Raw genomic sequence first — 56,710 nt, forward strand, 5'->3', positions numbered from 1 at the left:
CGCCCGCGACCACCTGCTGCCCCGTCAACTGGAGCGCGCCGGACTCGGTGCCGAGGAGGTGGTCCTGGAGGAGGGCGCCCTGCGCAAGCTGGCCGGGGAGTACACCCGCGAGGCGGGCGTACGGACCTTGGAGCGCTCCATCGCACGGCTGCTGCGCAAGGTCGCCGCCCAGCACGAGCTGGGGGAGCGGGAATTGCCGCTGCGCATCGACGCCGACGACCTGCGGGGTCTCATCGGACGGCCGCACCACGTCCCGGAGTCCGCACAGGACCCTGCCGAGCGGCGCACCGCCGTCCCCGGAGTGGCCACCGGCCTCGCGGTGACGGGGGCGGGCGGCGACGTCCTGTTCGTGGAGGCCTCGCTGGCCGATCCCGAGACCGGGGCGGCGGGGCTGACCCTGACCGGGCAGCTCGGTGACGTGATGAAGGAGTCCGCGCAGATCGCGCTCAGCTTCCTGCGCTCGCACGGTGCGGAGCTCGAACTGCCGGTCGCCGACCTGAAGGACCGCGGGGTGCACATCCACTTCCCGGCCGGCGCCGTGCCGAAGGACGGGCCGAGCGCGGGCATCACCATGACGACGGCCCTCGCCTCGCTGCTGTCCGGGCGGCAGGTCCGCACCGACGTGGCGATGACCGGCGAGGTCTCGCTGACGGGGCGGGTCCTGCCCATCGGCGGGGTGAAGCAGAAGCTGCTCGCCGCGCACCGGGCCGGGCTGACCACCGTGATCATCCCGAAGCGGAACGAGGCGGACCTGGACGACGTCCCGTCCGAGGTGCTGGAAGGCTTGGAGGTGCACCCGGTGACGGACGTGCGCCAGGTCCTGGAACTGGCGCTGAGCCGGGCGGAGGCCGCCGTCACCGCGGTCGCCTGATCCCCGTCGTCCCCCGTGCGCACGGCCCGGGACCCGCACCGGCGGGGCCCCGGGCCGTCGCCGTACCCGCTGCGAAATACTGGTGCCCTCGATGCAGCGGCAGAGAGGTGTCGGACACCACCGATGGGAGCGGACGTGCACGGAAGCGAAGACCAGGAGTTCCTTGCCCTGGAGCGGGAGCTGTCCGTCTTCCTCCGGCGTGCCCGCGCCTCTTCCGGGGAGATGGCCCGCGCCCTGCACCCCGAGTTGGAGCCCGCCGCGTACGGGCTCCTCGTCCGCCTGGAAGCTGCGGGCCGCCAGCGGGCCACGGAGCTCGCCGCGTACTTCGGGGTCGGCAAGGCCACCATGAGTCGGCAGTTGCGGGCCCTTGAGGTGCTGGGCCTGGTGGCCCGCGAGCCCGACCCCGCAGACGGCCGGGCCTTCCTGGTCGGGCTCACGGAGGAGGGCCGGGAACGGTTCCTGCGCGTCAGGGGCGCCCGGCGCGAGCAGTACATGCGCAAGCTCGCCGACTGGGACCGCGGTGAGGTAGCCGAACTGGCACGGCTGCTGCACCAGTTGAACCAAGGCGAAGAATAGGGTCGAGCGGCGGTGAGGACGCCCCCGTTCGCCGTCCCGCCGGAGCCGGTCGGGACCAGGGCCGGCCCCGGCCCCGCCCCTCCCGATCCCGCACCCCCGCACACCGCCTAGAGCTCCGCGTACGCCGCCGACGCGTCGTCGTGGCGCTTGCCGCGGGCCGACGGACGGTCCGGGTCCGACTCCAGCGCGCGGACCCGGCCGATCAGCCCCTCCGCGCCGTCCTTCCGCAGCACCGCCAGGCACTGCGCCCAGTCGCCCTCCCCGAAGGTGTCCGTCCACCGGCTCGCCCCGTCGGTGAGCGCCGCCACTGCCCGGACCTCGTGGCGCGGGCTGCGCCCGGTCACCGCCCGGGCGGCCACCGCCGGGTCCGCGGCGGCCGTGAAGAAGCCGCCTTCCGCGTTGCGCAGCGCGTCGGCAGCGGCCAGCGTGCGCAACAGCTCGCGCGGGATCCGGTCCAGCCGGTCGTCGAGCACCGCCGTCACCTCGCCCCCGGGCGCCTCGACGAGCAGGACGGAGTCCGAGAGCACGAGGTGCTCCACGTACGCCCCGTCCCAGCGGACCATCACCACCGTCGCCTGCGGGGTCCGCACGTGAGAAAGGTCACAGGTGTGCCGGTGCGCGTCGGCGGTGGCGCGGATGGCTTCCGCCAGGATCAGGTCGAGCGGCATGTCCCGTCGCGATCCGGACAGTTCGGTCAATCGGCCCCCGAGTCGGGCCGTGAACCAGGGGACTCCGTGCCGGCACCCGACCTCGCCGGGTGGTGGCGTGACTCCGTCCAGCGCGACCAGGACTCCACCGCCCGAAGCGGGTATCGACGCCGATAGCCAGTCCTCATTGGGTCGTTCCGGGCTGCCGGGGGCAGACGCGAGGTCGATGCGCATGCGGACATTCTGCCCGCCGCACCCCCGCCGGGCGGCCGTACCGGGCGGAATAGTCCGTACCAAGGCGGGGTCGGCGATATGGGGGTCGTCCGCCCCTCCCGACGGGCTCCCGGAGGCCCCCCGGGACATGTGGGCGGGCATAGTGCCAAAGCCCCCATCGATCTTTCAACCGTCCGTCCGCGGCGGCGCTCCGCGGGCGCCCCGCCGAGTTGGTCGCCAACTCATCCGTGATGTTCACTCGTTCGAGTGGCCGGGTGGGCGATGTCGGGCTCTCTCCCCAACACACTGCAAGGGTCTGGAGCGGTACGAGGGGGCAGGGGGCGTTTACTTGTTGACCGGCCGTTACCTCGGCCACACGAGTAGACGAGCACGAGCACACGTACAGGATTGCGAGCACCGGTGCAGAAGAAGCGGTCTCGGAAGAACGGCACCGCCACCGACGGACCCGCCCCCGCAGGACGTCGCGTCCGCGTGCGCAGCAGGCTCGTCGTCGGCGTCGCCGTCGCCGGCCTCACCGTCCTCGCGGCCGGCACCCCAGCCGTGGTCTCCGCGACACGGGAGCTGAACGACTCCCAGCAGTTGGTCACGCTCGCCGAGCAGACCCAGCACACCCTCACCCTCGCGCACCTCCTCGGAGACGAACGCGACGCCGCCGTCGAGTACGTGGCCAAGGGCCGCCCCGGCGCGCAGGCGAAGGGTCCCGTCCAGGAGCGCACCGCGCTCACCGACCGGCAGCTCGCCGAGGTCCAGAACGAAGCCGACGAGGCGCTCGCCCGCGCCCTCGGCCGCGTCCAGGCCGTCCGTGCCGAGGCCGTCGACGGCAAGGGCAGCGCCCTCGCCGCCCACCAGGCCTACACGGGCGTCATCGCGGAACTGCTCGCCCCGGGCGACCGGCTCGCCGAGCTGACCCCGCCCCGGGCCGTCGCCGCCCTCGCCACCACCCGGCCGCTGGCCCCCCTCGGCCAGGCCGTGGAACAGGCATCGGCCACGCGCGGTCTGCTGCTCGCCGCGCTGGCCGTCCCCCGCGGCGAGCAGCCCCCCAACTCGGCCGTCGTGGACGAACTGTCCACCGCCGGCCAGCGCACCCGCGTACGCGAACAGGCCGCCCTCGACGACTTTGCGCGGGTCGCCCGACCCGACGTGCGCCAGACCCTCGCCGCCACCGTCACCGGCCCCGAGGTCAAGGCGGCCGACGACTACCTCAAGCGGCTCACCGAGCGGCCCACGCTGTCCTCGACCGACCGCAAGCTCGACGGGGCCACCGTCGCGCCCGCGCTCACCGCCCGCATCGACCGCATGCGGTCCGTGGAATCCACCCTCGCCGGACAGCGGGCCACCGCCCTCGCCACCCTGCGGGACGACGACGTGACCCGCCTGGAGACGCTGGTCGCGGTCCTCGGCCTGCTCTTCCTGGTCGCCGTCGGCTTCTCGACCGCCGTGGCGCGCTCGCTGACCCGGCCGCTGTCCGTGCTGCGGCGCGGCGCGGCCCGGCTGGCCACGCCGGAGGGCTCGGTGGAACCGGTCCGCTTCACCGGCCGCAACGACGAGTTCGCCGAGGTCGTGCGCCACCTCAACGCCGTCCGAGACCAGACGGTCTCCCTGCACACCCGGATCGCCGGCCTCGACGCCGACCATCGCCGGCTCATCGGCCGCAACGAGGCACTCAACTCGGGCCGGGGCGAGCTGGAGCGGGAACTGACGCAGCTGCGGACGAGCCTGGAAGAACAACGCCGCCTCCTGTCGACCACCTCGGTCTCGCTGTCGCTGCGCACCCTGGGCCTGGTGGAGCGTCAGCTCGCCGTCATCGAAGAGCTGGAATCCAAGGAGCAGGACCCGGACCGGCTGGCGACCCTGTTCAAGCTGGACCACCTGGCGACCGTCATGCGTCGCCACAACGAGAACCTGCTGGTCCTGGCCGGCCAGGAACAGGGCCACGGCGGCGGAGCCCCGGTCCCGCTGGTCGACGTCATGCGCGCCGCCGTCAGCGAGATCGAGCGCTACGAGCGCGTCGACCTGGCGGCGCTGCCCGTGTTCACCCAGGTCGCTGGGCACGCGGCCGACGACATCTCGCACGTGCTGGCCGAACTGCTGGAGAACGCAACGACGTTCTCGCCGCCCGAGGCCAAGGTGAAGGTCTCCGGCTGGCTGCTGGACGACGGTGACGCCGTCCTGTCCGTCGTGGACGAGGGCATCGGGGTCACCGGCGACCGACTGGAGTCGCTGAACGCCCGCCTGGCCACCCCCGAGGCCTACGACGAGGAGCCCGAGTCGGAACACGGCCTGGGCCTCGGTCTGTACGTGGCCGGCCGCCTCGCGGCCCGGCACGGGGTCACCGCGGAGCTGCGCGCCGGGCGGCACGGCGGCACGGAGGCCCGGGTGGTCGTCCCGGCCGCACTCCTGCCGGCCACCCCGCCGACCTCCCCGGTGCACACCTTCGCCACCCCCGGCCTGCCGGAGCTCCAGCTGCCGGGCGTGATCGCCGAGGCGAACCAGAACACCATCCCGCCGCGCCGGATGCCACCGGCGGAGGAACGGGACGCCGAACCGTCCGCCGGTCTCCTGCCGCAAGGTGAGCCCTTCCGGACCCCCGGAGCGCAGGCGGAGGCCGAGGCCGACGCGGCGCTCCTGCGGAGCATGGAGTGGGACGAGACCGTCACGGGCACCCCGGCCGGAACCTCGGAGCTCGACGCGGACGCGGACCTGCTCGCGGACCTGCTCGCGGACCCGGAGCTGGACCTGGACGCGGACCCAGTGCTGGACGCGGACTCGGAGCTGGACGCCGGCCCGGACGCGGACCCGGGGCTGGACGCGGACCTGCTCGCGGACCCGGACCTGGAGCTGGACGCCGACCCAGTGCCGGACGCGGACCCGGACGAGGACCCGGAGCTCGACGCCGGTCTCGGCGACGTCACCGGCCTCCAGGCCGGGGCCCCGTCCCCGTCCCCGGACGCGGACGCGCCCGCGGGCTTCGACCCCGACCCGGACGCACAGCCCGGCGGGGTCGAGCCCGCCGCCGCCCGGACCCCGGACGAGGTGCAGCCTCCGGACGAGGCACTGCCCCCGGCCGACCAGGTGTTCACGGCCCGGGTCCCGGACGCGCAGCCGCCGACGGACGACCACGGTTTCGCGGACCCGGAGGGCGTACTGCCCTCCGCCGACCAGGTGTTCACCGCGGCCGACGGATCGGCGGAGGTCCCGGTCGAGCGGGATCCCGGCGACGAACTGCTCGCGCGGGTCGTCCCCGACGCAGGACCGGACGCCTTCACGGGGTCCGACTCCGGCCCGGCGTCCGCCGACCCGCCGTCCGATGCCGCACTGGGGGCCGTCGTACCGGAAGGAGCCCCGGTCCTGCCCAGGCGGACCACCCGGGCCGCCGCCCCCGACGGCCCGGTGGAGCCGCACCGGCACGCACCCGCCGAGGACGGCTGGGTCCCCCGCCAGGGGAGCCACCCCGACGCGGGACCGGAGGGCACCGTCACCGACAAGGGGCTGCCCAAGCGGACCCCGCGCGTCGTGGCCGCCAGCCGCGTCGAGACCGTACGGACCGAGCCGCCGCGCCGCGTCGACGCGGACGAGCTGCGCCGCCGACTCGGCGGCTTCTACCAGGGGACGCGGGACGGACGGCGCGTCGTGGCCGCCGAGCTCGCACAGGAGACCGACCAGGGGGACAGCGCACAGGAGGCACGCACATGACCGCGCCCAGTACGTACGGACTGAGCACCCAGGCCCGCAACCTGCAGTGGCTGCTGACCGACTTGGTCGAGGAGGTGCCCGGCGTCAACTCCGTCGCCGTCGTGTCCTCGGACGGGCTCCTGCTGCTGTCCTCGGACCCAGGAGGGGCAGCCGGCGAGAGCCCCGCGCGCACCAAGGGCCCGCGCGGCGCCTCGGCCGACCTGGCCACCATCGTGTCCGGGCTGGGTAGCCTCACCACCGGAGCCGCCGACCTCATGGAGGGCGGGGCGGTCAAGCAGACCATGGTCGCGATGGAGTACGGCTCCGTCTTCGTCATGGCGATCAGCGACGGCTCGCTCCTCGGCGTGCACGCCACGCCCGACTGCGACATGAGCGTGGTGGCGTACCACATGGCCTTGTTCGTCGGCCGCGCCGGCCACGTCCTGACCCCCGAAGTCCGCAGCGAGCTGCGCCAGTCGATGGAGAAGACCCCGTGAGGAGTACGGCCTCGGCCTCCGACCGGCTGCCGATACGCGGAGCCGACCGCCGGCCCGCCCGCGTCCGCCCGTACTCCCTCACGGGTGGCCGTACCCGCTTCACTCAGGTCCTGCACGTGGAGACCTTCGTCGCCGCCCTCGACTCCAAGGCGTCGGAGCCGCAGAAGCCCGACCGCACGCCCGAGATGCCGGCCATCGTCGAGGTCTGCCGCCGCATGCGCACGATCGCCGAGATATCCGCGCTGCTGAAACTTCCGCTCGGAGTGGTCCGCGTCCTGGTCAGTGACCTCGCCGACCAGGGCCGCATCCGCGTCTACGGAACGGGGCACGGCCCCGGGCGTCCCGAACGCGCGCTGCTGGAAAGGGTGCTCAGTGGTCTTCGCCGTCTCTGACACATCCGCAGCCGTCCAGGACGACGAGCCCGCCCAGCCCTGGCAGTACGACCGTTCCCGCGCACCCGTCGCAGTCAAGGTGCTGGTCGCGGGCGGCTTCGGGGTCGGAAAGACCACCTTCGTGTCGTCCGTCTCCGAGATCACCCCGCTGCGCACCGAGGCGGTGATGACCGAGGCCAGCCTGCTGACCGACGACCTGTCCGCGACGCCGGACAAGAGCACCACCACCGTCGCGATGGACTTCGGCCGCATCACGCTCGATGACGACCTCGTGCTGTACGTGTACGGGACCCCCGGCCAGGAGCGGTTCTGGTTCATGTGGGACGACCTGGTCCGCGGCGCCATCGGCGGCATCGTCCTGGCGGACACCCGGCGGCTGCGCGAATGCTTCCCGGCCCTCGACTACTTCGAGAGCTGCGGGCTCCCGTACGCGGTGGCGGTCAACCACTTCGAGGGTTCGCCGGCCCACGAGCCCGAGGACGTGCGCGAGGCGCTCACCATCCCGCCCCACGTGCCGGTCGTGATCATGGATGCGCGGCGCCGGGACACGGTCGTCGCATCGCTGCTGACGCTGGTGGGCCACGCGCTGGACGCGACCCCCGAATAGCTCCGAGCGAGCAGCAGGCGCAGATCCCGCTACCGCCTCACCCGTTGCACCGCTGACCCGAATCGAGAACGCTGAGATGCGCAAGATACTCGTCGTGGGGGCCGGCCAGTCCGGTCTCCAGCTCGCCCTCGGCCTCCAGGCGAAGGGGTACGAGGTCACCCTGATCTCCAACCGGACGGCGGACGAGATCCGCACCGGGCGGATCATGTCCACGCAGGTCATGTTCGACACGGCGCTCCAACACGAGCGGGACCTCGGGCTGAACTTCTGGGAGCAGGAGGCCCCGAAGATCGAGGGCCTCGGCGTGTCCGTCGCCGCCCCGGACGGCACCCGTCCCGTCGACTGGCTCGGCCGCCTCAAGGGGTACGCGCAGTCCGTGGACCAGCGCGTGAAGATGGCCGGTTGGCTCGACGCCTTCGTGCAGCGCGGTGGGCAGCTGGTGATCCACGGCGCGTCCGTGGCCGACCTGGACTACTTCTCCCGTACGTACGACCTGGTGCTGGTCGCCGCGGGCAAGGGCGAGCTGGTGTCGATGTTCGGGCGGGACGCGGCGCGCTCCCCGTACGACGCGCCACAGCGCGCCCTGGCCGTCTCCTACGTGCACGGGCTGGAGCCGCGTCCCGAGCACCCGGAGACGGAGGCGGTGCGCTGCAACCTGGTCCCGGGCGTCGGCGAGCTGTTCGTCATGCCCGCGCTCACCACGTCGGGTCGGGCCGACATCCTGTTCTGGGAGGGGCTGCCGGGCGGCCCGCTGGACGTGTTCCGGGGGGTGACCGACCCGGCGGAGCACCTCGCGCTCACCCTGGAGCTGATGGAGAAGTTCGTGCCCTGGGAGCGCGCGCGGGCGGCGGAGGTGGAGCTCACGGACGCGGGCAGCACGCTGGCCGGCCGGTACGCGCCGATCGTCCGCAACCCGATCGGGCGGCTGCCCGGCGGTGGTGCGGTGCTGGGCGTCGCGGACGTGGTCGTCGCGAACGACCCGATCACGGGACAGGGCGCGAACTCCGCCGCGAAGTGCGCGGCCTCGTACCTCTCGTCGATCCTGATGCACGGCGACAAGCCGTTCGACGAGGCGTGGATGAAGGCGGCCTTCGACAGGTTCTGGTTCACGACGGGCAAGCCGGTGACCCAGTGGACGAACGCCATGCTCGGCGTCCCGCCGGAGCACGTGCTGAACCTGATCGGTGCAGCCGGTCAGTTGCAGCCGGTGGCGGACCGTTTCGCCAACGGCTTCGACAACCCCTCCGACTTCGACGCGTACTTCTACGACCCCGAGGACGCGGCGGACTACTTGGCCGAGGTCACGGCGTCCGCGCCCGAGTCCGCGACGGCGGCGGGCGCTTCGGCCGCGGAGTAGCCGATGTCGTCGTCCCCCGCCGTCGCCGCCCCGGGCAGCTGCGGCGGGGTGAACTCGGTGAGCGGGGACCCGTCGGGGTCGGGCCGTACGGCGCCGAGGAGCGGATTGGCCGCGATGGGGGAGACCTTGACCTTCGCGCCGGGGCGCGGGGCCTGGATGACCTTCCCGTTGCCCACGTACAGGGCCACATGGGTGGCGGTCGGGAAGTAGACGACCAGATCACCGGGGCGCAGCTGGTCGAGGGGCACCTTGGGGAGCCGGGCCCACTGCTCCTGGCTGGTTCGCGGGATCGACCGGCCGGCGTGCGCCCAGGCCTGCGAGGTGAGCCCGGAGCAGTCGAACGACCCCGGCCCTTCGGCACCCCACGCGTACGGTTTGCCGATCTGCTCGCTGGCGTAGGTCAGGGCCGTGCCACCGGCGGCCGTGGGCGTACGGGGGGTGGCCGCGAGCCGGCCGGAAGCCAGCAGCTTCCGCTGCGCGGTGGCCGTGTCGGCGGCCTCACGGGCGCCGAGCTGGGCGAGCTGTTCGGCAGTGAGCGAGGCGAGCATCCGCTCGACCTCCTTGAGCTTGGCGGCGGCCTCGTCCTGGTGGCGCTTGTGCTGCGCGGTCAGGACCTGTTGCGCGTCGAGTGCCTTGCGGGCGGCGATGGCGAGGGCATCGGCCAGGTGTTCGCCGCGGGAGAGACGGGCCAGTACGCCGGCCTGCCGGGCGCCCTCGCGGGCGGTGAGCAGGCGCTGGTCCTGGGCGGCCTGGAGGTCACCGGTGAGCAACATCCGGGCGTACGGGGAGAACCCCCGGGCGCCCTGGTACTGCTCCCGGGCCATCCGCCCGGTGGTGGCCTTCGCCGCGCCGAGGGCGTTCCGGGTCTTGCCGAGCTTGCCGCTGAGCCGCCGTTCCTTGTCCTGTGCGGCCTTGAGGGCGACCTCGGTGGCGTTGTAGGCCTCGGCGGCCTCCTCGGCCCGGCGGTAGAGGCCTTGCAGCTGGGCGAGGAGCGCGCCGACCGATCGGGTGGAGGCGGGGCCGACCGTGCTGGTGCTGGGCGTGGGCGTGGGCGTGGGGGCGGTGCTGGGCGTGGGCGTGGGGGCGGTGGTGGAACTGGCGGTGGGCGTGGGGCCGGTGGTGGAACTGGCGGTGGGGGTGGGCGTCGCGTCCGTTGCGCGGTCGGACGGGGACTCGGCGTGGACGGCGGGGAGCGGGCCGGCCGTGACGAACACGGCGGCGAGGCAGACGGCGCGGAGCAGGCGGCGTGACATGTGATCACCTCCAGGCGACCGATGCTGCCACGACCGGTATGACAAATCCCCGACCCCGGTCGGCCAGCCCCCCGCTCTCACCCCTCCGGCCGAGTCCCTCCGGCCCGCCCCCGACAGCGGCGCGCCGCACCGGGGCGGGTTCCGGCAGCGCCCGGAGACCGCTGCCGGGAGGGACGCCGGGCCCGAGGTCAGAGGTGGAGCAGGAGGGTCTTGGCCGCGGTGAACTCCTGCGGAGTCAGGGAGCCTTCTCGCGCCAGATCCGCCAGCTGCGCCAGCTCGGCGGCCAGCCCGGAGGGCGGGGGTCCGGCCCAGCTGGCCGGCTCCTGCGGGGCCGCGGTGTCGGCCTCCGCAGTAGGTGCAGCAGGGACAGCAGGTGCAGCAGGTCCAGCGGGGGCGCGGTCCCCGGAGTCTGCTGCCCCGGGCGGTGGTGCGCCCGCCGCGCGGGACAACAGCCCGCGCAGCAAGGGCCGCCCCGCGGGGCGGTTGGCGGACCGGACCGTCACTCCGACCGGGCGGATGAACATCAGGCCGCTCCCGCCCGGCCGTCCGCCGGCACCCGCTCCGGCGGGATCCGTACCGACCCCACGATCCGCCCGCCCGCCGCCCGTACGGCGATGGCCGCGTCCTCGGCCCACACATGTTCCACCAGCAGCAGCAGGGCGCAACTGCCCCGGTCCAGCAGTTCCGCCGCCTCCCGGACGTCCTCCGCCGCGATCAGCTGCACGGCCTCGCGGTGCGCCAGGAGGCCCTGGAGCTCCATGAACTCGTCGAACTCGGCCGCCAGTACCTCACCGGCCGCCGTCTTCGAGGCCACGAGTCCGTCGATGAGCCGCACCACCCCGGCCTTGCGCAGCCCCATCACGGCTTCGACGGCCGGCACCCGCAGCTGCTCCTCGGGGAAGGCGAGGACGATGAATTCCACTGGTCCCATGTGCCGCGGCTCCCACTCGTGACCGTTTCTGACGACTCTTCGGCACTCTATGACATAAGCGGACATACCCTCTGTCCGCTTGCTACGTTTCCCGTATGACCGCTCTGACGGCAGAGGTGGCGGAGCCCGCCCCGCCCCCGCCACCCGGCGCCAGCGCGCCCCGGCGCAGGGGCGTCGAGCTGACGCTGCTCGCCGGGGCCGTCCTCGTGTCCGTGCTGGGACACCTCTACCTGGGCCTCGCCGCCACCGGCCACGCGCCCCGCCCCGCCGCCCACTACGCCGTGGGCCTCGCCGGTGCGGCCCTGCTCGCGCACCTCGCCGTCCGCTTCCGGGCCCCGTACGCCGATCCGCTCGTCCTCCCCATCGCCGTCCTGCTCAACGGGCTCGGCCTGGTCCTCATCCAGCGCCTCGACCTGACCACGCCCGGCCACCTCACCGCCGGGGACCAGCTGCGCTGGTCCGCCCTGGGCGTGGCCCTCTTCGTCCTGGTGGTCGTCCTCCTGCGCGACCACCGCGTGCTCCAGAAGTACGCCTACCTCTCGGTGACCGCCGCCCTCGTGCTGATGCTCGTCCCCGTCTTCTTCCCGGCCGTCAACGGCGCCCACATCTGGATCCGGTTCGCCGGACTCTCCTTCCAGCCGGGTGAGTTCGCCAAGATCCTGCTCGCCGTCTTCTTCGCCGCCTACCTCGCCGCGAACCGCACCGCCCTCGCCCTCACCGGCCGCCGTCTCTTCGGGAGGCTGCGCCTCCTGCCCGGCCGGGTGCTCGGCCCGATCCTCGGCATCTGGCTGCTCAGCGTGGGCGTGCTCGTCCTGGAGCGGGACGTCGGGACCTCGCTGCTCTTCTTCGGCCTGTTCGTGATCATGCTGTTCACCGCCACCGGCCGGATCGGCTGGATCGCGATCGGGCTGCTGCTGGCCGCCCTGGGCGCGTACGCCGTCGGGACCTTCGAGCCGCACGTGCACAGCCGCGTCGACGACTGGCTGAATCCCTTCGCCTCCATCGAGCGGGGGGAGGGGCCCGGCCAGCTCGCCCAGTCCCTCTTCGCCTTCGGGGCCGGCGGGCTCCTCGGCTCCGGACTCGGCCACGGACAGTCCTTCCTCATCGGCTTCGCCGCCAAGTCCGACTTCATCCTCGCCACCGCCGGCGAGGAACTCGGCCTCGCCGGCCTCGCTGCGATCCTGCTCCTCTACGGGCTCCTCGTGGACCGCGGATTCCGCGCCGGGCTCGCGCTGCGCGACTCCTTCGGGCGCCTCCTCGCCACCGGGCTCGCCTCCATCGTCGCCCTCCAGGTGTTCGTGATCGCCGGGGGAGTGACCGGGCTGATCCCGCTCACCGGCATGGCCATGCCCTTCCTCGCCCAGGGCGGCTCCTCCGTCGTCACCAACTGGATCATCGTGGCGCTGCTCGTCCGGCTCAGCGACAGCGCCCGCAGGCCCCGCCCGGCCGAGGCGGAGGCGGTCGTGTGATCCGGTACATCCGCTGGTGCGCGTACTTCTGCGCGTTGCTGCTCGTCGCCCTGCTCGTCAACCTGGCCCGGGTGCAGGTCTGGGAGGCCGCCGCCTACCGGGCGAACCCGGCCAACAAACGCCCCGCCGTCGAACGGTACGCCGAGCCGCGCGGGGACATCCTGGTCGAGGGACGGCCCGTCACCGGCTCCCGGGACAGCGGCCAACTGCTGCGCTACGAGCGGACGTACTCGAACGGCCCGCTGTACGCGCCGGTCACCGGGTTCTCCTCGCAGACGTACGGGACGAGCCTGCTCGAACGCGCCGAGGACGCGGTCCTCGCAGGCACCGATCCCGCGCTCTCGGCCCTTCCGCTCTGGTACGACCTGGCCCGCGGGCACCCGGCCGGCGGCAACGCCGAAACCACCGTCCGGGCGGGCCTGCAGCGGGCCGCGTACGCCGGGCTGGCGGGCCGGCGCGGCGCGGTGGCCGCGCTCGAACCGGCCACCGGGAAGATCCTCGCGCTGGTGAGCAGCCCCTCGTACGACCCGGCCCTGCTCTCCGGTACGGGCGCGGGCGTCAAGGCGGCCTGGGATCGACTGAACGCGGACCCCGCCCGACCGATGCTCAACCGGGCGCTGCGCGAGACGTACCCGCCCGGCTCCACGTTCAAGATCGTGACGGCCGCCGCGGCCCTGGACGCGGGCGTGGTCACCGAGGTGGACGCGCCCACGCAGACCCCCGACCCCTACCTGCTGCCGGGCACCAGCACCCTGCTGCCGAACGCGGGGGCCGGCTGCCAGGACGCCTCGCTGGCGGAGGCTGTGCAGTGGTCCTGCAACACGGTGATGGCGAAGATCGGGGTCCGGGTCGGGCTGCGCGGGATGGTGGACGCGGCGCGCAGGTTCGGGTTCAACGACGACGGGCTGCGGGTGCCGGCCTGGGTGTCGCGGTCGAACTTCGACACGGACATGAGTCCGGACCAGCTGGCGCTGTCCTCGATCGGCCAGTTCAACACGAAGGCGACGCCCCTGCAGATGGCGATGGTGGCGGCGGCGGTCGCGAACGGGGGCGAGCTCAAGGCCCCCTGCCTCCTCGACCGGACCACCCAGGACGACGGGGATCCGGTCCGGCGCGGGCCGCAACACAGCCTGGGCCGGGCGATGAACCCGGCGACGGCGCTGCGCCTGCAGGACCTGATGGTGAAGGTGGTGGAGAACGGCAGCGGGTGGAACGCGGCGATCCAGGGCGCGGTGGTGGGCGGCAAGACGGGCACCGCCCAGCACGGTGTCGGTAACGCGGGGACCCCCTACGCCTGGTTCATCGGCTGGGCGAAGGCCGAGGACGCACCACAGCCGGGGGTCGCCGTGGCGGTGGTGGTCGAGGACGCGGCGGCGGACCGCGGGGACATCAGCGGCAACGGCGCTGCCGCGCCGATCGCGCGGGCGGTGATGGAGGCCGCGCTGTACGGGACGAGGCCCCCGCGCCCCGCGGCCCGCTGAAACGCCCTACGGGGTGCCGGTGCCGGTGTCGGTGCCGGTGCCACCGGAGGCATCGGCGGCGGAGGCGTCGGTGGCGGTGTCGGTGGGCGTCCCGGCGCCCTCGGCGATGGCTGCCCGTACCTCCGCCACCCGCGCCGCCTCCTCGGCCGCGAACCGCTCCCGGTCGAGGGCCTCGGCGATCTCCTCGTCCTGCGTCATCAGCAGGTCCAGGTTGGAGTCGCCCATCTCGAAGACGCCCATGTCCAGGTAGGCCTTCTGGAGCCGCGGGCCCCACAGTCCGATGTCCTTCACGCACGGCACGATCCGGCTGAACAGCAGCTTGCGGAACAGGTGCAGGAACTCCGACTGCTCGCTGAACTGCGCGGCCTCCTGCCGCGGGATGCCGAAGTTCTCCAGTACCTCCACCCCGCGCAGTCGGTCGCGCATCAGGTAGCAGCCCTCGATCACGAACTCCTCGCGCTCGCGCAGCTCGGCGTCCGTCAACTGCTTGTAGTAGTCGCGCAGTGCCATCCGTCCGAACGCCACGTGCCGGGCCTCGTCCTGCATCACGTACGCCAGGATCTGCTTCGGCAACGGCTTGTCGGTGGTGTCGCGGATCATCCCGAAGGCAGCCAGTGCCAGGCCCTCGATGAGCACCTGCATGCCCAGGTACGGCATGTCCCAGCGGGAGTCCCGCAGGGTGTCGCCGAGCAGCCCCTGCAGGCTGTCGTTGATCGGGTAGAGCATCCCGACCTTCTCGTGCAGGAAGCGGCCGAAGACCTCGGCGTGCCGGGCCTCGTCCATGGTCTGGGTGGCGGAGTAGAACTTCGCGTCCAGGTCCGGGACCGACTCCACGATGCGCGCGGCGCACACCATGGCACCCTGCTCGCCGTGGAGGAACTGGCTGAAGTTCCACGCGGTGTAGTGCCGGCGCAGCTCGCCCTTGTCCTGATCGGTGAGCTTGGACCAGTGGCGGGTGCCGTACAGGGTCAGCGCCTCGTCCGGGGTGCCGAGCGGATTGTGAGGGTCCACCTCAAGGTCCCAGTCGATGCGCTTGGCGCCGTCCCACTGCTTGTCCTTGCCCTTCTGGTACAGCGCGAGGAGTCGTTCCCGGCCTTCGGCGTACTCCCAGCTGAAGCGGGCGGAGCCGGAGGCCGGGACCTGCCAGACGTCCTCGCCCGGGTCCTTGGTGTAGAGCTCGTGCGTCGACACTGACGCCCCCTCGGCTCGGGTACTTCCGTACAGGACTGGATGGTTGGCAGCGTCACACGTTGATAGACGCGCGGTCAACAAGTCGTGCGCGGGGGATTGACGACCTTGCTGACAAGCAGTCTCATAACTGGTGGGCGCGCCAGCGTCCACCGCCGTGACCGCAGCGCGATCGCAGCCGCGGTCGAAGCCGTGACCCCTACCCACCCCGGAACAGGGCGAGGTGCCCCGCCATGACGACCACGACCGACCGCACGGACCGTCCGGACCGCCGGGTCCTCCAGGACGCGCTCGGCCTCCTCAAGGACCGCGAACAGATCGCCGCACGTCTGCTGGAGTCCTCGGCCAAGCACTCCTTCGACCCCGACAAGGAACTCGACTGGGACGCCCCGACGGTCGACGGCGCGTACTACTGGCCGCCCGAGCTGCTCTCCCTCTACGACACCCCGCTGTGGAAGAAGATGGGCGAGGAACAGCGCATCGACCTCTCCCGCCACGAGGCGGCAGCGCTCGGCTCCCTGGGCATCTGGTTCGAGATCATCCTGATGCAGCTGCTCGTGCGGCACATCTATGACAAGCCCCTGACCAGCAATCACGTCCGCTACGCGCTGACCGAGATAGCCGACGAGTGCCGGCACTCGATGATGTTCGCCCGCATGATCCAGAAGGCTGGTACCCCCGCCTACCCGGTCTCGCGGACGAACCACAACCTCGCCCGCATCCTCAAGACGGTCTCCACGACCCCGGGCTCCTTCGCGTGCACCCTGCTCGGAGAGGAGATCCTCGACTGGATGCAGCGCCTCACCTTCCCGGACGAGCGCATCCAGCCGCTGGTGCGCGGGGTCACCCGCATCCACGTCATCGAGGAGGCCCGGCACGTCCGGTACGCCCGCGAGGAGCTGCGCCGCCAGATGCTGACCGCCCCGCGCTGGGAGCAGGAACTGACCCGCATCAGCTGCGGTGAGGCCGCCCGCGTCTTCTCCCTGGCCTTCGTCAACCCCCAGGTCTACGAGAACATCGGCCTGGACCGCCGCGAAGCCGTCGCCCAGGTGAAGGCGAGCGGCCACCGGCGGGAGGTCATGCAGACCGGCGCCGAGCGCCTCACTGACTTCCTCGACGACATCGGCGTGCTGCGCGGAGTCGGCCGCACGCTCTGGAAGAGCTCGGGACTCCTGCCCTGAGCCCGTCGTTTCGGGGCTACCCTGCGGCCATGACCGTACGCGCGTACCGCAGGCTGAGCGTCGAGGAGCGGCGGGCCCAGCTCCTCGACGCGGCCCTGTCGCTGTTCGCGCACCGGGCCCCGGAGGAGGTCTCGCTGGACGACGTCGCCCAGGCGGCGGGCGTCTCGCGGCCCCTGGTCTACCGCTACTTCCCGGGCGGCAAGCAGCAGCTGTACGAGGCGGCCCTGCGCTCGGCGGCGGACCTCCTGGAGCAGTGCTTCGCCGAACCCCAAGCCGGTCCGCTGACCCGGCGCCTCTCCCGGGCCCTGGACCGCTACCTGGCCTTCGTCGACGAACACGACGCCGGCTTCGCGGCCCTCCTCCAGGGCGGCAGCGTCGTGGAGACCTCCCGTACGACGGCGATCGTGGACGGCATCCGCCGGGCGGCGGCCGAGCAGATCCTCTACCACCTGTCGGTACCGTCCCCCGGGCCGCGGCTGCGGATGATGGTGCGCACCTGGATCACGGCGGTGGAGGCGGCCTCCCTGATCTGGATCGACGAGGGCAAACAACCGGACGTGAGCGCGCTGCGCGACTGGCTGGTGGACCAGTTCATAGCCCTCCTGACGGCGACGGCCGCCACCGACCCGGAGACCGCCGCCGCAGCGCGGGCGGCGCTGGCGCTGGAATCGGCGGACGGGCCGGTCGGCGTGCTGGCCCGGCGCGTGATCCCGGTGGTCTCCGAGGCCGCGCACCTGCTGTGACACTGGTGGGGTGAGAAGCGAACCCACTCCCTTCGAGGGCGGCCCGATGGACGGCCGGGTCCTCCCGATCCTCCTCGGCCCGACCGGACACCCGCCGAAGTGGTACGAGATCCCGGTCCCGTCACCCGACGGCGGTCCCGCCATGGTCCTCCTCTACGAGCGGGTCCCGGCGGGCTATTCGAAGCGGCTGCACCTCCAGAAGGGCTGGAAGTACGCGTACGCCCCGTCCGGCCAGAAGCCGAAGCTCCGCTGGCCCTGGACCAAGCCCACCCCACCCGCTTCCTGACCCGTCCGCGCGTCCGCGCGGGGCCGGGGCGGATCGTCGAGCACCCGGAGCACCGGCAACGGCCGTGGGGCTACGGCACCGCCCGTGGCTCGGGCGGGGGCTGGGGCGGGGGCGGGGGCGGGGGCTCCGGAAGGGTGACGACGGCCAGGGCCCCACCGCCCTCCGCGTCCCGGAACTCCAGCCGTGCGCCGATGACCTCCGCCTGGCCCACCGCGATGGTCAGCCCCAGCCCGTGCCCGCTCCCCGAACCCGCACCTCCGGTCCGGAACCGCTGCGGCCCGTGCGCCACCAGGTACTCCGGAAACCCGTCCCCGTGGTCCCGTACGGTCACCACCGGTCCGTCCACCGTGAGGACCACCGGGGGCCGCCCGTGCTTGTGCGCATTGGCGACCAGGTTCCCCAACACCCGCTCCAGCCTCCGCCGGTCCGTCTCCACGTGCGCGTCCCGGACGATCACCACCTCCGTGTCCGTCCCGGACGCCCGGACCACCCGCCGTGCCAGCCGCCCCAGCTGATGCAGGTCCGTCTCCACCACCTCGCGCCCCGAATCGAGCCGCGAGATCTCCAACAGGTCCTCCGTCAGCCCCCGCATCGTCCGCACCCGCTCCTGCACCAGCTGTGTCGCCCGTCCCTCCGGCAGCAGTTCCGACGCCGCCTGCAACCCGGTCAGCGGCGTGCGCAGCTCGTGCGCGACGTCCGCCGTGAACCGCTGCTCGCTCACCAGCTTCGCCTGCAACGTCCCCGCCATCGTGTCCAGCGCCCCCGCGACCGTCGCCACCTCGTCCTGATGCCGCGAGGGGTCCTTCGTCCGCGGGTCGTCCACCCGGGCGTCCAGGTCCCCCTGCGTGATCCGTCGGGCCACGGTCGCGGTCTGGTGCAGCCGCCGCGTCACCCGGGTCACCGCGAAGGCGCCCACCAGGAGCGTCCCTCCGATCGCCAGCACCGAGGACCCGATGATCGCGTTGTCCAGGCCGGTGATCGTGCGCGCGCTCTGCGCGTAGTCGACGGCCGTGGCCAGTGCCTTGCCGTCCGCCGGCGCCGCCGCCCACATCGTCGGCCGGCCCTCGTAGTCGGCCACCATCGTCCCGCGGTGCCCGGACAACGCCAGCGCCCGCAGCGCCGGCGGCAGGCCGGCCGGGTCGAGCCCCGAGTCGGGCGGCAGGGCCTCGCCGGCCTCGTACTCCTGCGCGACGCCGCGCAGCTTGTCGAGCGCCTTCTCGCGGGCCGTCGCGACGGTCTGCCGGGTCACCTCGACGTGCACCAGCGCACCCAGCACGGCCGCCAGCGAACAGCACATCACCACGATGAAGCACCCCGACTTCCAGGTCAGCGTCGCCGTCCACGCGGGAAGCCGCAACGTCACGGCGAGCCCTGCGCACTCGGCGCGGACGGCTGCGGCGGCTGCGGGGAGACGGGGCTGCGTCCCGCCCCCGGCAGTCGTACGATCTGCTCGCGCGTCGGCAGCATCGTCCGCTGCTTCTCGTCCCAGGACCACGCGGTGATCAGCTCGTAGCCCGGGTTGCCGCTCGGCACCCGCAGGATCACGTCCCGCCCCGCCAGCTCCACGCTGACGACGGTCTGCGTGGTCGCCATGATCCGGTTGAGCCGCCCGTCCGGGTCCGCGGTGTAGGCCCGTACGGACATCATGTGCTCGGGCAGCTCGATGCCGACGACGAGGTCGTCCACCCCGTTGCCGGTCAGGTCCCGGTAGTACGGCGTCAGGACCGGGCACTTCTGCGCGGGCTGCCCCTCCGTCCCGCACGCCGCGATCGCGGCGGCGGTCTGCGGGGGCATCCCGTCGGGCCCGACGTCGGCGTTCGGGTGGGCCCGCAGCTCCGCCTGGACCAGGGCCACCGGGTCGACCCCACTCACGTCCTGGTCCCGGACCGGCGGCAGCCCCTGGACGTACACCGGCGGGGCACCCCCCGGATCGGCGGGCGGTACGGAGGCCCCCTTGCGGCCGGGCCACAGGTGTACGGGGCCGCTCGCGGTCGGGGTCGCACCGGCGGCCTCGGGACCGCCGGTGTCGCCACAGCCCGCGAGCAGCGGCACCAGCACGGCGGCGACGGGCAGGGCGGTGCGGACGCGGGCGGCACGGACGCGTGCGGTGCCGGGGGCACGGGTGGCGCGGGCGTGGTTCGCCCGGACGTCCGAGGCGCGGCCGCGGGCGCGGTCGCGAGGGGCGGCGGGTGGGGCGGCGGGTGGGAAGGGGAACGCTGTCACAGCTTCCGGGCACCTCTTCTCCGCGGCACGACGTTCTCTCTGAGCGCCAACCTTATGCGGAGGTATGCCCGTTTTCTCTCGGGCTTTCTCAGGTCCCTGCGGATCACCCCCCGGTCCGACCGCGCCGCAGCATGGCGAAGCCGAGCCCGGCGGCGCCCACGGCCGCGATACCGCCGCCCGCAGCGAGCAGCAGCACGCCGTCTGCCGCACCGCCGGCCAGCACGTCGACACCGAGCGCCCCGGTGGCCCCGGCGGCGACCGTCCGGGTGTCCGGAGCGGACGCCCGGACGACCCGCCCGTCCCGGGTCCCGGTCTTGTGGCCGGCGGAGCCCGGCGTACCGCTGTGGCCGGCCGTGTCGCCGACCCAGGAGGAAAGTCGCCCGTCCGGCTGGAGGGCCGCGTGCAGTCGGCCCGAGCCGCCGAAGCCGGCGATGCCGGCGCGGCTGGTCAGGGTGGCGGCCGTGGCGCCGCTGGCCGTCAGGATGTCGGCCTGGTAGACGCCCTCGGCGACGCGGTAGACGTTCGCCCGGGAGACGCCGTCCGCGAGGGCGAGGCTCTTGACCAGGGTCCGCGGCGCGACCGCGGAGGAGTACGCGGCCGACGCCGCCGGCACCCCTTCGGCCAGCGCGGACGCGGCGGGCAGCGCGAGCAGGGTTCCGGCGCATGCGGTCACTGCGGCGGCTCGTACGAGAGTGCGGCGGCTGACGGTGCTCACGGAGGGTCCTTCGGTGCCGGTTGAGCCGGTAGGGGCCTGGCGCGTCCAGGCCGGACCACCGTAGGAGGCTCCGGTTGCAGTACGGCGATGGCCGTGTAACAGGAACCCGGCGGAGTTCCGTAGAAGCCGTTACACGACCGAGAACTCCACAAGGGGATTGCCGCGGGGCGCCCGGGCTGCTCCCATGTACGGCGGGGGTGAGGTCCATGCGGGGACTCAAGGTGCTGCCGAGCGGTCGCCCCGGCCGCGGCCGGCTGTACGTCAACTTGCCCGACGGGCAGGCGGTGGCCTGGTACGACCGGCAGACCAACCGGATCAGCGTGCTCGCCGACCAGCACCGCGAGGCGGTCCTGGCGGCGTTACGCCCCTACCTGGCCGGCACTTTCACGATCGGCCCGCCTCCGGTGCCCACACCGGCGGACCTGCTCCGGCTGGCCCTCCCCCCGGACGAGGACCTGGCCCCCAACCGCCCGGGCGAGGACCTGTTGGGCGAACTGGAACACGGCTCGACGGGCGCCCGCGCCCGCCATCGCCTCCGCCAGGACCTGACCGCGCAGCAGCGCATGGGAGACCTCCTCGACGCCCTCGAAGGGGACGGCTGGCGGGTGCTGCACTGCATACCGCTCCCGGGACTGGGCCGCATCGACCACCTGCTCATCGGCCCCGCGGGAACCTTCTGCATCCGTACGCTCCCGGGACGCAGGCAGCGCACGGTCGTCGGCGACCTCCTCCTCGCGGTGGGCCGCACGGAGCCGCGGCCGGACCCGCGCTGGATCCGCCGCGCCGCCGCTGCGGCCACCCGCGCCCTGGCGGCCCCCGTCCTTCCGACCCTGGCCGTGGTCGACGCCTCCCGCATCGAGGTGGCCCCCACGGTCCGCGACATCCACGTCCTCGAACCGGCGACGGCGCCCGCGCACCTCGCGGCGGCCCCCACCACCCTCAAACCCCCGGACGTCGAAGCCCTCTTCAGCCTGGCCCGCGACACCCGCACATGGCGACCGCAGCCAGCGCCGGTCAAATCCCGCCGACCCCGCCCGGCCGCCCAGCCGTTCGAGGTGCGCCGTCCGGGGCGGAGCCCGGGGGGAAACCGCTGAAGGAGCGCCGCGGAACCAGCCCACCAGCCCCGCCCCCTCCGCTCCGGCGCCGCGCCTGCGCCGCCGGACGCGCTCGGGCGCTCCTGCGCCTTACGAGGCACGGCACCGGACGTCGCGGGACCGGTGCCGCTTCCGCTTAGGCCGAAGTCCGCTTCCGCGGAGCCGCCTTCTTCGCCGCCGCGGTGCTCGTCTTCTTGGTCGAGGTCGACTTCGAGGCGGACTTCGAGGCCGACTTCGAAGTGGACTTGTGTGCGGTCGACTTGGTCGACGCAGTCTTCTTCATGCCGCCGGACGCCGTCTTCCTCGCCGCCGCAGTCGTCGACTTCTTGCCGCCGACCGCCTTCGGCGCGGTCGTCGGCGCCTTCCGCCCTCCACCCGACTGCCGGAGGGGTGTGACCTCGGCCTTCCCCTTGCCCTTCTCCGCGGCCCCGACCGCCGATTCGGCACCCGTCTCCCCACGGGACTCCTTGGCCGCTCGCACGCTCTTCTCCAGCGCCGCCATCAGGTCGATGACCTTCCCGCCGGCCGGCTCCACCCCCACCTCCGTCGGGGGCTCGAAGGCGCCCTCCGACTTTGCCGCGATCATCGCCTCGACGGCCTCCCGGTACTCGTCCGTCAGCGAGGACATCTCTACTTCCCCCAACGTGGCCATCAGTGCGTCCGCCAGGTCCAGTTCGGCGTCCCGCACCGACACCTTCCCCTCTGGCGCGACCCCTTCCGGCGCCCGGATCTCGTCCGGCCACAACAGCCCGTGCATCGCGATCACGTCGTCGACGACCCGCAGCATGCCCAGCCGCTCCCGTCCCCGCAGCGCGTACTTGGCGATCGCGACCCGACGGCTGCGCTTCAGTGCCTCCCGCAACAGCGTGTACGGCTTCGCCGCCGTCGCCCCGTTCGCCGCCAGGTAGTACGCCGCGTCCATCTGGAGCGGGTCGATCTCATCGGCCGGTACGAAGGAGACGATCTCGATGGTCTTCGTCGTGGCGATCGGCAGTTGCGCCAGGTCCTCATCCGTGATCGGGATGATCGACCCGTCCGCTTCCTCGTACCCCTTGCCGATCTCGGTGCCGGGCACCTCCTCGCCGTCCACCTCGCAGACCTTGCGGTAGCGGATCCGCCCGCCGTCGTTCAGGTGGATCTGGCGAAAGGAGATCGAGTGGCTCTCGGTGGCGTTCACGAGCTTGATCGGAATGCTGACCAAGCCGAAGGAGATCGCCCCGTTCCAGATGGATCGCACGGTTCCTCCCGTTTCGTGGCAGTCTCATCGTATGACGCCGATCGCCATGGTGGAGGGCCGTCGCATCCCGCTCAGCAATCTCGACAAGGTCCTGTACCCCGAGACCGGCTTCACCAAGGGCGAGGTGCTGCACTACTACGCCACCGTCGCTCCTTCGCTGCTGGCCCACATCCACAACCGGCCCGTGTCGTTCCTGCGCTATCCCGACGGCCCGGACGGCCAGCTCTTCTTCACGAAGAACCCGCCGCCCGGTACGCCCGACTGGGTGCGGACCACTCCGGTGCCCCGCTCCGATGACGCCTCCGCCGAACAGGTGGTCGTCGCCGACCTGTCCTCCCTCATGTGGGCCGCCAACCTCGTCGTCGAGTTCCACACCCCCCAGTGGCCGGCGGGTAGCCCGGGCATCGCCGACCGCCTGATCCTCGACCTCGACCCCGGCCCTCCCGCCACCGTCGTCGAGTGCTGCCTCGTCGCACGGTGGCTGCGCGAGCGCCTCGCCGCCGACGGGCTGCACGCGTACGCCAAGACCTCCGGGGCCAAGGGCATGCACCTGGCCGTGGCCCTGGAGCCGACCCCCTCCGACCGCGTGTCCGAGTACGCCAAGGCGCTGGCGCAGGAGGCCGAGCGGGAGCATCCCGACCTCGTCCTGCACCGCATGGCCAAGGCCCTGCGCCCCGGGAAGGTCTTCGTCGACCACAGCCAGAACGCCGCCGCCAAGACCACCGCCGCCCCCTACACGCTGCGCGCGCGGGCCCGGCCGACCGTCTCCGCACCCGTGTCGTGGCAGGAGGTCGAGGCCTGCCGCACCCCTTCCGACCTGGTCTTCCTCGCCGATGACATTCCGCCCCGGCTGGCCCGTGACGGGGACCTCTTCGGCCCGCTGCTCCTCCCCGACCGGGCCCGTCCGCTCCCCGCACCCCCCAAGGCCGCCAAGGCCGGCAGAACCGCCAGGGGGCGGCCGTGATCCAGGTCGCCCTCGCTTCCCCCGTCCGCAGCCTGCCGCGTGCGGCGGGCCTGGCGTACGAACCGAAGTTCGACGGCCACCGCCTCGTGGTGGTGCGCACCGCGCAGGACGTCGTCCTCCAGGCCCGCTCCGGTCGCATCGTGACCGCGGCGTTCCCCGATCTGGAGGTCGCGGCACGGCAGCTGCCCGCCGATACCGTCCTCGACGGAGAGGTGGTGGTCTGGAACGCCGGCCGTACGGACTTCGCCCTCGTGCAGCGCCGGGCTGCGGCCACGGCCGCGCGGGCCGCCCTGCTCGCCCAGAGCCTGCCGGCCTCGTACGCGGCCTTCGACGTGCTGGAACTGGCCGGGCTGGACCTGCGCGGGCGGCCGTACGAACGGCGCCGGGCGCTCCTGGTGGACCTACTGCTCCCGCTGGGCCCGCCGTTGCAGCCGGTCCCGATGACGACGGACCCGGAGCTGGCCGCAACCTGGTACGAGACGCTGCCCGCCAGCGGGATCGAGGGCCTGGTCGTACCCGGCGGGCCGGCGGGGCTGGCAGAAGCTCCGGCATACGGAGGTGCGGGACGCGGCGGTGGTCGGGTACACGGGTACCCCGCGCCGTCCCCGCGCGCTGGTCCTGGTCCTGCCGGTCGGGGACGAGACCCCGGTGGTGTCGAGCCCGCTGAGCGCCGGGCTACGGGCGGAGGTGGCGGCGGCGGTGGTCGCCCGCGGGGGTCCGGCCCCCGAGGGCGGGGCCACGGTCACCGCGATCGGAGTGGGTGAGGTGCCGTTCCGCCCGCTCGATCCGCCGCTGACGGCGGAGGTTCGGCGCGCCTCGACCCGGCACCCGCCGCCGGAAGTGCTCCGGCTCCGGACGGACCTCTGACCTGCGCGGTGGGGTGGCGCAGGTCAGAGGCGGCGGGCGGCCGGTCAGGCGTTCCCGGTCGGCTTGTCCTGCGGCGGCTGACCGTAGGGTGGCTGCTGCGGGCCGGGGTAGTGGGGCGGGTTCCGGTACCCGGACTCCCGCTCGGACCTCACTTCGTCGGGGTGCGTGGACGTGGTGGAGCCGAAGTTCCCGTAGCCCTGCATCTCGTGCGGGCGCAGACCGCCTTCGGGGATCTCCACGGGGTCGCGCTCCTCGCGGACCTCGTAGACCGCACCGCCGTTGGGCAGGTGGGGCTGGCTCGCGGCGGTCGGCGGCGGGGGCTCCTTGGCCCGGACCCGCTGGCCCAGCTTGAAGGCAGCGATCAGGAAGCCGACCACAAGGATCCCGACGACCGCGAACCATGCGATGTTGGTCAGCGTGTGGTCCACACTCAGGGTCATGTCCATACGTATCATTTTCCCGCATTTAGGATCATTTCACCTATGGCGAGGGAAGATCCTCTGCTCCGGCCACCGATCCGCCTACCCCACCGGATCCGGGGTAGGCGCAGGGGGTGACCGGCTCGAAGGGAGTCAGGAAAATGCCTCGCGGATCTTCACCCAAACGTGAACGCCAGTACGAGCACATCAAGGAGAGCGCCGAGGAGCGCGGCGTGCCCGAGAAGCGGGCCGAGGAGATCGCCGCCCGGACCGTCAACAAGGAACGGGCCCGGGCCGGCGAGTCCGAGACCGCGAGTCCCACCTCGTTGGACGACATGTCCTCCTCCCGGCGCGGCGGCCTGCACTCCCACTCGGGTGCGCAGGGGCCGACGTACGAACAGCTCTACGCCGAGGCCCGGCGCCGCAACATCCACGGCCGCTCCGACATGAACAAGACCCAGCTCAAGCGCGCCTTGGGGAAGTGAGGGACTGGGCCGCAGCCCGGCGCAGTGGGCCGGCGGCAGTGGCCGGAGCCGGCGGCGCCGCGGTCTAGCGGACCCACTGAACGGCGCAACGCGGTCTCGTGTTGGCCCACCTCGCACGCTCCCCTACCCTCCCCACCCGCCGAAACCCACAGATCCGACCCCGCCTCCCCCGTACGGACCACCGGACCCGACTTGCGCCCGAGCGCCGGAAGGGGTTGTTTCGAAGGGGGGCGACGATGTTGGGGATGACCCGAAATGCTCTTCACGGACCGCGAGGACGCAGGACGACGACTGGGCGCGGCACTGCGCGGGTACGCGGCGGACGACCCGGTGGCCCTGGGCCTGCCCCGGGGCGGGGTTCCGGTCGCCTTCCAGGTGGCGCACGCCCTCGACGCCCCCCTCGACGTGATCGTCGTCCGCAAGCTCGGGGTGCCGTACCAGCGCGAGCTGGCGTTCGGTGCCATCGGCGAAGGCGGCGTACGGGTGATCAGCGACGACATCGTGCGGCGCGGCCGGCTCACCCCGCAGGACATCGCGTCCGTCGAGCAGGCGGAGCAGTCGGAACTCGCCCGCCAGGCGGCCCGCTTCCGCGCGGGGCGACCGAAGGTGGACCTCCGCGGACGGACGGCGATCGTGGTGGACGACGGCATCGCGACCGGTGCCACGGCGGCGGCCGCATGCCAGGTCGTACGTGCGCAGGGCGCGTCCCGGGTGGTGATGGCCGTCCCGGTGGCCCCTCCCGACGCGGTCGCCCGGCTGGGCGCGGTGGCGGACGAGGTGGTCTGCCTCTCCGCCCCTCCGGAGTTCTCGGCGGTCGGCCAGTGGTACCGGGACTTCTCGCAGACCACGGACGAGGAGGTCGTCTCCCTCCTCGCCCAGGCGGTCCGGCACCCCACCGCACCGGAGGACGTCTCCGTCCCCGCCGCAGGCCTCCACCTCCCCGGAGACCTCACCCTCCCCCCGGCCGCCCGGGCGGTGGTGGTCTTCGCCCACGGCTCGGGCAGTAGCCGCCACAGCCCCCGCAACCGCGAGGTCGCCGCGACCCTGAACCGCGCCGGCCTCGGCACCCTGCTCTTCGACCTGCTCACCCCGGCCGAGGAGGTGGACCGCTCGCACGTCTTCGACGTGGACAACCTGGCCGCGCGCCTCACCGAGGCCACGACCTGGCTCCGCACCCGAACCCCCGTCCCGATCGCCTACTTCGGTGCGAGCACGGGCGCAGCAGCCGCCCTCACCGCAGCCGCATCCCCCGGGGCGGACACGTACGCCGTGGTCTCCCGCGGCGGTCGACCCGATCTGGCGATCCCCCACCTGGCTTCGGTCCGCGCCCCCACCCTCCTCATCGTGGGCGGTCAGGACCAACTGGTCCTGACCCTCAACCGGGAGGCCCAGAGCCACCTGCGCTGCGAGAACCGCCTGGAGGTCGTCGAGGGCGCGACCCACCTCTTCGAGGAACCGGGAGCCCTCCAGCAGGTGTCCGCCCTCGCCCGCGACTGGTTCACCCACCACCTGCCGGCCTGACCCGGCGCGGGGATCGATCCCCGCGCCGGCCACGCGGTTCCCGCCGTTCCCGCCGTTCCCGCTGCCCCCGCAGGAACCGCGTTGCCCGTTGTCAGATCCGCAGGCAACGGGCAACCCCTTACGCCCCGGTGGCCCGCCGGCGAGGCTGTTCGCAGAGATCGAGCAGGCGATCGAGCAGGCGACCGGGCAGCCGGCGCCGGTCGGTACGGGGAAGGGGGGACGCCGCATGGCCGTGGGAACCGGAACGCAGGTGGACGTCGCGCCTCCCTTCATCGCCGTCCTCGCCGCCCTCCTCGCCGTCGTCCTCGACGTCGTCCCGTGCGTCCTGAAGGGCGGCCGGCCCTGATGTCCACAACGGGTCGCGCCGCCCTCGCCTTCGTGAACCGCAGCCTCGGCGTGCAGGAGGGGATCCCGAGGGCACTCGCCCTGGGCTCGGTCACCACCGCCCTCGGCTCCGGAGTCTTCGCCGCGGGCAGCGCCGTGTTCTTCACCGGGTACGTCGGGTGCAGTGCGACCCAGGTGGGTCTGGGTCTCTCCGCCGCGGCCCTGGTGGTGTTCGCGCTCCAGGTACCGCTCGGCGTACTCGTCGACGCGCTGGGGTCCTGGACGTGCTGGCTGGCTTCCGTGGGCGTGCTGGCGCTGCTCTACACCTGTTACCCGCTGGTCGACGGATTCGGCTGGTTCCTGGTCGTCATCGTGCTGTCGGCCCTCGGCTCGGCCACGGGTGGGCTGAGCCGGGGCCGCTACCTGGGTGACGTGCTGGGCACCGAGGCCAGGGTGCGGGCCAGTGCCCGGCTGCGGGTCAACGCCAACATCGGCATGTCCCTCGGCATGCTGCTGGCGGCGGCGGCCCTCGCCGTCGGCACCAGGGAGGCGTACATCGCCCTGCCCGTACTCAACGCGGTCAGCTACGTCGTCGACCTGGTCCTCATCGGCTGCTTCCTGCGCCGGACGGAACCCGCCCCGCGCGGCCCGGCCAAGCTCGGTGGGGCCGCGGTGCAGGACGGCCCGTTCCTGCTGCTGACCGTGATCAACGGCGTGATGATGGTCAACGACACGATCCTCAGCGTGGTCATGCCGCTGTGGGTGCTGCGGCGCACCGACGCGCCCGCCGCCACCGTCGCTGCGGTGGTGCTGCTCAACACCGTCCTTTCGGTGTTCTGCCAGGTGCGGGCCAGCCGCGGTGCGGAACACGTGCCGGGCGCCGCACGGGCACAGCGCCGGGCCGGATACGCGATCGCCGCATCGTGCGTCGTGTTCGGCGCCACCCAGGCCACCTCGGGTGCGGTGACGCTCCTGCTGCTTGCCCTGGCCACGGTCGCCCTGACCGCCGGCGAGTTGCTGGAGGCGGCGGCAGCCTGGGGGATCTCGTACAGGCTGTCGCCGGACGACCGCCGCGGCGAGTACCTCGCCCTCTTCGGGTTGGGGCCCCAGTTCATGAACATCATCGGTCCGGTCGCGCTGACCGGCCTCACCTTGGCGTACGGCTGGCTGGCCTGGCTCGGGATCGGTGCGGTGGTCCTCTTCGCGGGGGCTGCGGCGTCGCCCGCGGCGGCTTGGGCCGTACGGCGCGCAGACGCGCCGCGGACCCGCTCGGAGGACCTCGTATGAAGGCGTTCATCCTCGCCGCCGGACTCGGCGAACGGCTGCGGCCGTTGACCGACGAGCTGCCCAAGCCCCTGGTGCCGGTGTTCAACCGGCCGGTCATCGGCCACGTCATCGACGCGCTGCGCGCCGCGGGGTGCGACGAGATCGGGATCAACGTGCACGCCTTCCCGGACCTGATGGCGTCCTATCTGGGCGAGCACCGGGCCGACGCGGCAGGACTGAGACTCTTCCAGGAAGCGGACCTGCTCGGTTCGGTCGGCACCCTGCGTGCGTTCCGTGAGTTCTTCGCCACCGGGCCCGTGCTGGTCACCTGCGCGGACATGGTCAGCACCACCGACTTCGGCGGGCTCGTCGCCCAGCACCTCGAACGCCGACCCACGGTCACGTTGGCCGGAGCGCCGGTTCCCGAGGACTGGGGCGGGGACTACGTCGAGACGGCCGACGGGGTGTCCGTCTCGCGGTTCGTCTACAAACCGGGAAGACCGGTGGGCGGCTCCTCGACCGGCTGCTTCGGGACCTGGATCGTGGAACCCGACGTGCTGGCCGGCGCCGCGCCGGACGCCTTCGACATGGCCCGCGACGTGCTGACCACCCTGCCGGCCCGCGGCCGGACCGTCGAGGTGTTCGACGGGGGCGTGGTCAAACTGTGCGACGTCGGCGAAGCGGACCTCCTCCACCTGGCCAACACCCTCGGCATCGAAGGCCGGTTCGGGGCCGGGCACCGGGGCCGGGAACGCCGGCCCGGCGTGTACGACGAGGGGTTCGCCGACCTCACCGCCCCGGCCACCATCGTCGGCCCGGTGCTGCTCGGGCGGGACGTCTCGCTCGGCCACGGCTGCGAGCTGATCGGCCCGCTGGTCCTCGGGCACGGCGTGACCGTCGGCTCCGGGGCCACCGTCACCGACAGCGTCCTGCTGCCGGGGAGCACCGTACCGGCCGGCACGCGCATCAGCGGGGCGGTGTACGGCGACCCGGCCGCGGTCTGGCCCGCCATGCTGCCGCACCTGTACTGAGCAGGGCCGCCCGTCCCACCGGCCCGCACCACGCACGCAACCAGGAGGAACCATGACCCCGGCCACGGACGAGGCCGTGCGGCAGCGCTACCGGCACACCATTGCGGTGACCGTCGCGCAGGAGGCCCTGCTGTACGACCGGATCGCCCGGCTGTACCGCTCGGAGGCACAGCCGGACAACCCTGCGGCGCGGCTGGCGACCACCCTGCGCCATGCCGTGCGGGACGTGCCGGCCTACCGGGAAGTAGCCGTCTTGGAGGCGGACTTCGCGGACCCGTACGGCGCACTGGCCCGCTTCCCGCTGATCTCCAAACGCGACCTGCGGGACCGCCTGGTGGACTTCTGCAGCGACTCCATCGACCCCGACGCGTGCCGGTTCGGCACGACGTCGGGAACCACCGGCATGCCGCTGAAGGTCATCCACAGCCTGGACCACATCGTGTCCGAGTACGCCACCGCCCTGCGCCGCAACCGCGCCCTCGGGCTGCCCGAGCGGCGCCGCATCATCGAGCCGATGAAGACGGTCCCGCTGCCGTGGACCGAGTACGAGTCCCCGGCCCGCTGGCACTCGGTGGTCGCGGAGTTCGGCACCGGTCCGGGCGGCGAGTCGGCCGACGTGCTCGCCCAGGTGCAGCGCTTCAACCCGGACGTGGTGTACGGGCACCCTTCGGACTGCGTGGCGTTCGCCCAGCGGCTCAATGCCGGCGGCGTCGCGGTGGCGCCGCGCCTGGTCGTGACGTACGGCGAATACGTCTCGGATGCCGTGCGCAGCTACCTGGAATCCTCCTTCAGTCCGGCTCGGGTCATCGATTTCTATGCGATGTACGAGTTCGGGACCATCGCTGTGCGGTGTGCCGAAGGGCGCTACCACGTCGAGGAAAAGGTTTTCGTCGAAGTGGTGTCCGAAGATGGTTCCGATATTCCTCTGGGAAATGTCGGAGAAATTGTCGTCACGGGATTGACCAATGACGTGATGCCCTTGATAAGGTACAGAACAGGGGATTTCGGAAAGCTGGTCGAAGGAATCTGCGCCTGCGGCGCAGAAGGCCGGGCGCTGACTGAACTCGTCGGCCGGGAATCCGGTGTCATCTCCTTTGATGACGGTGCTGAGGTGCGCCTCAGTGGTGTGACGCGCATTCTTCGCCGCTACCCGCTGCTGCGGTTCCAGATCGTCCGGGACGCTGAATCCAGCTTCTCGGTCCGCATTCAGCCCGCCGCTGGATTCGAAGAGTCGCAGCTTGCCGAGATGCGTGACTTCCTGACCCGGCAATTGTTCGGACGGCCGGTCGCGCTACAGGTGGTCGGACCCGCCGAATTCATCCCGGATGATCGCCGGAAGGCCGTCGACTACATCGATCTGTACGCCGCGCGGTAAAAGCTTGCGGAATCGTTTGGTTCCGCGCAGATATCCGGTTTCTTCCCCCGGGAAGCCGGTGTCCCCACCCCACGCGAAAGGAGGTGTCCACATGAGCAAGCTCGACGCGATCAAGAAGATCCAGGAGATGCGCCTGAAGGAGGGCCTCTTCTAAGCCCCCTGGCGAGGGTCGGGGCCCGGCTCAGCGAGCCGGGCCCCGACCCCACCCCGCCGAGATCACCGAGATCACCGAGATCACCGAGACCCACCGAGCGCCCTCCCCCGGGCCGAGGGGCACGTCACGAGCCCCCACAAGCAGACGTCACGTCCGATCGGAGCAGCAATGACCCGCGAAGCCGGCCCCCAGCCCGCTGCATGGGGAATGCGCGTGCCGGCCACGCGCAGCGCGGCGCACTGGAGCGCGGAGCAGGAAACCATCGGCCCCGGCCTCCAGGCAGTGATGCTCTGGGCCAAGTTCTGCGTGGCGGCGGCCGACGGCGCCGTGATCGAGGACCTCGACGGCAACCGCGTCCTGGACTTCCAGGGCGCCGGCGGCGTCAACTCCATCGGTCACGCCCATCCCCGCTTCGTACAGGAGATGGCCCGGCAGCTGACGACCTGGACCGCAGGCGCCCTCGGCTCCCCGGCCCGGCTGGACATGGTCCGCGTGCTCCAGGAGTTCCTGCCCGCTCCGTTCGACCGGATCCAGCTCTACAGCGGCGGAACCGAGGCCGTCGAGGCCGCGCTCCGGCTCGCCAAGTCCACCACCGGCAAGCACGAGTTCCTGTCCTTCTGGGGCGGCTTCCACGGCAAGACCATGGGCAGCCTGGCACTGACCACCGGCAGCGCCCGCTCCGGCCTGGGGCCGCTGCCCAGCGGCAACTTCAGCGCCCCGTACGCGAACTGCTACCGCTGCCCGCTGAAGCTCAGCTATCCGAGCTGCGGTCTGGCCTGCGTGGACAGCGCCCGAGAGGTGATCAAGCAGCACTCGACCGGTGCGCTCGCCGCGATCGTCGTGGAGCCCGTACAGGGCCGCTCGGGCAACGTCGTGCCCCCGCCCGGCTACCTCGCCGCGCTGTCCTCGGTGGCCCGCGAGTTCGACGCGGTGCTGATCTCCGACGAGATGATGACCGGCTTCGGCCGGACCGGCACGGCCTTCGCCTACCAGCACGACCAGGTCGAACCCGACATCCTCACGGTCGGCAAGGGCATGGGGTCCGGCTACCCGGTCTCCGGCGTCATCGCGTCCACCGAGACGATGTCCGCCGCCCCGTTCAGCGACCCGAGCGCCAGCTCGTCGAGCTTCGGCGCCTTCCCGATGGCCTGCCGTGCCGTGGCCACCACCGTGGAGATCATCCAGGAGGAGGACCTGGCCGCCCGCGCGATGCGACTGGGCAAGCAACTCCTGGAATCGCTGAAACCGTTGGTGGACAGTGCCCCGCTGGTGGGCGACGTGCGCGGGCTCGGTCTGGCGCTGGGCATCGAACTGGTCGCGGACAAGGACACCAAGGAGCCCGCGGACCCGGCAACGGTGCGACGGGCCTACCTGGCGCTGCTGGAAGCCGGCGTGATGGTGATGACCGGCGGCAACACCCTGCGGCTCTACCCGCCGCTCACCGTGGACGAGGACCAGGCCGCCGAGGCCGCGGAGATCGTCCGCGTGACCCTGAACGCCCTACCGGGGCCGACCGGACGGACCGGGGGCACCCGATGAAGGTCGCGCTCGTCGGATTCGGCACCGCGGGCGAGGCGCGCGTCGCCGCGTACCGCTCGGTGCCCACCGCGTCCGTCACCGCCGTGGTCGACCCCTCGCCGCTGCGCCGGGCCCGCGCCCGGGCCCTGCTCCCGGGCGTGACCACGTACACCCACCTGAACGCGCTGCTCGACCGCGGGGCGGTGGACGTGGTCGACATCTGCGCGCCGCCCGTGCACCACGCCCCCTACGCGGCGCTGGCACTGACGTCGGGGCACCACGTGATCTGCGAGAAGCCCGTGGCCTTCCTCGACGAGGAGGCCCGCGGCCTGGCCGAGCTCTCGCGCCAACACGGCCGGCTCTTCTACCCGGCGCACAACTACCACTTCTCGCCGATGATGGCCGAACTGACCGCCGGGATGTCCGGGGACCGGGACGGCGCGCCGATGGACCTCACCATCGAGATCCTGCGCCCGCGACACGCCGCGGGGGTCACCGCGTGGCAGGCCGACTGGCGCACCGACGCCGCACTGGCCGGCGGCGGCATCCTGCTCGACCACGGATCGCACTGCATCTACATGGCCACCCGGCTGTTCGGCGGGACCCCAGACAAGGTCTCCTGCCGCATGCAGCTCGACCCCGGAGCGCCCGCAGGCGCGGGCGTCGACCTGGCCACCGAGCTGGAGATGACGTTCCCCGCGGGGGTGTGCCGCGTCCACCTCAGCTGGATCAGCACCGTGCGCAGCAACCGCTACACCCTCTACACGGCTACGCGTGCGACGGACATCCACGACGACGTGGTCACCGTGGACGGGCCCGCCGGCCGCACCCGGCGCGCCCTGCGCTCGCCCACCGAGAGCTCCACCCACGAGGAGTGGTTCGCCGCGATGTTCGCGGACTTCACCGAGGTGCTGGCGGACCGCGCGGAGTGGGAGCGCCCGCTCGGCGAGGCGGTGTCCACCGTACGGGTCACCGAAGCCGCGTACGCCTCGGCCCGACACGACGGCCTTCCCCGGAGCCTGCGGTGAGCACCGGACTCCGGCTGGGCTTCGACGTCGGGGGCACCAACGTTCGCGCCGGTCTGGTGCGGGCCGACGGCACCCTGGCGGCCCCGCTGTACGACGTACCCCGCGAGGGCGACCTGATCCGCCAGCTCGCCGACGCCGCCGAGGAGTTCCACGCCGCCGCCCGCCGCGCCGGACGGTCGATCGCCGGCGCGGGGATCGCCCTGCCCGGCTCCCTCGACCCGGACACCGGGGTGGTCTCCTCCGCCCCCGGGGCCGTGGAACTGCTCGGCCTGGACCCCCGCGACATCGTGCTCGGCCCGGTGACCGTGACCCACGTCGTCAACGACGCCGACGCCGCACTGCTCGCCGAGTGGTGCCACGGCGCCGCCCGCGGAGCCCGGCACGCGGTGGGAGTCTTCGCGGGCACCGGCATCGGCGGCGGGGCGGTCGTCGACGGCCGCCCGCTGCTCGGCGCCACCGGGCTGGCCGGCGAGGTGGGCCACCTGCCGTTGGTTCCGGACGGCCCGGACTGCCCCTGCGGCGGCACCGGCTGCCTCGAACAGGCGGCCTCCGGCACGGCCGTGGCCCGCTGGTACGTCGTCCGCGCGGGACGGAAGCTGCCGGGCGGCGCCGCCGAAGTGGCCGCGGTGGCCCGCGGCGGTGACCGCCTCGCGCAGCAGGCCTTCGCGGAGGCCGGCGCATGGCTGGGCGTGGGCGTCGCGGCCCTCGTCAACCTCCTCAACCCGCAGGTCGTGGTGGTCGGTGGCGGTATGGCCGCGGCCTGGGACCTGTTCGGCGCCGTCCTGGAGGACACCGCGCGCCGCCGCGCGATGCCCCTGCCGGCCCGGGCCGTCCGGATCGTGCCCGGCACCCTCGGCCGGGCGGCCGGCGTGATCGGCGCGGCCCGCCCCCCGTCGCCGCACTGAACCCGGTCAGGCCACCGACCCCCTGCGCCTCCCACCCGTCCGCACGAGGCCCCGCACAAGGCTGGAGACAGTTCATGACCCCCATGCCCACCACCCGCGCCGAGCGGCTGACGCTGCTCGACGAGGTCATCCGCGACGTCGTGGAGCCCAACGCCCGCCTCGTGGACGAGAACGGGCTCTTCCCCAAGGCCGCGGTCGCCGCACTCGGTGACATCGGCCTGCTCGCGCTCACCGTCCCCCGCGCCGAAGGCGGCGCCGGGGCCGACGCCGAGGAGGTCGGCGAGGTCGTACTGCGCCTCGCGACGGCCTGCGCCTCCACCGCCATGGTCTACGTGATGCACGTGACCTCGCTGAGCTCGTTCCTGGCGCTGCCGCACGGCCCGCAGCGCAGCTCCTACCTGTCGCGCATCGCCGCCGAGCGGCTGTTGGTGACGGAGGCCATCAGCGAGCCCGGCTCAGGGTCCCAGTGGTGGTCCGTCGCCAGCACCGCCGAGCGGATCGACGGCGGCTACCGGATCACCGCGGACAAGAGCTTCTCCACCTCGGCAGGTCACGCCGACCTGTACGTGGTCTCCACCCGCACACCGGGGTCCGACAACGACCGCGACCACGCCGTGTTCGCGATCGGCGCGGACCAGGGGCGGATCGAGAGCGGGGTCTGGAACGGACTGGGGCTGGCGGGCAACAGCAGCACCTGGATCACCTTCCGGTCCGACGTGGACGAGGACGCGCTGCTGTACTCGGGCGAGGACGGTGCCGGCCTGCGCACGTACAACGAGGCGAACCAGCCGCTCTACCACCTCGGCGTCTCCGCCGCCTACCTCGGCATCGCGACGGCCGCCTACCGCGCGGCCCTGGAACGGATCCGGACCCGCAGCTACGCCGGCAACCCGAGCGGCTTCGGCTCGCAGCTCAGCCAGTACCCGGTGGCGCGCCGGCACATCGGCACGATGGCGATCCGGCTGGCCGGCGTCCGGACCATGGTCGCAGCGCTCGCCCGGGCCATCGACGAGGGGCAGGACCTCGACGAGATGGCCGTCCTGATGACCGCCTGCAAGGTGGCCGGCGCGGAGGCGGCCACCGACATCGCCCGCGAGGCGATGATGGCGAGCGGCGGCGTGGCGTACTCCCGTGGCGTCCTGCCCATCGAACGGCACCTGCGCGATGCGCTCGCGGCGTCCCTCATGGGCCCGAACGACGACTTCTGCAAGGAGCTGATCGGGCGCCTCCAGATCGACGGGTCCTCCTACCATGACCTCTGAGCCGACGGCGGTCCCCGACCGGTTGCGCGTCGCCCGGCTGGCGGCGGAGCAGGCGTCGCGCACGGCGCTCGACTTCTTCCAGCGGCCCCGGGTACGGAACTGGGCGAAGGAGGACGGCTCCCTGGTCACCGAGGCCGACCTGGCCACCGAGGAGCGGGTGCGCGAGGTCCTGGCCGAACTCGCGCCCGGCGAACGGGTCATGGGCGAGGAGTTCGGCGGCAGCGGCGGCAACGACGGCCACTGGATCGTGGACCCCGTCGACGGTACGGAGAACTTCCGCCGCGGGGTGCCCGTATGGGGCGTGCTCATCGCGTGGTCCGCCGGCGGGCAGGTCACGGACGCCGTGATCGCGGCACCGGCGCTGGGGCGCAGCTGGTCGGCGAGCCGGGGCCGGGGCGCCCACGACGGCGACGGCCGCCGCCTGCGGGTCTCGACCGTCGCCGACCGGGCGGAGGCGTCCTTCAGCTTCGGCGGCGCGCACGAGTACGAGCCGGCTGCGATGGCCCGGCTGGGCGCCTTCGCCTCCGGCTTCCGCACGGCCTGGGGCATCGGCAACTTCTACGGCCACGTGCTGGTCGCGGAGGGTGCGGCGGACGGCGCCCTCTCGGTCGGCACGTCCGTCTGGGACGTCGCGGCCCCCTCCCTGATCGTCGAGGAGGCGGGCGGCTCCTGGAGCGACCTCGACGCGGGCCTTCGACTCGACTCCGGGGCGGTCCTGACGAGCAACGGGGTCCTGCACGAGCCGATCCTGCGCGGCGTGCGCGCGGCCTGCGCCACCGTGGACGAAGACCGCGAGCAGGACGAGGAACGGGACGAGGAACGGGAGCGCACATGACGCACGACGCCCAGGAGGCCGTACCCGCCGCACCGGAGCCGGCCGCACCCGAGCCGGCCGCACCCGAGCTGGCCACCATCGGGTCCCTCGTGGTCTACCGCAACCGCTGGATGACCGTGCGCGAGGACCGCACCCGGCGGCCGGACGGGTACGAGGGCGTGTTCGGCGTGGTGGAGAAGCCCGACTTCGCGCTCGTCGTGCCTTGGTCGGACGGCGGGTTCCACCTCGTGGAGCAGTACCGCTACCCGGTGCGGGGCCGCTACTGGGAGTTCCCGCAGGGCTCGTGGGAGGACGACCCCGCCGCGGACCCGGTGGAACTGGCCCGCGGCGAGCTGGCGGAGGAGACCGGCCTGCGGGCCGGGCGGATGACCCGGCTCGGCCACCTCTTCGAGGCGTACGGCTACTGCGACCAGGGCTTCCACGTCTTCCTCGCGGAGGACCTGACGGCCGGCCGGCCCCGCCTCGAAGAGACCGAGGCGGGACTGGTCACCCGGTGGTTCCCGGAGGCGGAGCTGTGGCGGCTGGTCGCCGAGGGCACGTTCAAGGACGCACCCTCGCTGGCCGCCCTCGCCCTGTTCCACCGGCACCGCGGCTAATGCGGTGACCGGAAGGGTTCACCGGCAAAGCCTTCCGGCCACAGCATCAGGAGCGGGGTCAGCCCCGCCCGGCCGACCCCGCGGTGGCCGCCACCGGGCAGGGCGGCAGCCCGACCAGGCAGGCCCGGACGTCCGCCTCGCGCGGATCGCCGAGGGCCGCGTAGAACGCCCACGCCCGTAGCCAGGCGCGCCGCGCCTGCCGGGCCCGGCCCTGCACCCGCAGACTGACGCCCAGCTGGTGCAGGGCGTGTGCGACGCCCGCGCGCATCCCGGTGCGGCCGTGCAGGTCCACGGCCCGCCGGTAGCATTCCTCGGCGCGGCCGTGCTCCCCGCGCTCCCGGTGCGCGGTGCCGCTCAGCGTCCAGGTCGAAGCCTCCAGCCACAACGACCCCTCGGCGCGGTGCAGTTCGCGTGCCTGCGTGAACAGGTCGAGCGCCTCCGGACGGCCCTGCGCCAGCCGTACCTCGCCGAGCGTGCCGAGGGCCAGCGCCGTGCCCCAGGTGTTCTGCGCTGCCTCGAACAGGGCGAGCGCCCGGGCCACGTGCTGCGCCGCCTCGGCGGTCCGGCCCTGGCGCATCGACGAAACGGCGTACCCGAGCAGCACCCCGGCCTCGCCCGGGCCGTCCCCGGCCTCCCGGAAGCATTCGACCCCCCGCCGGTAGTGCGCGTCCGCCGCCGCGTGCTGCCGCAGTCCGGCGCCGGCACTGGCCAGGACGAGCGCGGCGCACGCCTCGGCGAGGGGCCCGGCGCCCCGCGCCGCCTCGGCGGCCACCGTCCCCGACTCCAACTGGTCGTGGTGGTAGTGGCGGAGGAAGAAGAATCCCCACAGCGCGTGCGGCAGCTGCCAGGCCACCGGGCTGCCCGCGACGGCCGCCGCCCGGGCGCAGGCCAGCAGGTTCGTCCGCTCGGTCTCGCACCACGCCAACGCCTCGGTGGCGGACGCGAAGTCCAGGGGCGGGCAGCCGGCCGGCGGCGCGGCGAGCGGGATCCGCGACCGGCCGGGACCCAGCAGCCGGTCCATCGCGGCCTCGGCCGTATGGAGGTACCAGGCGAAGACCCGCTCGGCGCAGTCCGCGCGGGTCGCCCCGTCCTCGGCCTCCGCACGCTCCCTGGCGTACTCCCGCAACAGGTCGTGCATCTGGTAGCGGCCCGGGGCGACCTCCGCGGCGAGATGGGCGGCGTGCAGTTCGCCGAGCAGCCGCGCGGCTGCGGCGGGCTGCGCGCCCCACAACGCCGCTGCCGCGCCCACCCCCGCCACCGTTCCCGGATGCAGGGCCAACAGCCGCAAGGCACGCGCCATCTCATGGCTGAGGGTCCGGTACGACCAGTCGAACACCGAACGCACCGCGGTCTCGGCGTCGCCCGGCACCGCCAGCACGTCCAGCCGCGCCCCCGCGGGCTGCGCCTCCTCGGTCAGCAGGGCCACGAACGCGCGGTCCTGGTCCACGATCCGCTCGGCCGCGATGCGCAGCGCCAGCGGCAGGTACGCGCAGCGCCGGGCGATCGCCGGCAGCAGGTCGTCCATGCCACCGGGCAGGGGCGTGCCGTCCGGTCCGACGGCACCGACGCCGTCGAACCCGTTGCCGTCAAACCCGTTGCCGTCGCGCCGGTCGAGCGCGCGGCGCAGCACCAGGACGGCGTCCTCCGCGGCCAACGGTTCCAGGGTGACGCGCAGGGCCCCGTGCCGGATGCTCAGCCCCGTCAGGCGCCGCCTGCTCGTCACCAGCACCAAGCTGCGCCCCGTACCGGGCAGCAGCGGTGCGACCTGGGCGGCCCGGTCCGCGTCGTCGAGCACCACCACCACCCGGCGGTCCGCCAGCACGCTGCGCAGGAGCGCCGCCCGCGCGGCCGGCTCCACGGCCAGGTCCTCCGGAGCCGCACCCAGGGCCTGCAGCAGCCGCGTCGCCGTGTCGCCGGGCGCCTCCGGACTGTGGGTGCACAGGTCGGCGTAGAGCGCGCCGTCGGGGTGGGCCACGGCCAGGCGCCGTGCCAGGGACACGGCGAAGGTGGTCTTGCCCACGCCGGCCATGCCGTCGACCGCCACCACGGCGGGCCCCCGGTGCCGGGCCAGGAACTCCTGGACGCGGGCCAGTTCCCGCTCCCGCCCCCACATCTCCCCGGTGGCCGGCAGCTCCGCCGGGACGGGACGCTCGCGCACCGCCACGGCGCGCTCCGCAGGCTCCTGCGGAGCCGGTGGTCGGGCTTCCGCGACGACCAACCGGGCCAGTTCGCCGTCCGTGCCCAACACCTCGTCGCAGCGCTGGGCCAGTTCCGGCAGCACCGGGCGGGTGCAGTTCTCCACCCGGCTCAGGTAGCTCTTGCTGTAATGCACGAGGTCCGAGAACTGGGACAGCGACCAGCCCTGCTCGGTCCGCAGGGCACGGATCCGTTCACCGACGTGCCCCCTGCCGCCGTTCCCCCCGCTGCGGCGTTCCACATCCCACATCTTCCGTTGCACCTCACTGGTCGGCGGTCCGACGGCCGCGCCTTGTGAGCGGCCGGCTCGCGCGGCTCCGGAGCCGTCGACCGCCGCCGGACCGGGTGTGGGTGACCGGGGCTCCCCGGCCGATCGGAGGGAACCGCAGACGGAAGACACGCCGATCGAAGTCTCCCGCCGGTAGCCACCCTGCTACACGGGGGATCCCGCGGCCATCGTGGCGGACCACGAGATCGTCACCACGAGTGGTGCGGGCGCGCCCGCACCGGCTCAGGCGCTCCGCTCCGGGGTTTCCCCCAGCGCCCCGGCCAGGTTCGACCGGCCCTGGATACCGAGCTTGCGGTAGGAGTGGGTCAGATGGGTCTCCACCGTACGGACGGCGACGTGCAGCATCGCGGCGATGGCACTGTTGCTGTACCCCTGGGCGGCCAACGCCGCGACGCGCCGTTCACCGGAGGTGAGCGCGGCGGCTCCGGTGTCCTCCGACCGCTGCGGGCGCCCCCCGCACTCGCCCAGTGCCGTGCGGGCCGCCCGGTGCAGCCGTACCGCCCCCATCCGTTCGGCCCGCTCCGCGGCCTCGCGCAACACCGCGCGGGCCTTCTGCGTCTGCCCGCCGCCCTGCAACGCCCGGCCCAACGTGATCAGCGCGGGCAGCAGCTCCGGCAGCGGCTCCTGCGCGTCGCGCAGCAGCTCCACCGCTTCCGCGGCGAGTTCCAGGCCGCGCCGGCCGCCGAGCGCGGCGGCCAGCGCTCGGGTGGCCCGGCCCACGGTGCGGGGGGTTCCCCAGACCCGGGCCAGCCGCAGTTCCTCCGTGGCGAGGGTGACCGCGCGCGCCGTCGCCCCCAGGGCGACGTGGCAGTCGGCCGCCGCCGACCGCCACGGGGTGACGACGGGGCTCTCGACGTTGCGGGCGGACTGGCGGCGCCCGCACTCGACGATGTCGCCGAGGGCCTCCTGGTACGCCCCGCACGCCATGCGCAACAGCCCGCGTGCGTACAGGAACTCGCTCCACTCCCAGGAGCCGTGCGCCCCGTCGGCAGTGATCGCTTCGGCCAGCCGCCGGGCCTCGACGAGCCGGCCCGACTCGGTCAGCGCGATGACGGTCATGGCGTGCAGGTGCGCATTGTCCGCACCCGGCTGCTCCCCGTACTCCAGCCTGCCGTCCCACAGGGTCCGGTCGGTCAGCGCGCGGTAGTGCCCGCGCATGATCTTGCTCTCCGCCAGCACGCTGAGCAGGCTCTGGCGGCCGGGGTGCGGCCTGGGCATCTGGAGGGAGGCCAGCCCGCGGGCGGCCAGCCGCTCCGCTTCGGCGAGGTCGTCGGCCCACTGGGCCAGCGTGGCGGCGGACGCCAGTACGTACGGCTCCAGCAGCGGGTCCAACGGCTGGGCGGTCAGCGACCGGACCCGGCGCATCGCCTCCGTGGCGGACAAGGTGCCCGCCGTGGCGTCGTACTCGGTGAGCAGCGCCTTGGCGGCCGGGGTGATCGCCGCGGGCGAGCGCTCCTCTATGCCGCGCAGTTGTGCCACCACCCGCAGCCAACTGTCGCCGTCGTGCGAGGCGATGAGCGCGGTGGCGGCCTGAACCGCATGGGCCAGGTCGGTGGAGTCGGCGAACTCGGAGGCCAATTCGGCCAGCACCTCCAGGGCGGCATGGACCTCGCCGCGCGCCACCAGGGCCGACCCGAGCAGCGTGGCCACCCGCACCTTTCCCCCGGCGTCCCGTTGCAGCCGCATCGCCTGGGCCAGGTGGCGCGCGCTCGCCGGGCGCTCGTCGCGCACCTCCAGGCAGCCCAGTTCGACGAGCGCCTCGCCGCGGCGGGCGACGGACAGCGGCTCCAGCAGGGCGCGCCGCAGCCGGGCCACCGCATCGGCGGGCTGCTCCGCCCGTACCGCCTGAGCGGCAGCGCCGAGCAGCGCGTCGGCGGCCCACGGCTCGCCCACCACCGGCAGGGACAGCAGGTGGCGCACCACCGCCTCGTCCGGATCGCCCCGGTGGTGCAGTAGTTCGGCGGTGCGGCGGTGCAGCCCGGCGCGGTCGCGCTGGTCCCAGGAGTCGCGCACCGCGTCGCTCAGCAGCGGGTGGGCGAACTCCGGACGCCGGTTGCCGGCGCGCCGCACGAGCAGGCCACGCCGGGTCAGCTCGTCCGCCCAGCCGGACACCCGGGCCGGGTCGGTGCCCGCCACCTGGGGCAGCAGCGCGAGGGGGTCCTCCTCGTGGTGCAGCTCCGCGAGGGCCCGCAACGCCGTAGTCGTCTCGGGGCCGGCGCTGTGCAGCAGATGGGCCACCGCCCCGACGAACGCGCCGGGGTGCAGTGCGGTGCACGTGGTGGGCAGCCGGTCCGGCAGCGGCCCGCCGCCGGCGACCTCGCGCAGGTCGGCGAGGAGCGCGTGCAGCAGCAGCGGATTTCCGGCGCCGGCCTGCAAGCAGTCGTCCAGCAGGGCCGGTGACACCCGCTCGCCGAGGGCGGCGGCGACCAGGGCGGCCGACGCCCGCGGCCCCAGCGGCTCCAGCGTCAGCAGCGCATCCGGGGTCCGGTCGCAGTCCTGTGCGAACGGCGGGGGCCCGGGGACCACGTCGTACTGCCACCGTTCCGTGACGGCCAACAGGAACGGGAGCCCCTCCAACCGCCGGGCCACCTGCCCCAACCATCGGCGCGAGGGGGCGTCGGCCAGGTGTACGTCGTCCACGGCCAGCAGGACGGGGGCCGCCGCAGCCCGCGAGCGCAGCAGCTCCCACAGCCGGGCGGGCAGCCCGGCGCCGTACAGCGAGCCGTCCCACGGCCCGGGCACGGCCGAGGCGGACGGCGGGACGGGCGGCGGGAAGGGCGGCGGGAAGGGCTCGAAGAGCTGGAGCGCCACCCCGAAGGGCGCCGCCGATTCCTGGGCGGAGCCGCGGGCGGTGAGCACGGTCATGCCGCCCGCCTCACCCTGCTCGGCCACGGCCCGCAGCAGGGCGGTGCGCCCGGTGCCGGTGTTCCCCCTGACCACCACCAGCGCCCCGGTGCCCTTACCGGCCCGGGCGGTCAGCAGCCGTACCCGGGCGAGCTCCTCCTCCCGCTCGTGCAGCGCGTCGGCGGCGCCGCTGCCGTGGACCGGGACGGGGGAGTGGGACATGACGTGTGCTCCTGGAGGTGGTGGCACCGCGGGCGGGACGGCGGGTGCCGCTTGTCGGCGGTGCGCCCGCGCCGGTGGCCGCCCGGCCGGTGCCGGGGCAACGGCACCACACCGCCGGTGTGCCCCCAGCCACAGCACTAAGCGGTCTCCCCGAGCCCGCTTAGACCAGCCAGCCCGCTTCCCGGGCGATGCGGATGGCGTCCACCCGGTTGCGTGCCTTCAGCTTCATCACGACGGTCGTCAGGTAGTTCCGTACGGTTCCCGTGGACAGGTGGAGTTCCTTGGCGATCTCGGTGGCCTCCGACCCTTGGGCGGCCAAGCGCAGCACCTCGGTCTCCCGGTCGGTCAGGGGGCTTTCCAGACCGTTCCAGGCGGCGACGGCCAGTTTGGGGTCGATGACCCGCTGACCTGCCACCACGCGGCGGATGGCGCTGGCCAGTTCCTTGGGGGAGTCGTCCTTGAGGAGGTAGCCGGAGACCTGGGCCGCCAGGGCCCTGCGCAAGGTGCCGGGGCGGCCGAGGCTGGTGAGCATCAGCGTCCGGCACTCGGGAAGGTGTTCGTGGATCTGCACCGCGGCGCTCAGTCCGTCGAGCCCGGGGAGGTCGATGTCGATGATCGCGATGTCCGGCCGGACGTCGAGGGCGGCGGCCAGGATTTCGTCGCCGCGTTCCAGTTCGCTGACGACCTCAAGGTCGTCCTCCAGGTCGAGCAGGGCGACGAGCGCACCGCGCACCATGTTCATGTCTTCGGCCAATAAGATCCTGATCACCGTGACGAGCCCCCCGTCCGCGCGGTCGATCTTGTTCCGTCGATCATAGCAACGCGCCCCGATCCGGCGGCCGAAGGATGTGCCCCAGGGGGAGCCGGGGCGTCAGTTCACGCCACCAGCCACGTGCGTTCGCCGTCCGCCGACTCGTCGAGATCGAGTTCGACGTCCCCCTGGGCGGGAACCCGTGCGACCAGCCGGAACACGTTGCCGGGACCCCTGCCGACCTTCAACTCCCCGCCCACCGCCTGAAGTCGCAGATCCAGGTTGCCGAGGCCGCTGCCGCTGTGCGGCGAGCTGTCGCGGTACCCCTCGGTGACGCCGTCGTTGGTGACCGACAGCGTCATCAAGCCGTCCTCCTCGATGGCGGTGATCTCGCAGTGCGCGGCCCTGCTGTGGCGCAGCACGTTGGTGACGGCCTCCCTCAGCACGGTGGCCAGAACCGTGTCCACCGGCGAACTGACCTGAGCCATGCGGATGTCGGTCACCGCCTCGACCTCGGCGGCGCTCAGTACCGACCGGGCCGAAGCGATCTCCTCCTCCAGCGACATGTCCCGGTATCCGCTCGCCACCCGTCGTACGTCGGCCAGTGACTGTCGGGAGATGGCGAGCACGTCCTCGATCTCCTTCTTCGCCTTGGTCGGATGGGCCGGGATCAGGCGGTGGATGAGTTCGCCCTTCAGCTGGATCGCGGACAGGCTGTAACCCAACAGGTCGTGCAGGTCGCGGGCGAAGCGGAGCCGTTCGCGCGTGACTGCGGCGCGGGTGAGTTCACCCCGGCTCTCGTGCAGGACGCGGACCAGCTCCGACAGCCGGGTCAACCCGAAGGTGACCAGCCCGGTCAGCAGGGTGGTCTGGGCCAGGTAGACGCTGTCGATCGCGGGCCGCCCTTCCAGTACCGGGGGGACCGCCATGCTGACGCCGACGAAGCCGTACAGGAGCCAGCCCAGACGCGGGGGCAGGAGCAGCAGCAGGGAGCCGGCGAGGAAACCGGCCATGGCGCCCCACTGCGATTTCAGTGCGATGAGCGGCAGGTAGGTGAAGGCGGCCTGGGCCCCCAGGGTCAGCACCTTGCGGGCGACGGGGACGTGCTTCGTACCGGTACGGGAGTGCAGGAGCTGGAGGGCGAAGACCGCGGCCAGACATCCCATGGCGGCTGCCAGGGCGGGGCCTTCGACTCCGGCACTGAGGATGTTCAGGGTGGTGATGCCCACGTAGCAGAGCATCGCGACGATCAGGATGACCTGGGCCATGCGGGGCGCGGGTAAGTCCCGGCTCCGTCGCAGAATCCCCTCGACCAGGACCGCCTCCGACGGTTCGTCCGAGGACTTGCGGCGGCCAGGCATGTCAATCCCCCTATGACGGTCCCGTGGTGCAGGCCAAGCGTGAGCATAGGCGACGAACTCGACGAGGGGGTGTAATTCGGTCGTTCATACGAACAGTGGGATGGGGTTGAGCTGCTCGTACGACGTGGGTTCGGCCAGTCGACCGAGGCGTACGGGCACGTCGAAGAGCCGGCCGGGCGCGAACCTCGCCCAGAAGTGGCGCAGTCCCGGCACGATCACTTTCACCACGGGAAGCTCCAGGTCCGGTCGGCTCTGGTCCAGCACCAACAGGTCCATCTCCCTGTCCCGTGCCAACTCCGTGATCAGGTTCACGTCGTCGAGCAGGTCCGCGTTGCGCACCGACGGCCAGTGGTCCGGCGTCCGGGGCACCGCCGTCGGATCGGCCACCAGATACGGCTGATTGGCAACGGTCGCTTCCTGCCACCACGACAGCGGCTCCGGGTCGGTGATCCGGTACCCCGTGCCGTTCGGCCGTACGTCGCGGACCGCGGGCAGGAGCTGCCCCATCTCCGACAGCGCCCGGCGCAGCGCCACCCGGGGGTCGAAGTGGGCGCCGAAGCCGAACACCACGTCCTGCTGCGGCTTGTCGGTCCGCCGCGACAGCGCCACCATCGCCGGAATGCCCAGGTCCGAGGTGAGGTCGAGCGCCCACACCTCCCGGTTCACCCGGCGCAATCCCTCGCGCGTCCGCTCGATCCACTCGTCCTCGAAGGCGGCCAGGTCCACCCCGGGCTGACGGGTGCGGTTGTACCACCACAGGGCCACCGCGTCGCGTTCCACCAGTTCCAAGAAGCCCTGCACCACCGCGTCCTCGGGGCTGCTGCCCGCCGCGTTGCCGTTGGAGTCGGCCCACGGGTCGTCCCGGAGCGAATCCTGCGAACCGGCCGAACCCGCCACCGGGACGTCGCCCCGCGCGAAGTACAGCATCGAGGTGGGAAGCAGGCGCTGGACGCCCTGGGTGAGCGACCACACCGGGGTCCAGTCGGTGGGGCGGGTCTCGTCGAAGGGCGCCGGGACGTGGTGGAACCGGGAGTGCCGCGCGTTCCAGGACTCCCGCTCCGCGTACTGGCGGCGGCCGTAGAGCTGGCAGTCGTTGGGGTGCACGGCGACCTCGCCCAGGCCGCGCAGGGAGTCCCGTACCGTCGGTTCGTCGCCGTGCCGCGTCCCGCTGTAGCGCTCGACCGCCTCGCACAGCGCGCTGGTGCGCGCTTCCTCGTCGGTGCGGCCCTTCCCGCCGCTGAGCGCGCGCAGACCGGAGCTGAGGCCGGCGAAGGACGCCGACTCCATGGCCAGGTTGCGCCCGGAGGTGTAGGCGTGGACGAAGTCCGGGGCGCCGGACGCCTTCCGGATCTCCTGGACCACCCCGGTCACCGGGCCGACGAGGTGCCCGTACGTCCGTAGCACCTGCGCCGGGGTCAGGGCCCGGTCCCCGCCCCCGCCCCCGGTTGCCGCGGCCTTGGGACGTGACACCGCGACGAAGGGAGCCCGGACCCGACGGGCCACCAGACCGGGGTCTCCACAGCTCGTGCACTGCGGGAGCCGGCTCACCGGGTGGCTGGCCGTGGCCAGCCGCAACGTGTCGAAGGTGTGGACGTGTCCCTGCTCCGGATGGCGCAGACCGGCCAGCCATTTCGCGGTCTCCAGGACCGCCAGGTTCACCGCGAGGGCCCTCCCGGCCGCCAGCCCGGCGGGTGGCCGCGGCACGGGACCGTCCAGACCGAGCGCGCGCCGGACCGGCAACTCGGAGTGGCGGTGGCCCCGCAGGCGCACGGCCAGGCAGTGCCAGCAGGGGCCGGATGATCCGGGCTGGAAGAACGGGCCCACCCAGGGGTCCGTCCCGCACGGTTTGACCGGCACCCACGGCCGGCCGGCGGCGCGGTGTTCGGCGTCCACGGCGGCCAGCCCCGGGGAGAGGTAGTCGTCGCACAGCACGAGGACCAGGGCGGCGGCGCGGGGGTCCCCGGTGACCGAGACGCCGGACGCCCGGCAGGCCTCGGCCACCGGCGTCGGGTCCAGGCCGGACAGGGCCTCGATGGCGACGGACGCCCGGGACAGTGCGGCGGCGGCCAGGCCGCCGTCCAGGCCGGCCAGGTCCCAGTACGCCTCGGCCTCGCAACCGCGGGGATCCGGCGCCCCGTAGGCCACCGGGGTGGCCGCAGGCATGGCCACCGGGGCGGCCGACGGGGCGGTGAAGCGGGTCAGCCCGGCGCCGGCCAGGGCGAGGAGGGCGGCCTCGGCGTCCCGGGCGCCCAGGGTCCGCGAGGCCTCCCGCTGGACCGCCCCGAGGGTACGGGTCCCGTCGAGCAGCGGTACCAGTACCTCCGCCTCGTTCCCGTTCAGGGCGGTCACCCCCCGCCGGGACACCAGGTAGGCGGCGTCGCCGGGCACGACCGTCGGTCGCAGGTGGGACTTGAAGCCCACCAGGGCTTCGCCGGCTGCCGGCGGCGCGGTCGGCAGACCAGCGCCCCGCTCACGGTCGGCAGCGCTCACGCTTCCAGCCGCCCGGCGATCGGGTTCGCCGGCACCGTCACCTGCGTGAGGCCGCAGACCGTGAACAGGACGTGCGGGGTGTCGGGCAGGGCATCGAGGTTCTCGATCACCAGGCCCGACTTCAGGGGGTGGGCAGGACTCGGCGCGAAGCCGGTGGCACTGGTACGGGCGCTGGCCGAAATGCTGGTCATGTCGGTGAGGTTCCCTCTGCGTCGTCGTGGCGCGGTTTCGATCCGTTCACAGACGATTCTGCGAGGAACCCGGTGATCACTGACAGTGCCGCAGTCACCACCGGAAGATGAAGATTTCACATGGCGGCGGCGCGGCGACCCTCTGGAAGCCAGCGGACGGGGAGCTGGCGGGGGCCTCGGATGAGGAGGCCAGAGCGCCAGGTGAGGTCAGCGGGACGAGCGTTGAGGGTCAGGGCGGGACACCGTTCCACGAGCGCGGTGATGGCCGTGCGGGCCTGGAGCCGGGCCAGCGGGGCCCCCAGGCAGTAGTGGATGCCGTGACCGAAGGCGAGGTGACCGCCCGCTGCGCGACGGATGTCGAAACGGTCCGGATCGGGGAAGCGCGCGGGGTCACGGTCGGCGTCGGCGAGCGCGACCAGCACCAGTTCGCCGCCCCCGGGCACCCTCACCCCGGCGATGTCGAGGGGCTCGGTGGTGAAGCGGTAGGTGGTCGTCTCGACCGGTCCCTCGTAGCGCAGCACCTCCTCGACGGCGTTGTCCACGAGCGAGGGGTCCGCGCGCAGCGCGGCGAGCTGATCGGGGTGCCGCAGCAGGGCGAGGACCCCCGAAGAGATGAGGTGGACGGTGGTTTCGAAGCCGGTGACGAGCAGGAGCCAGGCCATGCCGATGAGTTCGTCGGGGGAGAGCCGGCCGCCGTCCTCGTCGGTGGTGCGGATGAGCGCGCTCATCAGGTCGTCGCGGGGGCGGCTGCGCATCTCGTCCACCATGCCGACGAGGTAGTGCGTCATCGCGGCCGTGGCGGCCGTCCTGGTGTCACGGTCAGGGCTGCTCAACGCCTGCTCGGCCCAGTCGCGGAAGGCGCCGCGGTCGAGGGAGGGCACGCCGAGGAGCTCACAGATGATGCCCATGGACAGGGGGAACGCGAGGGCCTCGACGAGGTCGGCCCGCCCGCTGGGGCGGGCCAGCATGGCGTCGAGGAGTGCGCCGGTCAGCGCCCGCACCCTCGGGGCGAGCGCCTCGACGCGCCGCGGCGTGAACTCCTTCGCCACGAGCCTGCGCAGCCGGGTGTGGTCCGGCGGGTTCGAGCTCAGCAGGTTCTCGCCCGCGGAGAGCCTGGCCAACGGCAGTGCGGGCGAGGCGTCCTTCCAGGACTTGGACAGGGTCGGGTCGGTCAGCGCGGACCGGCACGCCGCGTGGCCGACCACGAGCCAGGCCTCCGCGCCCTCGGGCACGCGCACGCGGTGCACCGGGCCCCGGGCGCGAAGGCCGGCGTAGACCGGATGGGGATTCCTGACGAACTCCTCGCCGAGCGCCCCGAGGTCTGCCGCGATTCCCGCTTCCATGGTGATCGGATGCCTCTCGGTGATGGGGTGGTTCACGGACGGACGTTTCGGGGCGCCCGCTCAGCGCGCCGACGCGTTCCGCTTCTCGAACACCTCCCTGGCCACGGTGATGGCGTTCAGCACCCGCGGGAATCCGGCGTACGGAACCACGTGGATCAGGGCCTCCACGACCTGCGCCGCAGTCAGGCCGACGTTCAGCGCGGCGCCGATGTGCACGCGCAGCTGGGGAGCGGTGTCACCGAAGGCCGTCAGTGCGGAGACGGTGACGAGCTGCCGCCGCCTCGGCGTCAGCCACGGGCGGTAGTAGATGTCGCCGAAGGTGAACTCGACGATGAACCGGCCCAGGTCCGGGGCGATGTCGTTGAGCGATTCGATGACGTCCAGGCCGTGGCGACCGTCGATCTCCACCAGCTTCTGCGCTCCGCGCACCCGGCGGTCGCGCGCGTCCTTCATGACGGGCGGCTCGAAGGTGACGCCCCGGTCGGCGAAGACGGTCCTGGCGACGCCGATCGCGTTGAGCGCCCGGGGGAACCCCATGAAGGGGACGATGTGGATCAGGGCCTCGACGATCTCCGCAGGACGCACGCCGACGTGCAGCGCCGCATCGATGTGGAAGTTCAGCTGCGGCGCGGTGTCCCCCTGGGCGGCCAGCGCCGCCACCGTCACCAACTCCCGCTCCCGCAGGTCGAGTCCGGGCCGGGCGTAGACGTCGCCGTAGGCGAACTCGACGACGAAGCGGCCGAGGTCCGGTGCGATGTCCTGAAGCGACTCGATCACGGCTGCTCCGCGGTCGCCCGACGTCTCGTGCAGGACGGCCAGCCCGCGCGCGTAGCGGGTGTTCCTGCCGGGCGGCGCCGCGGCCGACGCGGCGGCAGCCACCGGCGTCGCGTTCAGCAGGCCCTCGGCGATGCCGACGCCGACGAGGGCGCCACCGGTGAGCGTGGCGCGACGGGTGATGTCGGCGGTCCTACGCGATGCGTTCATGCTTCTCCATCCATTGGTTTCCAGTGGGCACCCGTCCGCTCGCCTTCCGTCGCGGAGTCGCAGAGGGGTCCGGGGACTTCCGGTCCGGCCCGCCCGGCGGGCCGCCCGGCGGGCCGGCCGGCACCGTGCCGACCGCGATGACGTTGCCCTCGCTGATGTATCCGTCCGGGTCGCGCAACGGACCGTCCGGGTCGTCGGGGTCGAGGAAGGGGGCCCAGTTCCCGGGGAACCCCTCGCTGGCCGCCTGTCGGGCGAAACGCGCGCACGCGTTCCCGTAGAAGCGGAGCGCGGCCGGGGTCAACGGAGCGTGGTGCTCCATGAGGATCGTGCGCTGCCGCACCGAGGTCAGACCGGCGGCCCGCAACCAGCGGTACAGATCACGACCCCGCAGTAGTTGGCGGGCGTACCCGGGGGACCGGGCGGACGCGCGGAAGAAGTCGGTGATCAGGAAGGGGTCCGCCGGGCGGACGGTGCTCAGGGTTCCGTCCACGTCCTTGACGGCGACGAGCCCCCCGGGCTTGGTGACCCGGCGCAGTTCCGCCAGGGCGCGCGCCAGTTCCTCGTCGTCGAGGTACTGCGTCGTGTTCGCGCACCAGACGGCGTCGAACGTACCGTCCGCGTACGGCAGGTCGAGGACGCTGCCGTGCCGCACCTCCAGCCGTGCACGTCCGGGGTGGTCCCGCATCCGTCCGGCGGCGCGCTCCGCGTTCTCCTCGGCCAGGTCGATGGCCGAGACCCGGCCCCGCACGCCGACGAGGTCCGCGATCCGCGGCAGGAACGCACCGCTGCCGCAGCCCGCGTCCAGCACGTGCCAGCCGGGCCGCAGACCGACGCCGTCCAGGGCGTCCCGGTAGTGCGCGGCGCAGGCGTCGAAGTGCGGGTCCACGATCTCCTCGTGGGTGAACGCCAGCCCGGTGGACGTCGTGTATCCCCACGCCGCGTGATCTGCCCTCAGCATGCCGTCGCCTCGGCGGCCTCTGTGTGCGCGAGCAGGCCCGTGAGGACCTCCAGCATCGCCTGCGGCGCCTCCAGCGGAGCGAGGTGGCCGACACCGGGAAGGGTGACGAGCCGGCCGCGCGGCAGCGCCGCGGCCGTCCGGCGGGCCTCGTCGAGGGCGACGAGTTCGTCCTCGACGCCGATGACGACCACGGCCGGCACCTCGGTCGCACGCAGGGTGGCCGTGGAGTCCGGGCGCGCCGCGACGGCCCGCTGCGCCCAGGCGACGGACTGCGGCCGGGCCGACCCGGCCAGTTCGGTCACCCGCGCCAGGAGGCCGGGCTGCCGGGCGCGCGTGGTGGCGCCCAGCAGGGCCGGCGCGGTCCCCGCGACGATCGGGCCGCGGGTGGAGTCGTCGAGGACCAGATCGGCGAACCGCCGCCGCTGAGCGGCCGTTTCCACGGTGTCGGCCGTGCTCCTCGCCGCCAGCAGGGCCAGGGCGCGGACGCGGTGCGGATGGCGGCGCAGGAAGGCCATCGCGAGGTAGCCGCCCATGGAGCAGCCGACGAGGGCGACGGCCTCGATGCCCTGCCGGTCGAGTTCCCGGGCCAGGTCGTCGGCCACGAGGTCGAGCGAGGGCGACCGCTCGGTCGGCGGCGCGGCGCCGAAGCCGCGTTGGTCGGGCGTGAGGACGTGGTGGCCGCGGGCGCGCAGTCCCCCGCTCACCCCGTCCCACATGGACGAGTCGAGGGGCAGGGCGTGCAGGAGGACGACCGGGAGGCGGCGCGTGCCCCGGTCCCCGCCCGGCTCCGCCCCGCGGGCCGCGTCGTGCTGCGCGGCGCTCACCGCTGCGCCGCCCGTTCCGCGTCGGCGACGAACTGCCTTACGTGGGCGGGTGGTTCGATGTCGCGAAGCCAGGCGAAGGTCACCGGCGAGGGCGGCAGATCGTGCACCGGGACGACCTCGATATCCGGCGGAACGACCGCCTCCAGAGACTGGAACGACACGTGGACCGCGGAGGTGCTCCTGAGCAGCCGTGTCATCGCGGTGAGCGTCGTCATGGGGTGAACCCGGCGGACGGCACGGCCCCGGGGGGTCCGCGGCGGGACCACCAGGTCCCAGACGTGGGGCGGGAACTCCCCCGGGCACCGGAAGGCCTCGTACTTTGCGACCTCCTCGATCGACACCGCGGCGCGGCCGGCCAGCGGGTGGTGGGCTCCGACGAGCACGGCCCGCCCGTCGAAGCCGACGGGCTCGCTCAGGGCGATGTCCGCCTCCCGCGGGTCGTACTTGACGATCATGATGTCCATGCGTCCGGCGCGGAGCGGGGCGAACGGCTCGGTGACGTCGTAGGGGACGTACTCCACCGACTCCTGCGCATGACCGGCGGCGGAGACGAGGCGGGACGCCAGGTGCGCGGAGCCGTGGACGCCCAGGCGGACGGGGCCGAGCGGGGCGCTGGTGGCGCCGCCGGCACGGGTGCCGCCGTGGGTGCGGGCATGAGCGTGGGGGTGGGGGTGGGTGCCGGTACGGGTGCTAGCGGGGGTACGGGGCGTGAACACTTCAGACCTCCGTGGTCAGTCCGGCGTAGGCCTGGAGTTCGTCCGGGCGGTGGACGTCGGTGTCCACGCGCAGCATGGCGAGCTGCGCGCCCAAGCCGGTCAGGCGCGGTACGAACCGCAGCGTCAAGCGGTCTCCGGGACCGATCAGTCCGTCCAGGACGGCCTCGGCGAGAAGGTGGTTGACGTGCACGAGGGCGTCGGTGACGGTCACCTTGGCAGTGGCGACGTACAGGTCGCGGTGGGTCGCGGGGCGGGACCTCGGACGTCCGGGCACGGTCACGGTGGCCGACGGCCGGGCGGTCAGCTCGTGCGACGCCTCGAAGGACTTGAGCAGCCGGCGCAGCGTGGCCGTCGTCGCGCCGGGCGCCGGCCCGGCCCAGGCCATCGAGTCGTCGCCGGCGACGTGGTCGAAGGCGAACCTCTCGCGGAGGTTGGACGGATTGCCGGCCAGGTAGACGGTACGGGTGAAGGAGCGCCGCCACGCGTTCCTCGTCGTCGGCGTCAGGGCGAGGGCGAAGGCACAGGTCTCGCGCACCCAGCGGGGCAGGTCGAGCCGGCCGACGACGACCACGGCCACGACCTCGTCGTTCTCCACGGTGCGGGCGCCGTGGAATCCGGCCCGGACGGCTCGCAAGGCCTGCGTGCTGGACAGGTCGAGACGGTCCGCCAGCTCCGGGCGGGCCGACCGTACGCGTTCCGCGGCCGACCGGAGCAGAGCCGCCGAGGACAGGGGGAAGGGCGGGGGCGGCGCGAGGGCCGTGGACGCCACGGGCTGGAGGGAGCTGGTCACAGGAACACCGCCGAGAGGAGTCCGGGATCGGGAGTGGGCCGGCCCTTGCCCAGGAGCGAGCAGGCCAGCCGGTAGGGGTCGACGTAGGTGTGGCCCCGCCGGTGCCGGCCGAGGACGCCGAGCAGATCGCCCGCGCCGGTCGGGGCCGCGGCCCCGGAGCGCTTCAGGAGCCGGGCGGCCACGGCCAGGCAGTTGCGCAACAGGTCGTGGCGGAAGGACTGCTGCTGCCCCGGGCCGAGGGTCGCGATGAAGTACAGCCGCATGCCGAGCCGGAGCACGCCGACGTCGTCGTCATCGCCGCCGGCACCGTGGCCGTCGCCCGCGTCGGTCGCGGCCCGCAACAGCGCGCCGGCCGTGTGACCGTGCCAGCCGCCGTGCCGGGCCGAGGTGATCTTGCCGTCGATGGGCACCCGGCCGATCGGCACCCGGCGCACCGTGGGCCCCAGCCGGGTCAGGACCCGGTTCAGCAGCTGGTAGTCCGAGTCGAGTTCGCGGTCGTACAGCAGGACGACCTCGTCGTACCAGGGGACGAGCGGCAGCAGTTCCCGCAGGGCGCAGGCGAGGTAGTTGGGCCGGCCGTCCGCCGTGACGATCCGGCGCAGCGGCATGCCGTACCGGGTCAGGTCCAGGTAGACGGGGCCTCCGCAGTGCCGCTGGTCGAGGACCAGGCCAACGCCGGCGAGCCGCTCGACCATCTCCTCCAGTCCGAGGCCGGGCGGCTGGTGCTTCTGGAGGCCGGGGTCGTGCATCCCCAGCCGCTCGTAGTGCCCGGCCCACAGCCGCAGCATCCGTTCGCTCGCGGGATGGACCCAGTCACTGTGCTCGACGGCGTCCCGGTACGGCCGCAGGACGTCGGCGCTCTGGCGCTGCGGCTCGGACCGGTAGCGGACGTAGAGGTCGCCGATGTCCTCTTCGGAGAGCTGTGCGTAGTCGGTCTCGCCGTGGGTGCGGTCGAGGTACTCCCAGAAGCCGACCGTCTGTTCGGTGACGTGGTAGGTGGTGTGGCTGTAGCGGTAGGTCACCGCGGCGAGCGGCGCGGTGGCCCGGAACATCACGTCGGTCCACAGCAGACCCTTGAGGTGGCTGGGGGTCAGCGGCTTGGTAGGGGTGACCGTGACCGGTGCCAGCAGGACGTTCTTGCGGGGCGGCACCTTCACTCTCCTTCCTGGGCGGCGATGGCGTGCCGGAGTTCGGCGGGTGTCGGGGGCCGGGGGCCGGGCGGCACGGAGGACGCGGACGGCCTCGGGGCGCCGGCCAACGCCCGTAGGCGGGCCAGGAAGTCCCCGTCGGCGAAGACCTCCGCGGGTGTGTTCAGGCTCGTCTGGATCCGGGTGATCCCCCGCCATACGGTGCGGTCGGTGGCCGCTGCCGCTGCCGCTGTCGCCGCCGGGACCTGCCCGGGTACGAGCGGTACGGGCCGGCCGGGCGCGGGCCCCGGGGGCGCTCCGGTCTCGGCCCGCCACCGTTCGACCCGCGACCACGAGTCGTGCACCCCCTGGTCGAACCAGGGGCGCAGCACCCTTTCGACGAGCTCGGCCGCCGCCCGGCTCAACCGGTGGTCCGCAGCCGGGTGTTCCTCCAGCAGGTCCGCGAGCAGGAAGGCGTGCGCGAGGGCCAGGGACATGCCGCGGCCGAACATCGGATCGGTGACGCAGGCGGCGTCGCCGGCCTGGAGGAGCCCGGTGACCGTGCCCCGCCGGTCGGACGCGGTGCCCCGCAGGATGTTCGGCGGCATGCCGATGCCCCGTACCGGGCCGAGCGGCTGCGCCGCGTCCTGCTCGACCCAGGCGGCCAGGTACGGCGAGAGGCGGCAGGCGGCGGTGAAGGCGCCGGGCGTGCGCAGGGCCGTCATGGTGCGGTCGCCGGGCAGGGCGCCGAGCGTGATGGCGAAGACGTCGTTGTCCGCCGGGTGCAGCACGGCGGAGTAGTGGCCCCAGATGCCGCCGGCCGCGTTGCCCCGGTTGAGCGGACCCGGCGGCGGGCCGTCGGGGTGGCGCAGCCGGTAGAAGCGGCCGAAGGCGTGCAACCGGCTGGGGCCGGTCAGGTCGTCCGGTACCGGGACGCCCGCCGCGGCGAGCCAGGACCGGGACGCGGACCTGCGACCGGAGGCGTCCACGACCACGTCGGCGGTGACCCGCTCGCCGCCGTCCGTCACGACTCCCCGTACCCGCTGCCCCGTCGGCCCGGACGGGGCCAGCAGCAGTCCGGTGACCGTCGTGCGGTGGCTGACGGTCACGCCCGGCAGGGCCAGGGCGGCCCGGTGCAGCACGAGGTCCAGCACGGGACGGCGGACGAGCAGCGTGACGAGGTCCTCGTCGCCCGGCTCCCGGGCGGGCCCGGGGCCACCGGGGCCGCCGGGTGCCACGGTGGTGAGGTCGAGGAGCCGGGCCCCTTCAGCCAGCGCCGCGGCCAGGACGGCCGGCGCGTGGCGGCGCAGCATCCGTACGCCGAGGGCGTTCAGGATGTGGTCGTGGACGGCCTGGGGGACCGTGGGCCGCCGCCACAGTTCCGCGCTCTTGACGACCGGCCCGTCCGGCGGGGGCCCGCTCCTTTCCAGGACCCGCACCCGGTGGCCGCGTCCGCCGAGCGCCAGGGCCAGCGCGAGGCCGGCGATGCCGCCCCCCGCGATCACGGTGGTCGTCATGGTCAGCGACGCCTGCCGTGCACGAAGAACACCCGTCGTACGTCCTTGATCCCGCGCGGCGGCACCGGGTCGGGCCACCGCCCGTAGTCGGCGTCCGGCTCGCCCGGCTGGACGGCGCGGACGTCGAACCCGTACTGCTCGAACAGGGCTTCGGGCTCGTCGGTGCCGAACACCCAGGGGCAGCCCCAGCCGGCGAAGACGTCCAGCAGCCCGCGCATGTGGGGCAGGTGCAGGGAGGCCCGGTTGACGATGTCGGCGGCGATGCGGCTGCCGGGTGCGCACAGGGCGGCGACCCGCTCCAGCATCCGGTGCGCGTCGGCCTCGGGGACGTAGTACAGCAGTCCCTCCAACAGCCACGTCGAGGGCACGGCGGGGTCGTAGCCGGCACCGACGAGACGGTCCTCCCAGCCGACCGCGGTGAGGTCGACGGCGACCGTACGGTGGTCGACCCGCGGCTGGACGCCCCGCAGCCGCTCGGCCTTGAAGTCGAGGACCGCGGGCCGGTCGACCTCGAAGTAGCGGACGTGTCCGGGCCACGGGAGGCGGTAGGCGCGCGAGTCCATGCCCGCCGGGGCCAGCACGATCTGGCTCGTCCCCGGCTCCCGGGCCGCCTGTTGCAGCAGGTCGTCGAAGAACCGCGTGCGGATGGCGTTGTAGTCCGGGGTACTGGGCAGGGTCCGCGGTCGGTCGGGCGGGAAGGTCGCGGACCTGATCTCGGCCAGCAACTGCGGACCCGCGTCCCCCACCAGCGCGGCGGCGTACGGGTCCTCGTACAGCCGGTCCTCGCGGCGGGTCTCGGCAGCCCGCAAGGCGGCCGTGAGCAGGGCGGTCCGTTCGACGGGGTTGAGTACGGGCACGGCAGGCTCCTTGGGGTGGGGTACGGGGGTCGGACGGCCGACGGGC

50 protein-coding genes and 1 pseudogene (1 of these 51 running past the window's edge) are annotated in these 56,710 nt (G+C 73.3%); 26 read left to right on the forward strand and 25 right to left on the reverse strand.

Translation table 11 applies throughout. The features are described from left to right. Positions 1-871, forward strand: the 3' portion of a protein-coding gene (gene lon, locus ABZZ20_RS05465) for an endopeptidase La (RefSeq protein WP_356866949.1). 1,526 nt of this gene lie to the left of the window's left edge; 871 of the gene's 2,397 nt are visible here — the last part of the coding sequence; its start codon lies off the left edge, out of view; its stop codon occupies positions 869-871. Between the two features lie 123 nt (positions 872-994). Next, positions 995-1,447: a MarR family transcriptional regulator gene (locus ABZZ20_RS05470; protein WP_356866951.1), complete on the forward strand. Its 453-nt coding sequence runs from the start codon at positions 995-997 to the stop codon at positions 1,445-1,447. 107 nt (positions 1,448-1,554) lie between these two features. On the opposite strand, the gene ABZZ20_RS05475 is transcribed toward ABZZ20_RS05470, so the two are convergent. Beyond that, a complete protein-coding gene (locus ABZZ20_RS05475) occupies positions 1,555-2,328 on the reverse strand; it encodes a protein phosphatase 2C domain-containing protein (RefSeq protein ID WP_356866953.1) in 774 nt (257 codons plus the stop codon). Between the two features lie 399 nt (positions 2,329-2,727). On the opposite strand from ABZZ20_RS05475, the gene ABZZ20_RS05480 reads away from it, so the two are divergent. From ABZZ20_RS05480 to ABZZ20_RS05500, 5 genes are all read left to right on the forward strand, one after another. Next, positions 2,728-6,021: a nitrate- and nitrite sensing domain-containing protein gene (locus ABZZ20_RS05480; RefSeq protein ID WP_356866954.1), complete on the forward strand. Its 3,294-nt coding sequence runs from the start codon at positions 2,728-2,730 to the stop codon at positions 6,019-6,021. Continuing rightward, positions 6,018-6,497, forward strand: coding sequence for a roadblock/LC7 domain-containing protein (locus tag ABZZ20_RS05485; protein ID WP_356866956.1), 480 nt, complete (start codon positions 6,018-6,020; stop codon positions 6,495-6,497). The genes ABZZ20_RS05480 and ABZZ20_RS05485 overlap by 4 nt, the downstream gene beginning before the upstream one ends. Beyond that, the gene (locus ABZZ20_RS05490; RefSeq protein WP_356866958.1) at positions 6,494-6,889 is read left to right on the forward strand and encodes a DUF742 domain-containing protein; all 396 of its coding nucleotides are present in this window, start codon (positions 6,494-6,496) and stop codon (positions 6,887-6,889) included. Before ABZZ20_RS05485 ends, ABZZ20_RS05490 begins: the two co-directional genes overlap by 4 nt. After that, on the forward strand, positions 6,870-7,496 hold the full coding sequence (locus ABZZ20_RS05495) for an ATP/GTP-binding protein (protein ID WP_356866960.1): 627 nt from the start codon (positions 6,870-6,872) through the stop codon (positions 7,494-7,496). Before ABZZ20_RS05490 ends, ABZZ20_RS05495 begins: the two co-directional genes overlap by 20 nt. Before the next feature lie 76 nt (positions 7,497-7,572). After that, a complete protein-coding gene (locus ABZZ20_RS05500) occupies positions 7,573-8,853 on the forward strand; it encodes a styrene monooxygenase/indole monooxygenase family protein (RefSeq protein ID WP_356866962.1) in 1,281 nt (426 codons plus the stop codon). Here ABZZ20_RS05500 and ABZZ20_RS05505 read toward each other — a convergent pair. From ABZZ20_RS05505 to ABZZ20_RS05515, 3 genes are all read right to left on the reverse strand, one after another. After that, positions 8,784-10,106, reverse strand: coding sequence for an NlpC/P60 family protein (locus ABZZ20_RS05505; RefSeq protein WP_356866964.1), 1,323 nt, complete (start codon positions 10,104-10,106; stop codon positions 8,784-8,786). The genes ABZZ20_RS05500 and ABZZ20_RS05505 overlap by 70 nt on opposite strands. 188 nt (positions 10,107-10,294) lie before the next feature. Further along, positions 10,295-10,630 carry a hypothetical protein gene (locus tag ABZZ20_RS05510; protein ID WP_356866966.1) on the reverse strand — a complete coding sequence of 112 codons (336 nt, stop codon included), beginning with the start codon at positions 10,628-10,630 and terminating at the stop codon, positions 10,295-10,297. Further along, positions 10,630-11,037 carry a DUF6325 family protein gene (locus ABZZ20_RS05515; protein ID WP_356866968.1) on the reverse strand — a complete coding sequence of 136 codons (408 nt, stop codon included), beginning with the start codon at positions 11,035-11,037 and terminating at the stop codon, positions 10,630-10,632. Before ABZZ20_RS05515 ends, ABZZ20_RS05510 begins: the two co-directional genes overlap by 1 nt. A gap of 95 nt (positions 11,038-11,132) precedes the next feature. On the opposite strand from ABZZ20_RS05515, the gene ABZZ20_RS05520 reads away from it, so the two are divergent. Both ABZZ20_RS05520 and ABZZ20_RS05525 read left to right on the forward strand, forming a co-directional pair. Continuing rightward, positions 11,133-12,506: an FtsW/RodA/SpoVE family cell cycle protein gene (locus ABZZ20_RS05520; protein ID WP_356866970.1), complete on the forward strand. Its 1,374-nt coding sequence runs from the start codon at positions 11,133-11,135 to the stop codon at positions 12,504-12,506. Then, positions 12,503-13,987, forward strand: coding sequence for a penicillin-binding transpeptidase domain-containing protein (locus ABZZ20_RS05525; RefSeq protein ID WP_356866972.1), 1,485 nt, complete (start codon positions 12,503-12,505; stop codon positions 13,985-13,987). The genes ABZZ20_RS05520 and ABZZ20_RS05525 overlap by 4 nt, the downstream gene beginning before the upstream one ends. 6 nt (positions 13,988-13,993) lie before the next feature. On the opposite strand, the gene ABZZ20_RS05530 is transcribed toward ABZZ20_RS05525, so the two are convergent. Further along, on the reverse strand, positions 13,994-15,178 hold the full coding sequence (locus ABZZ20_RS05530) for a ferritin-like domain-containing protein (RefSeq protein WP_356866974.1): 1,185 nt from the start codon (positions 15,176-15,178) through the stop codon (positions 13,994-13,996). A 230-nt stretch (positions 15,179-15,408) separates the two neighbouring features. On the opposite strand from ABZZ20_RS05530, the gene ABZZ20_RS05535 reads away from it, so the two are divergent. Genes ABZZ20_RS05535 through ABZZ20_RS05545 form a run of 3 tightly spaced genes read left to right on the forward strand, consistent with a single transcriptional unit; the run spans position 15,409 to position 17,385 of the window. Further along, positions 15,409-16,356, forward strand: coding sequence for a diiron oxygenase (locus ABZZ20_RS05535; protein WP_356866976.1), 948 nt, complete (start codon positions 15,409-15,411; stop codon positions 16,354-16,356). Between the two features lie 29 nt (positions 16,357-16,385). Then, positions 16,386-17,099 carry a helix-turn-helix domain-containing protein gene (locus ABZZ20_RS05540; protein WP_356866978.1) on the forward strand — a complete coding sequence of 238 codons (714 nt, stop codon included), beginning with the start codon at positions 16,386-16,388 and terminating at the stop codon, positions 17,097-17,099. Between the two features lie 10 nt (positions 17,100-17,109). Beyond that, positions 17,110-17,385 carry a hypothetical protein gene (locus ABZZ20_RS05545; protein ID WP_356866980.1) on the forward strand — a complete coding sequence of 92 codons (276 nt, stop codon included), beginning with the start codon at positions 17,110-17,112 and terminating at the stop codon, positions 17,383-17,385. Between the two features lie 70 nt (positions 17,386-17,455). Here ABZZ20_RS05545 and ABZZ20_RS05550 read toward each other — a convergent pair whose 3' ends face one another. From ABZZ20_RS05550 to ABZZ20_RS05560, 3 genes are all read right to left on the reverse strand, one after another. Then, positions 17,456-18,748, reverse strand: coding sequence for a HAMP domain-containing sensor histidine kinase (locus tag ABZZ20_RS05550; RefSeq protein ID WP_356866982.1), 1,293 nt, complete (start codon positions 18,746-18,748; stop codon positions 17,456-17,458). After that, entirely contained in the window at positions 18,745-19,608 is an 864-nt protein-coding gene (locus ABZZ20_RS05555; protein ID WP_356866984.1) for a hypothetical protein, read from the reverse strand. Before ABZZ20_RS05555 ends, ABZZ20_RS05550 begins: the two co-directional genes overlap by 4 nt. Positions 19,609-19,711: 103 nt before the next feature. Beyond that, a complete protein-coding gene (locus tag ABZZ20_RS05560) occupies positions 19,712-20,323 on the reverse strand; it encodes a hypothetical protein (RefSeq protein ID WP_356866986.1) in 612 nt (203 codons plus the stop codon). Between the two features lie 206 nt (positions 20,324-20,529). Between ABZZ20_RS05560 and ABZZ20_RS05565 the strand changes: the two genes are divergently transcribed. Then, entirely contained in the window at positions 20,530-21,417 is an 888-nt protein-coding gene (locus ABZZ20_RS05565) for a nuclease-related domain-containing protein (RefSeq protein ID WP_356866987.1), read from the forward strand. Positions 21,418-21,553: 136 nt separating this feature from the next. On the opposite strand, the gene ABZZ20_RS05570 is transcribed toward ABZZ20_RS05565, so the two are convergent. Beyond that, complete coding sequence (locus ABZZ20_RS05570) at positions 21,554-22,654, reverse strand: Ku protein (RefSeq protein ID WP_356866989.1); 1,101 nt, start codon at positions 22,652-22,654, stop codon at positions 21,554-21,556. 31 nt (positions 22,655-22,685) lie between these two features. Here ABZZ20_RS05570 and ligD point away from each other — a divergent pair, with 31 nt between their 5' ends. Beyond that, positions 22,686-23,618 carry a non-homologous end-joining DNA ligase gene (ligD, locus tag ABZZ20_RS05575; protein ID WP_356866991.1) on the forward strand — a complete coding sequence of 311 codons (933 nt, stop codon included), beginning with the start codon at positions 22,686-22,688 and terminating at the stop codon, positions 23,616-23,618. Beyond that, a pseudogene (locus ABZZ20_RS05580) lies at positions 23,618-24,485 on the forward strand (ATP-dependent DNA ligase). The gene ligD and the pseudogene ABZZ20_RS05580 overlap by 1 nt, the downstream one beginning before the upstream one ends. 44 nt (positions 24,486-24,529) lie before the next feature. Here the strand turns inward: ABZZ20_RS05580 and ABZZ20_RS05585 are convergent. Beyond that, positions 24,530-24,931, reverse strand: a complete 402-nt coding sequence (locus ABZZ20_RS05585) for a DUF6479 family protein (protein ID WP_356866993.1) — start codon at positions 24,929-24,931, stop codon at positions 24,530-24,532. Positions 24,932-25,065: 134 nt separating this feature from the next. Here ABZZ20_RS05585 and ABZZ20_RS05590 point away from each other — a divergent pair, with 134 nt between their 5' ends. The 11 genes from ABZZ20_RS05590 to ABZZ20_RS05640 all read left to right on the forward strand — a co-directional run bounded on the left by ABZZ20_RS05590 (position 25,066) and on the right by ABZZ20_RS05640 (position 37,204). Further along, the gene (locus tag ABZZ20_RS05590) at positions 25,066-25,389 is read left to right on the forward strand and encodes a plasmid stabilization protein (protein ID WP_356866995.1); all 324 of its coding nucleotides are present in this window, start codon (positions 25,066-25,068) and stop codon (positions 25,387-25,389) included. A gap of 255 nt (positions 25,390-25,644) precedes the next feature. Further along, positions 25,645-26,910 carry a phosphoribosyltransferase gene (locus tag ABZZ20_RS05595; protein WP_356866997.1) on the forward strand — a complete coding sequence of 422 codons (1,266 nt, stop codon included), beginning with the start codon at positions 25,645-25,647 and terminating at the stop codon, positions 26,908-26,910. A gap of 345 nt (positions 26,911-27,255) precedes the next feature. Beyond that, on the forward strand, positions 27,256-28,521 hold the full coding sequence (locus ABZZ20_RS05600) for an MFS transporter (protein WP_356866999.1): 1,266 nt from the start codon (positions 27,256-27,258) through the stop codon (positions 28,519-28,521). After that, entirely contained in the window at positions 28,518-29,531 is a 1,014-nt protein-coding gene (locus tag ABZZ20_RS05605; protein ID WP_356867001.1) for an NDP-sugar synthase, read from the forward strand. Before ABZZ20_RS05600 ends, ABZZ20_RS05605 begins: the two co-directional genes overlap by 4 nt. A gap of 52 nt (positions 29,532-29,583) precedes the next feature. Further along, positions 29,584-30,906 (forward strand): hypothetical protein, encoded by a 1,323-nt coding sequence (locus ABZZ20_RS05610; RefSeq protein ID WP_356867003.1) that lies wholly within the window; start codon positions 29,584-29,586, stop codon positions 30,904-30,906. A 322-nt stretch (positions 30,907-31,228) separates the two neighbouring features. After that, on the forward strand, positions 31,229-32,599 hold the full coding sequence (locus ABZZ20_RS05615; RefSeq protein WP_356867005.1) for an aspartate aminotransferase family protein: 1,371 nt from the start codon (positions 31,229-31,231) through the stop codon (positions 32,597-32,599). Next, on the forward strand, positions 32,596-33,606 hold the full coding sequence (locus tag ABZZ20_RS05620; RefSeq protein WP_356867007.1) for a Gfo/Idh/MocA family oxidoreductase: 1,011 nt from the start codon (positions 32,596-32,598) through the stop codon (positions 33,604-33,606). The genes ABZZ20_RS05615 and ABZZ20_RS05620 overlap by 4 nt, the downstream gene beginning before the upstream one ends. Continuing rightward, on the forward strand, positions 33,603-34,511 hold the full coding sequence (locus tag ABZZ20_RS05625; protein ID WP_356867009.1) for an ROK family protein: 909 nt from the start codon (positions 33,603-33,605) through the stop codon (positions 34,509-34,511). Before ABZZ20_RS05620 ends, ABZZ20_RS05625 begins: the two co-directional genes overlap by 4 nt. A gap of 74 nt (positions 34,512-34,585) precedes the next feature. Then, entirely contained in the window at positions 34,586-35,773 is a 1,188-nt protein-coding gene (locus tag ABZZ20_RS05630) for an acyl-CoA dehydrogenase family protein (protein WP_356867011.1), read from the forward strand. Further along, a complete protein-coding gene (locus tag ABZZ20_RS05635; protein WP_356867013.1) occupies positions 35,763-36,608 on the forward strand; it encodes an inositol monophosphatase family protein in 846 nt (281 codons plus the stop codon). Before ABZZ20_RS05630 ends, ABZZ20_RS05635 begins: the two co-directional genes overlap by 11 nt. Continuing rightward, positions 36,605-37,204 carry an NUDIX hydrolase gene (locus ABZZ20_RS05640; RefSeq protein ID WP_356867015.1) on the forward strand — a complete coding sequence of 200 codons (600 nt, stop codon included), beginning with the start codon at positions 36,605-36,607 and terminating at the stop codon, positions 37,202-37,204. The genes ABZZ20_RS05635 and ABZZ20_RS05640 overlap by 4 nt, the downstream gene beginning before the upstream one ends. A 58-nt stretch (positions 37,205-37,262) precedes the next feature. Here the strand turns inward: ABZZ20_RS05640 and ABZZ20_RS05645 are convergent, their stop codons facing one another. The 15 genes from ABZZ20_RS05645 to ABZZ20_RS05715 all read right to left on the reverse strand — a co-directional run bounded on the left by ABZZ20_RS05645 (position 37,263) and on the right by ABZZ20_RS05715 (position 56,664). Next, positions 37,263-39,641 (reverse strand): tetratricopeptide repeat protein, encoded by a 2,379-nt coding sequence (locus ABZZ20_RS05645; protein WP_356867017.1) that lies wholly within the window; start codon positions 39,639-39,641, stop codon positions 37,263-37,265. 270 nt (positions 39,642-39,911) lie between these two features. Further along, positions 39,912-42,755 carry an AAA family ATPase gene (locus tag ABZZ20_RS05650; RefSeq protein ID WP_356867019.1) on the reverse strand — a complete coding sequence of 948 codons (2,844 nt, stop codon included), beginning with the start codon at positions 42,753-42,755 and terminating at the stop codon, positions 39,912-39,914. A 160-nt stretch (positions 42,756-42,915) separates the two neighbouring features. After that, positions 42,916-43,524 (reverse strand): response regulator transcription factor, encoded by a 609-nt coding sequence (locus ABZZ20_RS05655; protein WP_356867021.1) that lies wholly within the window; start codon positions 43,522-43,524, stop codon positions 42,916-42,918. 107 nt (positions 43,525-43,631) lie between these two features. Beyond that, positions 43,632-44,867, reverse strand: a complete 1,236-nt coding sequence (locus tag ABZZ20_RS05660) for a histidine kinase (protein WP_356867023.1) — start codon at positions 44,865-44,867, stop codon at positions 43,632-43,634. Between the two features lie 84 nt (positions 44,868-44,951). Further along, positions 44,952-47,324: a TOMM precursor leader peptide-binding protein gene (locus ABZZ20_RS05665; RefSeq protein WP_356867239.1), complete on the reverse strand. Its 2,373-nt coding sequence runs from the start codon at positions 47,322-47,324 to the stop codon at positions 44,952-44,954. A gap of 29 nt (positions 47,325-47,353) precedes the next feature. Then, on the reverse strand, positions 47,354-47,548 hold the full coding sequence (locus tag ABZZ20_RS05670; RefSeq protein ID WP_356867025.1) for a hypothetical protein: 195 nt from the start codon (positions 47,546-47,548) through the stop codon (positions 47,354-47,356). A gap of 116 nt (positions 47,549-47,664) precedes the next feature. Beyond that, positions 47,665-48,891, reverse strand: a complete 1,227-nt coding sequence (locus ABZZ20_RS05675) for a cytochrome P450 (protein WP_356867241.1) — start codon at positions 48,889-48,891, stop codon at positions 47,665-47,667. 60 nt (positions 48,892-48,951) lie between these two features. Next, entirely contained in the window at positions 48,952-49,875 is a 924-nt protein-coding gene (locus tag ABZZ20_RS05680) for a carboxymuconolactone decarboxylase family protein (RefSeq protein ID WP_356867027.1), read from the reverse strand. Next, positions 49,859-50,833, reverse strand: a complete 975-nt coding sequence (locus tag ABZZ20_RS05685) for a class I SAM-dependent methyltransferase (RefSeq protein ID WP_356867029.1) — start codon at positions 50,831-50,833, stop codon at positions 49,859-49,861. Before ABZZ20_RS05685 ends, ABZZ20_RS05680 begins: the two co-directional genes overlap by 17 nt. Then, on the reverse strand, positions 50,827-51,657 hold the full coding sequence (locus tag ABZZ20_RS05690) for an alpha/beta hydrolase (RefSeq protein WP_356867031.1): 831 nt from the start codon (positions 51,655-51,657) through the stop codon (positions 50,827-50,829). The genes ABZZ20_RS05685 and ABZZ20_RS05690 overlap by 7 nt, the downstream gene beginning before the upstream one ends. Continuing rightward, entirely contained in the window at positions 51,654-52,373 is a 720-nt protein-coding gene (locus tag ABZZ20_RS05695; RefSeq protein WP_356867033.1) for a LysR substrate-binding domain-containing protein, read from the reverse strand. Before ABZZ20_RS05695 ends, ABZZ20_RS05690 begins: the two co-directional genes overlap by 4 nt. 1 nt (position 52,374) lies before the next feature. Continuing rightward, positions 52,375-53,163, reverse strand: coding sequence for a DUF6182 family protein (locus tag ABZZ20_RS05700; RefSeq protein ID WP_356867035.1), 789 nt, complete (start codon positions 53,161-53,163; stop codon positions 52,375-52,377). After that, positions 53,160-54,314, reverse strand: a complete 1,155-nt coding sequence (locus ABZZ20_RS05705; RefSeq protein ID WP_356867037.1) for a hypothetical protein — start codon at positions 54,312-54,314, stop codon at positions 53,160-53,162. Before ABZZ20_RS05705 ends, ABZZ20_RS05700 begins: the two co-directional genes overlap by 4 nt. Before the next feature lie 2 nt (positions 54,315-54,316). Next, the gene (locus tag ABZZ20_RS05710; protein WP_356867039.1) at positions 54,317-55,807 is read right to left on the reverse strand and encodes a hypothetical protein; all 1,491 of its coding nucleotides are present in this window, start codon (positions 55,805-55,807) and stop codon (positions 54,317-54,319) included. A gap of 2 nt (positions 55,808-55,809) precedes the next feature. Next, a complete protein-coding gene (locus ABZZ20_RS05715) occupies positions 55,810-56,664 on the reverse strand; it encodes an SAM-dependent methyltransferase (protein ID WP_356867041.1) in 855 nt (284 codons plus the stop codon). Positions 56,665-56,710 lie beyond the last annotated feature (46 nt).

The sequence above is a fragment of the Streptomyces sp. NPDC006430 genome (assembly GCF_040612395.1).
GTDB lineage: Bacteria > Actinomycetota > Actinomycetes > Streptomycetales > Streptomycetaceae > Streptomyces.

Excerpts from the sequence above, each read along its gene's own strand:
- ABZZ20_RS05470 (WP_356866951.1), top strand. The coding sequence starts at position 995 with ATGGGAGCGGACGTGCACGGAAGCGAAGACCAGGAGTTCCTTGCCCTG.
- ABZZ20_RS05475 (WP_356866953.1), bottom strand. The coding sequence starts at position 2,328 with ATGCGCATCGACCTCGCGTCTGCCCCCGGCAGCCCGGAACGACCCAAT.
- ABZZ20_RS05485 (WP_356866956.1), top strand. The coding sequence starts at position 6,018 with ATGACCGCGCCCAGTACGTACGGACTGAGCACCCAGGCCCGCAACCTG.
- ABZZ20_RS05500 (WP_356866962.1), top strand. The coding sequence starts at position 7,573 with ATGCGCAAGATACTCGTCGTGGGGGCCGGCCAGTCCGGTCTCCAGCTC.
- ABZZ20_RS05505 (WP_356866964.1), bottom strand. The coding sequence starts at position 10,106 with ATGTCACGCCGCCTGCTCCGCGCCGTCTGCCTCGCCGCCGTGTTCGTC.
- ABZZ20_RS05510 (WP_356866966.1), bottom strand. The coding sequence starts at position 10,630 with ATGTTCATCCGCCCGGTCGGAGTGACGGTCCGGTCCGCCAACCGCCCC.
- ABZZ20_RS05515 (WP_356866968.1), bottom strand. The coding sequence starts at position 11,037 with ATGGGACCAGTGGAATTCATCGTCCTCGCCTTCCCCGAGGAGCAGCTG.
- ABZZ20_RS05520 (WP_356866970.1), top strand. The coding sequence starts at position 11,133 with ATGACCGCTCTGACGGCAGAGGTGGCGGAGCCCGCCCCGCCCCCGCCA.
- ABZZ20_RS05535 (WP_356866976.1), top strand. The coding sequence starts at position 15,409 with ATGACGACCACGACCGACCGCACGGACCGTCCGGACCGCCGGGTCCTC.
- ABZZ20_RS05540 (WP_356866978.1), top strand. The coding sequence starts at position 16,386 with ATGACCGTACGCGCGTACCGCAGGCTGAGCGTCGAGGAGCGGCGGGCC.
- ABZZ20_RS05565 (WP_356866987.1), top strand. The coding sequence starts at position 20,530 with ATGCGGGGACTCAAGGTGCTGCCGAGCGGTCGCCCCGGCCGCGGCCGG.
- ligD (WP_356866991.1), top strand. The coding sequence starts at position 22,686 with ATGACGCCGATCGCCATGGTGGAGGGCCGTCGCATCCCGCTCAGCAAT.
- ABZZ20_RS05585 (WP_356866993.1), bottom strand. The coding sequence starts at position 24,931 with ATGGACATGACCCTGAGTGTGGACCACACGCTGACCAACATCGCATGG.
- ABZZ20_RS05590 (WP_356866995.1), top strand. The coding sequence starts at position 25,066 with ATGCCTCGCGGATCTTCACCCAAACGTGAACGCCAGTACGAGCACATC.
- ABZZ20_RS05595 (WP_356866997.1), top strand. The coding sequence starts at position 25,645 with ATGCTCTTCACGGACCGCGAGGACGCAGGACGACGACTGGGCGCGGCA.
- ABZZ20_RS05600 (WP_356866999.1), top strand. The coding sequence starts at position 27,256 with ATGTCCACAACGGGTCGCGCCGCCCTCGCCTTCGTGAACCGCAGCCTC.
- ABZZ20_RS05605 (WP_356867001.1), top strand. The coding sequence starts at position 28,518 with ATGAAGGCGTTCATCCTCGCCGCCGGACTCGGCGAACGGCTGCGGCCG.
- ABZZ20_RS05610 (WP_356867003.1), top strand. The coding sequence starts at position 29,584 with ATGACCCCGGCCACGGACGAGGCCGTGCGGCAGCGCTACCGGCACACC.
- ABZZ20_RS05615 (WP_356867005.1), top strand. The coding sequence starts at position 31,229 with ATGACCCGCGAAGCCGGCCCCCAGCCCGCTGCATGGGGAATGCGCGTG.
- ABZZ20_RS05620 (WP_356867007.1), top strand. The coding sequence starts at position 32,596 with ATGAAGGTCGCGCTCGTCGGATTCGGCACCGCGGGCGAGGCGCGCGTC.
- ABZZ20_RS05630 (WP_356867011.1), top strand. The coding sequence starts at position 34,586 with ATGACCCCCATGCCCACCACCCGCGCCGAGCGGCTGACGCTGCTCGAC.
- ABZZ20_RS05635 (WP_356867013.1), top strand. The coding sequence starts at position 35,763 with ATGACCTCTGAGCCGACGGCGGTCCCCGACCGGTTGCGCGTCGCCCGG.
- ABZZ20_RS05640 (WP_356867015.1), top strand. The coding sequence starts at position 36,605 with ATGACGCACGACGCCCAGGAGGCCGTACCCGCCGCACCGGAGCCGGCC.
- ABZZ20_RS05650 (WP_356867019.1), bottom strand. The coding sequence starts at position 42,755 with ATGTCCCACTCCCCCGTCCCGGTCCACGGCAGCGGCGCCGCCGACGCG.
- ABZZ20_RS05660 (WP_356867023.1), bottom strand. The coding sequence starts at position 44,867 with ATGCCTGGCCGCCGCAAGTCCTCGGACGAACCGTCGGAGGCGGTCCTG.
- ABZZ20_RS05670 (WP_356867025.1), bottom strand. The coding sequence starts at position 47,548 with ATGACCAGCATTTCGGCCAGCGCCCGTACCAGTGCCACCGGCTTCGCG.
- ABZZ20_RS05675 (WP_356867241.1), bottom strand. The coding sequence starts at position 48,891 with ATGGAAGCGGGAATCGCGGCAGACCTCGGGGCGCTCGGCGAGGAGTTC.
- ABZZ20_RS05680 (WP_356867027.1), bottom strand. The coding sequence starts at position 49,875 with ATGAACGCATCGCGTAGGACCGCCGACATCACCCGTCGCGCCACGCTC.
- ABZZ20_RS05685 (WP_356867029.1), bottom strand. The coding sequence starts at position 50,833 with ATGCTGAGGGCAGATCACGCGGCGTGGGGATACACGACGTCCACCGGG.
- ABZZ20_RS05710 (WP_356867039.1), bottom strand. The coding sequence starts at position 55,807 with ATGACGACCACCGTGATCGCGGGGGGCGGCATCGCCGGCCTCGCGCTG.